This is a genomic window from Quadrisphaera granulorum (assembly GCF_003149145.1).
Lineage (GTDB): Bacteria > Actinomycetota > Actinomycetes > Actinomycetales > Quadrisphaeraceae > Quadrisphaera > Quadrisphaera granulorum.
Genome location: NZ_QGDQ01000012.1, coordinates 56,065 through 112,844, shown reverse-complemented (window position 1 = coordinate 112,844; position 56,780 = coordinate 56,065). Strand labels below are relative to the sequence as shown.

Genomic DNA, 56,780 nt, shown 5'->3' with positions numbered 1-56,780 from the left:
GGCCCGTGACCAGCACGTAGTGCGTGTCTCCGGTGACGACGCCCTTGTCGATGATGTCGGCGTTCAGCGTCGGCAGGTACAGCGAGGCGAGGGTCTGCAGGGTCTGGAAGACGACGACGCCCGCCAGCAGTGACCAGTACGGGCGCAGGTAGCGCCGCAGGAGCTGAAGGAGCACGCGGCCCACCTCCACGGAGTCGGGGCGGCTCGGCTTCCGGACGGCCGGTTGCCCCGGCGAACGAGGCTAGGGCTCGGGTCTGACAGTCGCCAGGACTTTCCGCTGTGGGCGATCCCCCACCCCCGCTCCCCACCCCCGTGATCATGGACTTCCGGAGCACCTTCCCCCCGTGATCATGGGCGTCCGCCACCCTACGGATCCGTAAGGTGGCCAGCGTCCATGATCACGGCGGGGTTGGGGAGGGGCGGGAGCCGACCAGGCGCGCCGTCGCCGTCGCCGTCGTCACGGCTGCAAGCACCGGCACCAGCAGCGTCGTCGCACTGCCGGTGAACTCCAGCAGCAGCACGGTGGCGGTCAGCGGAGCACGCTGCGTCACGCTCAGCACCGCCGCCGCCCCGACCACCGCGAGCGCCGACGCCGGCGCTCCCGGCCACAGCTGCGACCAGGCCGCAGCCCCCAGCAGTCCGAGCAGCGCACCCAGTGCAACCGCGGGCGTGAGCAGGCCACCCCTCGCCCCTGAACCGAGACACAGGGCAGTGGCCAGAGGCCGGGCGACCAGCAGCAACACGGCAGTGACCAGTCCCAGCTGTCCGACGAACGCCAACTCGGCGGGCGCGCGCCCGTTGCCGAGCACCTGCGGCAGCGGGACGGCGACCAGCCCGACCACCGCGAAGGCCAGCGTGGTGGCCACCGGCAGCCGCCACCCGCGCGGCGCCAGCCGTCGTGCCCATCCGGCGAGCGCGCGGAACGCGAGGCCCACCCCTGCCGCGAGAGGGCCGACGACGACGGCTGCCACCACGAGCGACGCCGTCGGCGACGTGAGGTGGCTGACGGTGAAGACGTGTCCCATCCCCACGAACGGCCAGGCCACCATGGCAGCGATGACCGACGTCGCGACAGCGGAGAGCACCGCGACCGGTGCCAGGGTGGTCAGCAGTACCTCGAGGGTGAACAACGCTCCCCCGAGCGGCACGTCGTAGACAGCAGCGAGCCCGGCGCCGGCGCCGCACGCGAGCAGCACCCGCTGCGCCTGAGCTTCCAGCCCGCACCGCGCCGCCAACCAGCCGCCCGCCGCCGCACCGACCTGACGCGGGGCACCTTCGCGCCCCAGCGATGCGCCCGCCCCCACGGCCACCACCTGCAGCACCGCGTCCGCCGCCGTCGATCGCAGCCGCATCCGCCCGCCAAGAGGCCCGCCGACGACGTCCTCCGCCTCGCGCACCGGCGACGTCCATCGCTGCAGCGCCCACCAGCCGAGCCCCACCGCGAGACCGCCAGCAGCCATCGCCGCTACCCGCCGGGCGGGGTCGGCGGCGACCACGGCCGCTCCGAAGCCGTGGTCGAACAGACCGTAGGCGAGGTGCTGGACGAGCCGCAGCACCCCCATGAGCGCCGCCCCAGCGAGTCCGGCGACCACGCCGGTGGCCGCCACGGCGGCGGCCCACCTCAGCGGCAGCGGCACGCGGCCACCCAACCACACCGCCCCGACCGTGATCATGGACAGTCGGCCACCTGGGTGGTGGCCGACTGTCCATGATCACGGCGGGGAAGCGGGCCAGAGCGCAGCGGCGCGTCGGTAGCGTCACCTCGTGGGCATCGACGGCACCTGCGGGACGGTGCTCGCCGTGGTCGGGGGCCTCGTCGTCGCCCTGTTGATCTGCTGGCTGCTGCTGCTCGCCGTCCTCTGGCGCGTCTCGCAGGGGCAGACCACCTGGCGCGATGCGCTGCGGCTGCTCCCCGACCTACTGCGTCTGGTGCGCCGCCTCGCCGCCGACCGGACCCTGCCGCGCGGCGTCCGCGTGCGCCTGTGGCTGCTGCTCGGCTACCTGGCGCTCCCGTTCGACCTCGTGCCGGACGTGCTGCCGGTAATCGGCTGGGCGGACGACGTCGTCGCCGTCGTCCTTGTCCTGCGGTCCGTGGTGCGCCGCGCGGGGCCGCAGGCCCTGGAGCGGCACTGGCCGGGCACGCCCGAAGGGCTGGCGGCCGTCCGCTCCGTCTGCGGACTCGCCCCAGCCTGACAGCGGCTGACAGCGCGTGGCAAAGGCATAATCACCGACAGTGATCGAGGGGCGCGATGGACAGCCCAGTCGTAGCGTCGGGGCGCACGACCGAACGAGAGAGCAGGAGGAGACCGTGGTGGACTTCAAGGGCCTCGCGGACAAGGCCAAGGACCTCGCCGGCAAGCACCCCGACCAGGCGGACCAGGCGGTCGAGAGGGGCGGCGACGCGATCGACGCCCGGACCGGCGGCAAGTACGCCGACAAGGTCGACATCGGCCAGGAGAAGGCGAACACCTTCCTCGACGGCCAGGGCGACGCGCGCGGCGGAGAACCCCGCAGCTGACGCGACAGAGGGCACGCAGGGCCTGGTCCTGCGTGCCCTTGGTCGCGTCTGCGTGCGGGTCAGGCCTCGGGCAGCACCACGGTCGGACGCAGGTCGGCCGCGGGCGGCAGCCACGACGCCGGGTCAGCCAGCACCTGCTCGCCGGAACGGATGTCCTTCACCTCGTGGGAGCCGTCCTCCTGCGAGAACCACACGAACGGCACCCCGCGCCGGTCGGCGAAGCGGATCTGCTTGCCGAACTTCGCCGCCGTCGGCGACACCTCAGCAGCCACGCCGCGCGCCCGCAGCGCACTCGCCACCCGGTCGGCGTCACGGCGGTGGGCCTCGTCGGCGACGGCGACGACGACGACGGTCGGCGTGGGGCGGCTGGCGCGCACGGCGCCCTTGCCCAGCAGCGGGATGATCGCCCGCGTCACGCCGAGGGAGATGCCGACGCCGGGGTACACGTCGCGGCCGTCATCGGCGAGGGCGTCGTAGCGACCGCCCGAGCAGATCGACCCGAGCGACTCCCAGCCGCGCATGCGCGTCTCGTAGACGGTGCCCGTGTAGTAGTCCAGGCCGCGAGCCACGGACAGGTCGGCGACGACGGCGACGCGGTCCGCGGGGAGGTCGTCGACGGCGGTGAGCACCGCCAGCAGCTCCTCCAGGCCCTGGTCGAGCAGCTCGTGGCTGACGCCGAGCGCCCTCACGGACGCCACGAGGTCACCGGCGCCGGCACGGACCTGCGCGAGAGCGAGCGCCCCGTCGGCCTGGGCCTGCGTGAGCCCGGCCTGGGCGAGCAGGTCGGCCACACCGCGAGCGCCGACCTTGTCGAGCTTGTCGACGGCCCGCATCGTGGCCCCGATCGACCCCGTCAGGACGTCACCCTCAAGCCCCAGCCCGCGGTAGAAACCCTCCACCAGCCGGCGGTTGTTGACCTGCAGCGTCACACCCGGCAGCGGCAGCCGCGCGAGGGCCTCGCCCATGACGCGGGCCATGTCGGCGTCGTGGTGGACGGCGAGGGTGCCCCTGTCGACGACGTCGATGTCGGCCTGCGTGAACTCGCGGTAGCGACCCTCCTGCGGGCGCTCACCCCGCCACACCTTCTGGATCTGGTAGCGGCGGAAGGGGAACTGCAGGTGACCCGCGTTCTCGGTCACGTAGCGCGCGAACGGCACCGTGAGGTCGAAGTGAAGCGCCAGATCGTCGGATGAACCGCTCTCCTCGCCGGCCTCGGCCTGGAGCCGACGGACGACGTAGACCTCCTTGTCGATCTCGCCCTTGCGCAGCAGCACCGACAGTGGCTCCACCGCGCGGGTCTCGATGTTCGAGAAGCCGTGCAGCTCGAACACCTCGCGCAGCACGTCGAGCACGTGCTGCTCGACCAGGCGGGCCGACGGCAGCAGCTCGGGGAAGCCGGACAGCGGGGTGGGGCGGGCCACAGGGGTTCTCCAGTCTCGGACGGGTCGTCAGTGCAGCAGGGTGTCAGCGGGTCGTCAGCGCGGCAGGAACGGGTTGACCGCGCGCTCGCGGCCGATGGTGGTGACGGGGCCGTGACCGGGCAGCACGAGCCTGTCGTCGGGCATCGGGAGGACGACGTCGCGCAGCGACCGGGCCATCGCGGCGGGGTCGCCACCGGGCAGGTCGCAGCGGCCGATGCTTCCGGCGAAGAGGACGTCACCGGCGAGCACCGTCGACGTCGTCGTCATCACCACCCGCTCCGCACCGGCGAGCGCCCCGGACAGGACGTCGGGCGCCTCGTCGAGGCTGAGCACGGTCGAGCCCTCGGTGTGGCCGGGGGCGTGCTGGACCCGCAGGGACAGGCCCGCGATCTCCAGCACCTGGTCGGCCACGAGGTCGCGCACGTCGTCGGGCTCCTCCCAGCGCGCCGCGGGGCCGAATTGCTGCTCGAGCATGGCTCGCAGCGGTGCGGACAGGTCGGCGAGCGGGTCGCGCAGGCGGTACCTGTCGTCGCCGTGCACGAGCGCGGGCACGCCGCCGCTGCCCGCCGCGCCGGAGCGGCACACCGGGGTCACCGACCAGACGTGGTCGGCGTGGCCGTGGGTCAGGACGACGGCGGCCGGGCGCAGCCGGTGCTCGAGAAGCTCCGCGCGCAGGCGGTCCAGCACGTCGAAGCCGGGGTCGACGACGATGCACTCCTGGCCCCGGCCCGTCGCCAGCACCCAGCAGTTGGTGCCCATGACGGTGTCGGGGATCGCGGACGCCAGCACGCGGGGAGCCTAGTCAGGACCCGGCTCGATGCCGCGCCGTAGACTCCCCGGGGCCCGTTCGTCCAGCGGGAGCGCAGACGACCGGCTCACGACGAGGCCGCAGGAGGTGAGGGGCGGCATGCCACCCAGCAAGAGCGAACGCGAGCGCGACTACGAGCGACGGCGCCACCAGGCGTGGCAGCGACGCCAGGCGGCCAAGGCCGCCGAGCGGCGCCGCCGCCGGAACACCGCGATCGCGGCGACGCTGGTCGTCGTCGTCCTGGCGGGTATCGCCGTCGTCGCGTGGTTCAGCTTCCGTCCCTCCGCAGCTGACGAGGCCGCGGCTCCCGGCGCGAGCCCCAGCGCAGCGGCTACCACCAGCGCCTCGCCGCCGGCCAACGCCTGCCCGGCGCCCACCTCGACGCCCGACGCCTCCGCCACCCAGCTCTCCTCGGCCCCCGACCCGTCGGTGGCCCAGGGGCGCACCTGGGCCGGCACGCTCGTCACGTCGTGCGGAGACATCGGCGTCGAGCTCGACGGCGCGAAGGCGCCGCGAGCCGTGGCGTCGTTCGTGACCCTGGCCCGTGACAACTTCTTCAACGGCACGCCCTGCCACCGCCTCACGACGTCCGGCATCTACGTGCTGCAGTGCGGTGACCCCACCGGCACCGGCACCGGCGGCCCCGGTTACACGTTCGGGCCGGTGGAGGCCGCCCCGTCTGACAACGTGTACCCGGCCGGCACCATCGCGATGGCCCGCCGCGGCAGCGACGGCGACAGCCAGGGCAGCCAGTTCTTCCTCGTCTACCAGGACTCGACCATCCCGTCGGACACGGCGGGCGGGTACACGGTGCTCGGCCGCATCACCAGCGGTCTGGACGTCGTGCAGCGGGTGGCCTCCGCCGGTGACGACGGCAGCAACGGCCCCGGAGACGGCAAACCGACCACCCCGATCAGCATCGAGCAGGTGACTGTCCAGTGAGCGACCAGACGACCCCCACCCCCGCCATCGGCGAGGAGGCTGGAGACGCCGTGACCGAGCCCACCACCACCTCGGAGCGCCCCGAGGTGGCCGAGGTCGCCGCGGCCCTCCAGGAGGCCGCGGCGCAGGAGAGCGCCGAGCCGACCGGCGAGCCGGCCTCCGAGCCGAGCGACGCTGCCGACGCACCCGCGGACGCCGCCGAGGCACCCGCTGCCGAGGCCGACGCCACCAACGAGCCGAGCGACGCCGCGGAGCAGGCTCCGACCGACGAGGCAGCGGAGCAGGCTCCGACCGACGAGGCAGCGGAGCAGGCTCCGACCGACGAGGCAGCGGAGCAGGCTCCGGCCGACGAGGCGGCGGCTGCGGCCGCCACCCCCGCCCCGGGGGCACCCAAGCCCGGCGGTGGCGGCGGGCGCGGCCGTCCAGCGCCCAAGCCGCGTCGCGCACCGCGTCCGCACGCACCGACGACGCGCCCCGCCGTCCGTCCCCCGTCGGACCCCACGCCCTGGGGTCGCATGGACGCCGAGGGCGTCGTGTGGGTCCGCACCGCCGAGGGTGAGCGTCAGGTCGGCACCGTCGTCGACGCCACCGAGGCCGAGGCGCTGGCGCACTACGGGCGCGAGTTCGACGCCCTGGTCGCTCAGGTCGACATCGCCGAGCAGCGGCTCATGTCCGCCGAGGTGGCCCCCGGCGAGGTCGTCGGGCAGCTGCGCGCGCTGCGTGGCTCCCTGGCCGACGTGCTGGCCGTGGGAGACCTCGAGGGCCTCGCGCAGCGCACGCGTGACCTGGAGGCCGTGGCCGCCGCCCGCCGCGAGGAAGCCGACGCCGCCCGAGCTGCGGCCCGTGAGGCCGCGCTGAGCGCGCGCAACGCCATCGTCGAGGAGGCCGAGCAGATCGCGGCCGTCGACCCCGAGCGCATGCAGTGGCGCCCCAGCGGTGACCGCCTGCGGGAGCTGCTCGACGCGTGGAAGGACGCCCAGCGCGCCCAGCGCCTCGACAAGAAGTCCGAGGACGACCTCTGGAAGCGGTTCAGCGCCGCCCGGACGAGCTTCGACAGGGCCCGCCGCGCGTACTTCTCGGCCCTGGAGGAGCGCAACTCCGAGGCGAAGCAGACCAAGGAAGAGATCGTCATCGAGGCCGAGTCCCTCGCGACCTCCACCGCCTGGGGCCCGACGTCCACCGCGTACCGCCAGCTCATGGACCGCTGGAAGGCGGCCCCGCGCGGCTCTCGCAAGGACGACGACGCCCTGTGGGTGCGCTTCCGCGCCGCCCAGGACGCGTTCTTCGCGGCGCGCACCGCGGCTAACGAGGCCGAGGACGAGTCCTTCCGCGGCAACCTCGCTGTCAAGGAGGAGCTGCTCGTCGAGGCCGAGAAGCTCCTCCCGGTCACCGACGCGCGCTCGGCGCGCCGGGCGCTGCGCTCGATCCAGGAGCGGTGGGACGCCGCCGGCAAGGTGCCCCGTGCCGACCTCCAGCGCGTGGAGAAGCGCCTGCGGGCCGTCGAACAGGCCGTCAACGACGCCGAGGGCGCCACCTGGAAGCGGACCAACCCCGAGGTCAAGGCCCGGGCCGACAGCGCGGTCCAGCAGCTGGAACGCGTCGTCGCCGACCTCGAGGCAGACCTGGCCGCCGCCCGCGCCAAGGGAGACTCCCGCGCCGAGGCGAAGGCGCAGATCGCGCTGGAAGCGCGCCGGCTGTGGCTCGAGACCGCGCGCCGCACCGCGGAGGAGGCGTCCGGCTGATCGGGCCGGCCCGCTGCGTTGCTGTTAAGGGCCGCTGAGGACCCGCCGCCAGGCGGGTCCTCAGCGGCCCTCAGGCATGAACGGGGCATTGTCATGGGCGGGGCGTTGTCTTGAGTGAGCGGCAGCGCTACGACTCGAGTCGGGGTGCCTGTGGACGGCGCCAGCGGGAGGACGGCGTTTCCGGGCAGGCTGCGCGTGTGGTCTCCCCCGCCCTTGCCTGGCTCCTCGCTCCACACAGCAGCCCAGGTAGCACCTCAGGTCTGTCCACCAGTGACGTCGCCGCCCTCGTCCACGAGGGCGTGCTCGTGCCCGAGCTCGACGGTCACCTGCCGGCCGACACCGCCGCCGTCCCTGCGGCGCGTGCCGGTCTGCTCCGGGAGCGGCTCGCGCCCGACGAGGTCGTCGGCGGGGCCGCGGCGCTGTGGCTGCGCGGGGCGTTGGAGCGGTGCCCCGTGGTCGACGTCGTCGTCGGCAACCACGGGGCCGGAGGGTCGCGCCGAGACCCGGCCTGGCGGCGCACGCGGCACGCCCACCTCGCCGCGCACCACGTGGAGGAGCTGTGGGGTGTCCCGGTGACCACGTTGGAGCGCACGGCCACCGACATCGCGCTGTGGCTCCCCGCTGACGACGCCGCCCCGCTGCTCCGGGCCGCTGTCGCGGCCGGGGCCGACCCGGCACTCGCGCTGCGCCTTCTGGCAGCCCGGCGCCGTCCCGGGCAGCGGGCAGGTCGGCGCGAGCTGCGCCGCCTGCCCGGCTCCCGTCGTCGTCCCCCTGTGGAGGCGCAGGGACGGGCGTCAGGCCTGTCGGCCCGCGGTGCTGCCGGTGACGCGGTAGGCGTCGAACACGCCGTCGACGCGGCGCACCGCGTTGATGACGTGCCCGAGGTGGGTGGCGTCGGCCATCTCGAAGGTGAACCGCGAGAGCGCCACGCGGTCGCGTGAGGTGGTGACCTGCGCCGACAGGATGTTGACGTGGCTGTCGGACAGCACGCGGGTGACGTCGGAGAGCAGCCGCGAGCGGTCCAGGGCCTCGACCTGGATCTGCACGAGGAAGACGCTGGCGGAGCTGACGTCCCACTCGACCTCGACGATGCGGTCGGGCTCGGTGCGCAGACCGACGACGTTGCCGCAGTCCTCGCGGTGCACCGAAACCCCGGCGCCACGCGTGACGAACCCGACGATGGTGTCGCCCGGCACGGGCGTGCAGCAGCGGGCGAGCTTGACCCAGACGTCGTCGACGCCCTTGACCACGACACCGGGGTCACCGGTGCGAGGCCGCCGGACGGCCGGGGAGGGGGTGGTGGCCTCCGCCAGGTCTTCGGTGGCGCCCTCCTCACCGCCGAGCGCGGCGACGAGCTTCTCCACCACCGACTGCGCGGAGACGTGCCCCTCACCGACGGCGGCGTAGAGGGCGGAGACGTCGGCGTAGCGCATCTCGTTGGCCAGGCCCACGAGGGCCTCGTGGCTCATGAGGCGCTGGATCGGCAGGTGCTGCTTGCGCATCGCCTTGGCGATGGCGTCCTTGCCCTGTTCGATCGCCTCTTCGCGGCGCTCCTTGGAGAACCACGCGCGGATCTTGTTGCGGGCGCGCGGGCTCTTGACGAACATCAGCCAGTCGCGGCTGGGGCCGGCGCCCTCCACGCGGGAGGTGAAGATCTCGACGACGTCGCCGTTGTCGAGCTGGCTCTCCAGCGGCACGAGGCGCCCGTTGACGCGGGCGCCCATGGTGCGGTGGCCGACCTCGGTGTGGACGGCGTAGGCGAAGTCGACCGGGGTGGATCCCGCGGGCAGGCCGATGACCTCGCCCTTGGGGGTGAAGACGAAGACCTCCTGCGCGTTGATCTCGAAGCGCAGGTTGTCGAGGAACTCGCCCGGGTCGGCCGTCTCGGACTGCCAGTCGACGAGCTGGCGCAGCCAGGACATGTCCTCGAGGTTGCCCTTGCCGCCGGCACCCCCGCCGACGGAGGCGTCCTTGTACTTCCAGTGCGCGGCCACGCCGTACTCCGCGCGGCGGTGCATGTCGTGGGTGCGGATCTGGATCTCGACGGCCTTGCCGTCGGGCCCCACGACCGTCGTGTGGAGCGACTGGTACATGTTGAACTTGGGCATCGCGATGTAGTCCTTGAACCGGCCGGGCACCGGGTTCCAGCGCGCGTGCAGCGCACCGAGGACGGCGTAGCAGTCGCGGACCGTGTCGACCAGGACGCGCAGGCCCACCAGGTCGTAGATGTCCGTGAAGTCGTGGCCCCTCACGATCATCTTCTGGTACACGGAGTAGTAGTGCTTGGGCCTGCCCGACACCGTGGCGCGGATCTTGGCGGCACGCAGGTCGGCGTTGACCTGCTCGCGCACGGTGGCCAGGTACTCCTCGCGCGCGGGGGTGCGCTCGGCGACGAGGCGCACCACCTCCTCGTGCATGCGCGGGTAGAGGGTGGCGAAGGACAGGTCCTCCAGCTCCCACTTGATGGTGTTCATGCCCAGGCGGTGCGCCAGCGGGGCGTAGATCTCGAGGGTCTCCCGGGCCTTCTTCTCCGCCGAGGCCGCCGGCACGAATTTCCAGGTGCGGGCGTTGTGGAGGCGGTCAGCGAGCTTGATGACCAGCACGCGGATGTCCTTGGCCATCGCCACGACCATCTTGCGGACGGTCTCGGCCTGGGCGGCGTCACCGTAGGTGACCTTGTCGAGCTTGGTGACGCCGTCGACCAGGTCGGCGATCTCGTCGCCGAACTCGCGGCGCAGCTCGGCGAGGGCGTAGCCGGTGTCCTCGACCGTGTCGTGCAGGAGCGCTGCGGCCAGGGTGGGCGGGGTCATGCCCAGTTCGGCGAGGATCGTCGCGACCGCGACAGGGTGCGTGATGTACGGGTCACCGCTCTTGCGGCGCTGGCCGCGGTGCGCCTTCTCGGCGACGACGTAAGCCCGCTCCAGCACGGCCGTGTCCGCGCGGGGATGGTTGGCGCGCACCGCCGTGAGCAGCGGCTCGATGGCAGCGGGCGTGGCCGGCGGGCGGGTCCCCAGGCGCGCCAGACGGCGGCGGATGCCGTTGCCGGGCGGCGGGGGTGCCTCGACGGCCTCCGGTTGGGGAGCCGGTGGAGGCGCGGTGGCCTGGGCTGCTGCCTGTCCGACCGGCAGCCCCGAGGAGTCGGGACCGTCGGCACTCACCGCTGATGACGACTGCGCTGTCTGGTCCACCACACCTCCCGGGCCCGCTGGACTGCCGAGTCTACGACCGTCGAGGTCAACGCCTCCGGCGCTCACGACACTCCCGCCCTCTCTGTCGGCTCCCCACCCGCACTTTCCGAGGAAAGTGCGAGAAGGGAGGCTCAGGAAGCGCACTTGCCGCGGAAAGTGCGGCAGGAAGAGGAGGACGACGACGGACGCCGCGCGCTGGCCGCGCCGCGGCGGGTCGCTGACCTCAGGGGGTCTGCAGCACCGAGGTGACCGGCGCGCCTGCCAGGGCCGGCGCGAGCGCCGCACGCCCCTGCAGGGAGAGCAGCTCCAGGAGGAAGACCACCCCTGCGAGCTCACCGCCCAGCCGATTGACCAGGGCGCAGGCCGCGGCGGCAGTGCCGCCGGTGGCCAGGACGTCGTCGATGACGAGCACGCGGGCGCCCGCGGGGACGGCGTCCTCGTGGGCCTCGATCGACGCCTTCCCGTACTCCAGGGAGTAGTCCTGCCGGACCGTGCGCCACGGCAGCTTGCCCGCCTTGCGCAGCGGGACGAACCCCGCCCCGAGGGCCAGCGCGAGCGGCGCACCGAGCACGAAGCCGCGAGCCTCGACGCCGGCCACGAGGTCGACCCGGCCACCGGGCAGGGCCTGCGCGGCGACCGCCAGGGCCTCGGTGGCCCTGGCCAGGGCGCCCGCGTCACCGAGCAGCGGCGTGATGTCCCAGAACGTGATGCCCGGGGCCGGGTGGTCCGGCACGGCGCGCAGCAGCGATAGCAAGCCCGCCGCGTCGTCGTCCGTCGTCGCCCGATGGTGGGCCCGATGGGTGGCGCGGTGCTCGCTGCTGCTCACCGGCGCCGGCCGCCAGGTCGGCGCGGCTGGCTGCGCTGCCCACCCGACGGGGGCCGGGGTGTACGGCCGGTGGACGGGCGCTCGAGGACCGCCGTCGCCGTCCCCCCGGAGGTCGCCTCCCCACCGTCGCTGGCCACTCCTGCCGCCACGGCGGCCGTCGAGCCGGTGGTCGGCTCCGCGGACCCGCTGCGACGCGCCAGGACCTTGTCGCGCTGGCGGGCGATGTCGGGCTCGCGTTCGCGCATCTGCACGTACAGCGGCGGCGCGAGGAAGACCGAGGAGTAGGTGCCCGCCATGATGCCCACGAACAGCGCCAGCGAGATGTCACGCAGCGTGCCCGCGCCCAGCAACAGCGCACCGATGAAGAGGATCGAGGCGACCGGCAGGAGCGCCACCACCGAGGTGTTGATGGAGCGCACCAGCGTCTGGTTGACCGCGAGGTTGGCGGCCTCGGCGAAGGTCTTGGAGCTGCTGGAGAGCACGTGCTCGGTGTTCTCGCGGATCTTGTCGAACACCACCACGGTGTCGTAGAGCGAGTACCCGAGGATGGTGAGGAAGCCGATCACCGTGGCGGGTGTGACCTCGAACCCCGACAGGGAGTAGACCCCGGCGGTGATGACGACGTCGTGCACGAGCGCCACCAGCGCGGCGACGGACATCTTCCAGGTGCGGAAGTACAGCGCCAGCACCACCGCGGCGAGCACCACGAAGATGCCCAGGCCGGTGAGGGCGTTGGTGGTGACGTCCTTGCCCCAGCTGGGGCCGACGAAGGAGTCGGTGACGCTGCCGGCCGGCACGCCGTAGCCCTCGGCGAGGGCCTTGGCCACGGCGTCGGTCTGCTGCTGGCTGAGCTGCTCGGTCTGCACGCGGACGGCGTTGTCGCCCACCGTGGAGATGCGCGGCGGCTCACCGTCCGGGACCACCGAGCGCACCGCGGCCTCGGCCGGATCCTGCGAGGTGGTCGTGACGTTGGAGACCCGGAACTCCGAGCCGCCCCGGAACTCGATGCCCGCGTTGAGCCCCTTGGTGAGGAGCAGGACGACGGACAGCCCCACGAGCAGCGACGCGACGACGTACCACGTGCGCCGGGTGCGCATGACGTCGAGGCCACGCCGACCCGTGTAGAGATCATTGCCGAGCTGGGAAAAGGACGGCATGTCAGCGCTCCTCGGTGGTCGTGCCGGAGGCGCTGCCGGACCCGGCTGAGCTGCCCGGGCTGCCGTCGTCTCCGTCGGCGCTGCGCTGGCGCGCGGCCTCGGCGGCGCGGCGCTGGGCGATGGTGGTGCGGCCCGGCGAGCCGGTGGTCACCGGCTCGCGGTGTTCGGCGCCGTCGCCGTCATCGAAGCCGGGGTGGGGCGTCGCGTCGTCCGTGGCCTTTGAGCGTGCTTTCCCGGCGCGGGTCGTGCGCTCGGCGGGGGTGCGCACGCGCCCACGTCCGGCGTAGGCGGGCGCCCGGCCGAGCCGCTCTCCGTCGAAGCCGGACATGCGGTGGCCAGTGGCGAAGAACCGCCGGCGGGCGAGCAGCACGAGGATCGGGTGCGTGAAGAGCATCACGACGAGCAGGTCGATGACGGTGGTCAGGCCGAGGATGAACGCGAAGCCCTTCACCCCGCCGACGGCGAGGAAGTAGAGCACCGCGGCGGCCATGAAGTTCACGACGTCGGAGATGATGATCGTCCGGCGGGCGCGAGCCCAGCCCGTCTCGACGGCCGAGGTCAGGGATCTGCCCTCGCGCACCTCGTCGCGGACGCGCTCGAAGAACACGATGAACGAGTCGGCCGTGATGCCGATCGAGACGATGAAACCGGCGACACCCGCGAGGCTCAGGCGGTAGCCCTGGTACCAGCCCAGCAGCACCGTCACCAGGTAGGAGATGCCGGCGGCGAGCACGAGGCTGGCCACGGTGACCAGGCCCAGCGCCCGGTACTGCGCCAGTGAGTAGAGGACGACGAGCACCAGACCGATGGCGCCGGCCAGGAGGCCGCGCTCGAGCTGCTCGGAGCCGAGGACGGCGGAGATCCTGTCCACGCTCTGCGTGGTGAAGGAGATCGGCAGCGCGCCGAACTTCAGCTGGTTCGCGAGCGTCGTCGAGGTCTCCTGCGTGAAGGAGCCGCTGATCTCCGCGTTGCCGTCGGTGATGGGGCCGTTCACCGAGGGTGCCGACACCACGGTGCCGTCGAGGACGATGGCGAACCGGTTCTGGGGGCTCTGGAGCTGGAACAGGCGCGTGGTGGTCTTGCCGAACTCCTCGGCACCGCGGCTGTCGAAGCTGAGGTTCACCACCCAGTTGTTGCTGACGGCGCCCGTGCTCGACGTCTGCAGGCCGGCAGTGGCGCCGCTGATGTCGGTGCCCTCGACCTCGACCGGGCCGAGGATGTACTTCTCGGTGCCATTGGTGGCGCAGGTGACGACCGGACCGTCCGCCACGTCGTTCAGCTGCTGCCCCACGGCGACGGGGTTGCTGCAGTCCAGCGCCTGGAACTGCGCGTACAGCTCGGGCGTGATCTGGTTCAGGTCGCTCGGGTTCGACGGGTCCGGAGCCTGGGCCGCCCCAGGGCTGGCGGCATCGCTGGGCGCCGGAGTCGCTGCGTCGCTGGCCGCCGGGCTCGCTGCGTCGGTGGGCGTCGGAGTCGCAGTGCCACTGGCGGTGGGGCTGGCACCTGACAGCAGCGCACCGGGCAGTCGGCTGCCCTGCTGGCTCTCGGACGGCGCTGCGCCTCCGGTGACGCTCTGCGACGCCGCGGGCGCACTGCCCGTGGTAGCTGGGCTCGCGCTGTCCGTCGCCCTCGGTGTGGCGCCCAGGGTCGCGCCGTCGGTGGCCCCCGGTGTCGCGCCGTCCGTGGCCCCGGGGGTCGCTCCGGGGGTGGCGCCGTCCGTCGGGGCGGGCGCGGGCGCACCAACCGGCTCGGCGTAGAGCACCGGCCGGAACCGCATCTGCGCGGACTGCGAGACGAGCTCGACGGCACCGGCCTGCTCGGCCGGGTCTCCGGGGAGGCTGACGACGATGTTGTTGCCGCCGGAGCTGGTGATCTCCGCCTCGGTGAGGCCGGAGGAGTCGACGCGCTGGCGGATGATCGTGATGGCGTCCGCGATGGTCTGCGGGGTGATCTCGTCGGCGCTCTCACCACCCCGCAGCTGCGGCGTCAGGATGATCTGCGTGCCGCCGGCCAGGTCGAGGGCGAGCTTGGGCGTCCATCCGGCGCCGCCCCACTGCACCGCCGAGCCGAGGCCGGCGACGAGGGCGACGACGAGGGCCGTCAGCCACAGCAGGGAGCGACGGGCGCGGGACGTTGAGGAGCGGGAGCGTGCCAACGGGGTCTCTTCCGGACGGAGGCCGGCCCGTGGGTCGGCGATGGGCGGCGCAGGTGCCGCGCGGGATCAGCGGTCGTGACGCTCCGGCGCCTCGGAGGAGGTGCCCGCGGCGCCGGGGGCGGTGTCACCGTGGGTGCCACCGTCAGCCGTCGGCGGCGCCGACGGGTCGGTGGTCGAGGTGATGGTGGCCTGCTTGGCAGAGTCGGCCGAGGGGGCGGCGTCGACAGGGTCGACGACGCGGGCGACGGCCGCGCGCGCCCACGTCATCCGGACGCCCGGCGAGGGCTCGAGGTCGACGGTGGTGTCACCGACCTCGACGACCGTGCCGTACAGGCCGGAGGCCGTCATGACGCGCTGGCCCACGGCCAGGGAAGCCTGCAGGTCGGAGACGGCCCGCTGCTGCTTGCGTCCGCGGAGGATCAGCCAGAGCAGGAGGGCGATCGGGATGAGCAGGATCACGGCGTCCATTGCCAGGGACCCTACCTGCCGTCGCTGAGGTCATCCGCGCTTCGGGGAAGCTGCTCCGGGGATCGCCCTGAACCCGGCTCCCCCAGCTCCAGCTGCCCGGGCAGCCCGCCGGGCCGCGTGAGCGGGGGTTCGAGCCCGAGGTGACGCCAGGCCGCGTCCGTGGCCACCCGGCCGCGCGGCGTACGCCCGATCATGCCTTCGCGCACGAGGAACGGCTCGACCACGGTCTCGACCGTCTCGGCTTCCTCCCCGACGGCCACGGCCAGCGTGGACAGCCCGACCGGGCCGCCTCCGAAGGTGCGGCACAGCGCCCGCAGCACAGCCCTGTCGATCCTGTCGAGGCCGAGCGGGTCGACCTCGTAGACCTCCAGCGCCGCCCGTGCGGAGGCTTCGTCGACGACGACTCCCCCGCCCGTGGCGCCGCTGCCGCGCACCAGCGACCAGTCGCGGACGCGGCGCAGGAGCCGGTTGGCGATACGCGGCGTGCCCCGGGAGCGCCGTGCGACCTCGGTCGCGCCCTCGCTGGTGAGGGCGACGCCGAGCAGGGCGGCGGAGCGGTGCAGCACCTGCTGGAGCTCGGCGGTGGAGTAGAAGTCGAGGTGGGCGGTGAAGCCGAACCTGTCGCGCAGCGGCGCGGGCAGCAGCCCGGCGCGGGTGGTGGCGCCGACGAGGGTGAAGGGCGGCAGGTCGAGCGGGATGGCGGTAGCCCCGGGTCCCTTGCCGACGACGACGTCGACGCGGAAGTCCTCCATCGCCACGTAGAGCAGCTCCTCGGCGGGCCGCGCGATGCGGTGCACCTCGTCGACGAAGAGCACGTCGCCCTCTTCGAGCGAGGTGAGCACGGCCGCGAGGTCTCCGGCGTGCTGGATGGCGGGGCCGGAGGTGATACGCAGGTGGGTACCGAGTTCCGCCGCGATGATCATCGACAGGGTCGTCTTGCCGAGGCCCGGCGGGCCGGACAGGAGCACGTGGTCGGGTGCGCGACCACGGGCCCGGGCGGACTCCAGGACGATCGAGAGCTGGTTGCGCACCACCTGCTGGCCGACGAAGTCGCGCAGGCGTTTGGGACGCAGCGCGCTCTCGGCGGCCCGCTCGGTCTCGTCAGCGCCGGGCTCGACGAGGCGGACCCCGAGCGCTCCGTCGCCGGTTTCTGCGGGGCCCTCACCGGAGAGCTCGCGGGAGCGATCGCTCATCAGTGCCGTCCGAGGTGCCGCAGAGCGGCGCGCAGGGTGGTGGCGAGGTCGGCGGCGGCGTCGCCCGCGCCGGCCCGGCCCGTCCCGTCGGAGCCGCCATCGGCGGAGGTGACGGCGGCAACGGCGTCCTCGGCCTGCTTGGCGCTGAAGCCGAAGCCCACCAGTGCCTCCACGACGGGTGACGGCGCCGGCTTGGCCGCAGCCGGCGCGGCTGCGGCGGTGCGACCGGCGCGCGGCGCGGGAAGCTCACCGCTGGGCGCGCCGATCTTGTCGGCGAGGTCGAGCACCATCCGCTGCGCGCCCTTCTGACCGATGCCCGGTACGCGCTTGAGCGCCACGAGGTCTTCGGACGCGACGGCGACGCGCAGCTCCTCCGGGGAGTGCACCGCGAGGACCGCGAGCGCCAGGCGCGGCCCGACGCCCGTCACGGACTGCAGCACCTCGAAGACGTCTCGCTCGTCGGCCTCGGCGAACCCGAACAGGGTCAGCGAGTCTTCACGGACGACGAGGCTCGTGTGGAGCATCGCCTCCGCGCCGCGGCGCAGGTCGGCCAGGGTTCGCGGGGTGGTGTGCACGAGCATCCCCACTCCCCCGACCTCGACGACGACGCCGTCGAGCCGGATCGAGAGCACCGAGCCGCGCACCGAAGCGATCATGACCTCATCACCCGGGCAGCCTCGCACGCGCCACCGACAGCCCGGACGAGCCACCGGACATGCCGAAGACCCGACCGTTCGCCGTGACACGGCGTCACGGCCTGTCACCCGAACGGGCGTGCGGCGTGCGAGGGTGGTCCCGTGCGTGTCCTGGGGGTCGACCCGGGCCTCACCCGTTGCGGGTGGGGCGTGATCGACGGCCTGCCCGGACGCAAGGCGAAGCTGGTCGCCGTCGGCGTCGTCCGCACCGATCCGGATCTCCCTCTGGCGCAGCGGCTGCTGCAGGTGGCGGACGGGCTCACCGCCGTCCTGAGGGAGTGCCTGCCGGACGCGGTGGCAGTGGAGCGGGTCTTCGCCCGCAACGACGTCTCCACGATCATGGGGACGGCGCAGGCCAGCGGCATCGCCATGATGCTGGCCGCACAGCACGGCCTCCCGGTGGCCACGCACACCCCCAGCGAGGTCAAGGCCGCCGTCACCGGCAACGGCCGCGCCGACAAGGCGCAGGTCACCTTGATGATCACCAAGATCCTCGGTCTCGCCCAGGCCCCGAAGCCCGCCGACGCCGCCGACGGCCTCGCTCTGGCGGTCTGTCACCTGTGGCGCGGTGGCCCGACCGCCCTGGCCGCCGGCCAGGACACGGCCTACCACGCAGACCCGCTGGCGTCCGTGGCCGGGAGCGCCGGCGCACCGACCGCGGCGCAGACGGCGTGGGCCCGTGCCGCCGCAGCGGCACGGGCCCAGCCCAAGGAGTGGCGCGTTCCCGCGCGGTGAGCCTCAGGCGTCCTCGAGCACGCCCTCCGGCACATCGAGGTTGGCGTAGACGTTCTGGACGTCGTCCAGGTCGTCCAGGGCGTCGATGAGCTTGAGCACCGAGCGCGCCTGCTCCTCGTCGAGCGGGACCTGCATCGAGGGCACGAACTGCGCCTCGGCGGAGTCGTACTCGATGCCGGCTTCCTGCAGCGCGGTGCGCACGGCCACGAGGTCGGTCGCCTCGGAGACCACCTCGAAGGAGTCTCCGACGCGATTCACCTCCTCAGCGCCCGCGTCGAGGACGGCGGCGAGGACGTCGTCCTCGTCCAGGGTCGGGACCGCTGGTACTTCAACGACGCCCTTGCGCGAGAACAGGTACGCCACGCTGCCCGGGTCGGCCATGGTGCCGCCGTTGCGCGTGAACGCCACGCGCACGTCGGAGGCCGCACGGTTGCGGTTGTCGGTGAGGCACTCGACGAGCACGGCCACGCCGTGCGCGGCGTACCCCTCGTACATGATCGTCTGGTAGTCGGCGCCGCCGGTCTCCTGACCGGAGCCGCGCTTGACCGCCCTGTCGATGTTGTCGTTCGGCACCGAGTTCTTCTTCGCCTTCTGGATGGCGTCGTAGAGCGTCGGGTTGCCGGCCGGGTCGCCGCCGCCGGTGCGGGCCGCAACTTCGATGTTCTTGATGAGCTTGGCGAAGGCCGAACTGCGCTTGGCGTCCTTGACGGCCTTCTGGTGCTTGGTGGTCGCCCACTTGGAGTGGCCCGACATCGCACACCTCCTCGGGGGCTCGCTGGTTCAGGTCAGGTCAGGTCGAATCAACAGTCCAGTCTACCGAGCGTGAGCGGCGGCGCTCACTGCCGAGCAGCCTCTTCGATCATCCGGACGAACAGCGCGTGGACGCGGTGGTCGCCGGTGATCTCCGGGTGGAAGGACGTCGCCAGCAGGTGGCCCGATCTCACCGCCACCGCCCTGTCGGCGGCTGCGGCCGTGCGGGTGCGGGCGAGCACCTCCACACCGGGGCCGACCTCCTCCACCCAGGGTGCCCGGATGAACGCGGCGCGGACCGGGCCGCCCTCGACGCCGACGACGTCGAGGTCCTCCTCGAACGACTCGACCTGCCGCCCGAAGGCGTTGCGCCGCACCAGCACGTCGAGCCCGCCGAACGTCTGCTGCCCCTCGATGCCGTCGACCAGCCGGTCGGCGAGCATGATCAGACCGGCGCACGACCCGTAGGCGGGCATGCCCTCGGCGATCCGCTCGCGCAGGAGATCGTGCAGCTCGAACCGCCGGGCCAGCTTGTCGATAGTGGTGGACTCCCCACCCGGAAGCACGAGGCCGTCGACGGCGCGCACCTCGCTCGGGCGGCGCACCGGGACGGCACGCGCGCCCACGGCTTCCAGGGCTCTGGCATGCTCGCGGACGTCTCCCTGAAGGGCGAGGACGCCGACGAGCGGGGCGTCGCTGGACGACCGCCGCTGCCCGAAAGGATGCACGGACGGCTGCTCGGACGGCGGCACCGAGGGCTGGTGCGAGGTCACGGAGGGCGCGCTCACCCCTCCATGGTCCCAGCCCCGGCAAGATGGAACGGTGAGCACCGCCGCCGATCACCTGAGCGCGCCGGCTCCCCTGCTCGGACAGGCTGCCGCGCTGGACTCAGCCGACTCCCTCGGCCACGTCCGCGACAGGTTCGACCTGCCTGATGACGGTTCGGTGTACCTGGTGGGCAACAGCCTCGGAGCGCTGCCGCGGGCGGTGGCCCCCGCCGTCGCCGACGCCGTCCAGCGGCAGTGGGGCCGTTCGCGGGTCGGGGGCTGGAACACCTCTGGCTGGTGGGCGGCGCCGCAGCGCGTCGGTGACCGCATCGGCGAGCTGCTCGGCGCTGCGCCTGGCCAGGTGGTGGCGGGCGACTGCACCAGCGTGCAGCTGCACAAGGTCCACCTGGCGGCGGCCGCCGAGACCCGGCGGCGCAGCGCGGACGGCGCGGACGGCGCACGCCGCGTCGTCGTCGCCGACCCGGCCTCCTTCCCCACCGACCTGTACGTCCTGGCTTCCGACGCTCGCCTCGCCGGTTGGGAGGTGGTGCTGGCCTCTCCCCCGGACGTGCCTGCCGTGCTCGCCGCGCGCGGCGGGGAGGTCGCGCTGGTGACCCTCAGCCAGGTCGACTACCGCACCGGGGAGCTGTGGGACCTCCCCGGTCTGACCCGCGCGGCCCACGACGTCGGGGCGCTCGTGCTGTGGGACCTGTGCCACTCCGCCGGGGTGGTCCCCGCTGACCTCGACGCGAACGACGTCGACTACGCCGTCGGCTGCAGCTACAAGTTCCTCAACGGCGGCCCGGGCGCCCCGGCGTGGATCTACGTGCCGCACCGACTGCAGGCCGCCTTCGCCAACCCCATCCCGGGCTGGAACTCCGCGGCGCAGCCGTTCGCCATGACGGCCGAATACACCCCCGCCACCGACATCGCCGTGGCCCGCACGGGCACCCCGCAGATGATCAGCATGCTGGCCCTCGAGGCGGCTCTGACCGCGTACGACGACGTCGAGGTGCAGGCCGTGCGCGCGAAGTCGCTGTCGCTGACGGGTTTCGCGCTCGAGGCCCTGGACGCGCTCGTGCCGGAGGTGGAGGTCGTCACGCCGCGTGAACCCGAGCGGCGGGGCAGCGCCCTGGCGCTGCGTCACCCGCAGTCGTGGGGGCTCGTCAGGGCGCTGCACGCGCGCGGCGTGGAAGGCGACTTCCGCGCGCCGGACGTCATGAGGTGGGGCATCGCACCGCTGTACCTGTCCCACGCAGACGTGCTGGCCGCCGTCGTCGCGCTGAGGGCCGTCCTGGACGGCGGCGAGCACGAGGCAGCGGAGCTGTCCGAGCGGCCGACCGTCACATGAGCGAGCAGAACGCCGAGCAGGAGTGGCTGCCACCGGAAGAGGAACCGTGGGCGCTCTCGCTCGTGGTGCGGGTCGAGCGCGAGAGCGCCGGCGGACCGCCCGCGCACACGGACGTGCTGGTGGCGGCGGCGCGCGCCGTCGTCGCCCTGCTCATCGACGAACGGACCACCGACCCCGACGGCGTCTTCCACGACGCCGTCGCCCGCTGGCGCGGCCAGCGGATCCGCAAGATCGGGCGGCGCGCGCGGGGGTCGCGGTGGGACAGGACGGCAGAGCTGCCGCACGTCGAGGCCCGCGCGGGCGGTGACGGGCAGACGCCGCCGGCGCAAGTGAGGGCGTTCGCGCCGCACCCGCGCGACGATTCCCCGAAGCTCCTGCGCGACCTGCAGGTCGGCGGTCTGGACCTCACCGACCCCGACCCCTCCCCCCGTGATCATGGGCGTCCGCCACCCTCGGTGGTGGCGGACGCCCATGATCACGGACGGGGTGGGCCGGTGCTGACGATCCGGCTCGCCCCCGGCGTGACCATGAGCACGGGCAAGGCCGTCGCGCAGGTCGGGCACGCGGCGCAGCTGGCGCTGGAACGACTCGACCGGGCCACCGTCTCCGCATGGCTGGCCAGCGCGGACCCCGACGTGGCCACGGCCCTCGCCGTCGTCGTCCTCCAGGGAGCGCCGGTGCTGCCGGCGTCGCAGCGGGTGGACATCCGCGACGCCGGCTACACCGAGGTCGCCCCCGGCACAGTCACCGTGAGCGCGGGCTTCGAGGGGTAGCGCTCAGCGGGCGTGCTCCGGCGCGTGCGGGTGGTCGTGGAGGTTGACCACTACGGCCTCCTGCGTGCTGCGCACCACCACCATCTCCACCGGCTCGGTGTCGCTGGCGTTCTGCTCCCAGTGCACGACGCCGGCGGGGATGTGCACGAAGTCACCGGCTGTGGCCTCGCGCGGCTCGTCAAGCCGGTCTCCCACCCACCAGCGCGTGGTGCCCTTGAGGATGTAGATCGCGGTCTCGGCTTCGCCGTGGTGGTGCACGCCGGTCTGCCCGCCCGGGTCGAGCACGGCGAAGCCCATCCAGAAGCTCGCGCCGTTCATCGCCTCGCTCACCGCTGCCCAGCGGTGCAGACCACCGGCGGTCTGGGCGGTGCCGGCGTCGCGCTGGTCGGGCGTGACCACGGACACGTCGACGTCGGTGCTGACCGAACGCCCGCCGTGCAGGCCCTCCTCGGGGGTGTAGCTGTGCTCGCCGTGCTCAGGATCGTCGGAGTGGTCGGCGTGGGGCTGCTCGTGACGGCCCACCTGGCCGGCCTCAGGCAATCCGACGCATGCGGCGCACGACCAGCGGACCGTCGAGCAGGTCCGGGATCTTCTCGACGAACTCCACCAGGTGCGGGGCGGCGAGGTGCGCGTCGAGGTGGTCGGGGCTCTCCCAGTTCTCGTAGAAGGCGAACTCGGCCGGGTCTTCGAGGTTCTGGTGCAGGTCGTAGTTGACGTACCCGGCCTCGTGGCTGGTCGGCTCGACCAAGGCCTCCAGAGCCTCGCGCAGCTCCTCTTCCTTACCGGCGCGGGCACGCATGGTGGCAACCACGGTCAGCAGATCCCGGCGCTCGTCGGTGGGGGTGGTCATCGCAGGTCCTCCTCGCTGAGGTGCCCGGGTCCGCCCCCGGGCGCGATCGCACGCTGACACCTGACGCCGCCGCCAGGGAAGGGTCTGTCTCAGACCGAGACACCCCGGGTCACTCCCCATCGGCGAGCAGCTCCTCGAGCACGACCGTCAGCGCCTCATCTCCGATCGTCACCTCGAGCGACGCCGTCCACGGCGCCCGCTCCACGCTGGCGTAGCCGCCGTCCACGAGGTCGCTGTGGACGACGACCTCCCGCGCCGGCAGATCAACCACCCAGTACACCGGCACTCCGGCCGCCGCGTAGACGCGTGGCTTGTGCACGAGGTCGAGCCGCTGGCTCGACTGGGCCACCTCCACGATGAGCGCGGCGGTGTCGGGGTGGGCACCGGGACGACGCAGGACGACGGCGACGTCAGGCTCGGGCTGAGACCGGACGCCCGCCGCGAAGGGGGAGTGCGTCCGCACACGCCAGGGCGGCCGCACAGCCTGCGCCAGCATCTGACCGAGCTCGCCGACGACATCATTGTGCTCCCCACCCTGCGGCACCACTTCGACCAGCACTCCTTCCAGCAGTTCCACTGGAGGACTGTCATAGCCGTCGGGTCCGACCATCCTGTCGAACTGCTCCCGGGTGATGCCGAAGCGGCGGACCTCCGGGTCGCTCTCGAGGGGCTGCGCGCTCACCCGGCCATGGTGACCGCTGGCACCGACAGCGCGCCAGATCCACGACACCCACGACCAGGGTTATTGACTGATCGTTCATTCATGGGTGATGATGGCGGCATGGCGAGACCCCGCAGCTTCGATGAGGGGGTGGTCGTCGACGCCGCCACCCGCTGCTTCACCGAGCTCGGCTACGCCGCGACCTCCGTCGACGACCTCGTCAGCGCCACCGGCCTGCACCGCGGCAGCCTCTACGGCGCCTTCGGGAGCAAGCGCGGCCTCTTCCTCGCCGCCCTGGCCCGCCACACCCCCCTGCTCTCCTGGGGGACCGAGGACGACGACGGCGACCGTGCGCTCGACCTGCTGCTCGTGGCCGCTCTCGAGCTGGCCCCGCACGACGACGCGGTCCGCGACATCGTGCGCGACGCCTGCGCGCGGCTGGGCCCGCGGGCCGCCGGCGTGCTCGGGCAACGCCTCTTGGATCGGGCTCGCCTCGACGGCGACCCTCCCGACGGGCTCCCGGCCACGACAACGCCGGTGCCCCCGGCTCCCACACCAGCAGCGACAAGGAGGACGTGATGGCACGCATCACGGTCAGTGACAGCAACCTCGAGGTGAGGCTCACCGGCCTCGACGCCGTGTGGGCGATGCGGCGCCGGCTCGTGGTGCCGCTGTCGGCGGTGCGCGGCGCCACGGCCGATCCGGGCGCCGCCGCCGAGCCGAAGGGCGTCCGCGCCCCGGGTCTGCACCTGCCGGGGGTCGCGGCCGTGGGCACGTTCCACCGCGGCGGCGCGAAGACGCTCTACGCCGTGCACTCCGGGCGGCGGACCGTCGTCGTCCAACTGGAACCGGGAGCGGACACCGCGGGCTTTGCCCGCGTCGTCGTGGAGGTGCCGGACCCTCGCATGGCCGTCGACGACGTCAACCGCGCACTCTCCATCGGGCGCTGACTCCATCGGGCGCTGAGCACCCGCTACCCCTGATACCGCCGCTCCCGAAACCGACCGTGGTCAGGTCTGGAGCTGACCTCGGTCACCTGTGACGACGCGTTCCTGGGCTGACGCCACCGCAGGTGACCACGGTCAGTCCCGGAAGTGACCACGGTCAGCTGCGGCGAGGAGCGCACGGGCCGAACACACCCCGAGCACGGCAACGGCCGGCGCCCCCTCGCGGGGGCGCCGGCCGTCGTCGTCCTGCTCGGTGCAGGCGGGTGCAGAGGTGTCAGCTCACCAGCCGCGCTGCGCCAGGCGGTGAGGCTCGGGGATGGCCTCGACGTTCAGGCCGACCATGGCCTCGCCCAGGCCGCGGGAGACCTTGGCGATGACGTCGGGGTCGTCGTGGAAGGTGGTGGCCTGCACGATCGCCTCGGCACGCTGCTGCGGGTTGCCCGACTTGAAGATGCCGGACCCGACGAAGACACCGTCGGCGCCGAGCTGCATCATCATCGCGGCGTCGGCCGGGGTGGCGATGCCGCCGGCGGTGAACAGCACGACGGGCAGGCGGCCGGCCTCAGCGACCTCGACGACGAGGTCGTAGGGGGCCTGCAGCTCCTTGGCGGCCACGTAGAGCTCGTCCTTGCTGAGCGAGGTCAGCCGGGCGATCTCCGCACGGATGGTGCGCATGTGCGTGGTGGCGTTGGAGACGTCACCGGTGCCTGCCTCGCCCTTGGAGCGGATCATCGCCGCGCCCTCGGTGATGCGGCGCAGCGCCTCGCCGAGGTTGGTGGCGCCGCAGACGAAGGGCACCGTGAACTGCCACTTGTCGATGTGGTGCGTGTAGTCGGCCGGGGTGAGCACCTCGGACTCGTCGACGTAGTCGACCCCGAGGCTCTGCAGCACCTGCGCCTCGACGAAGTGGCCGATGCGGGCCTTGGCCATGACCGGGATGGAGACCTCGGCCTGGATGGCGTCGATGAGGTCGGGGTCGCTCATCCGGGCCACGCCGCCCTGCGCGCGGATGTCCGCGGGCACGCGCTCCAGGGCCATGACGGCGACGGCGCCGGCGTCCTCAGCGATGCGCGCCTGCTCAGCGGTGACGACGTCCATGATCACGCCGCCCTTGAGCATCTCGGCCATGCCGCGCTTCACGCGGGAGGTACCGACCTGGGGCGCGGCGCCGCTGACCTGCGGTGCGGAGGCGGAGGTGGAGGACTCGGACATGTCGTCCATCGTACGGCGGCGCGTCGGGCACGCCGCACCGCCGATCACTGGTCAGCGCTGCGACCTGCAGGCCCCCGAACCGGACGTGACGGATCAGTCACCGATCTGGCGCAGCACACCGTCCCAGCCGTCCAGCAGCTCCTCCACCAGGCTGACCAGCGCGTGCGGGTAGACGGTCGCCCCGGCCGCCTGCGCGGCGGCCAGCTCCGGCAGCGACCACCAGCGCAGCTCGTCGAGGACGTCGCCCTCCAGCACCGTCCACCCGCTGGTCGAGACCCCGCGCGCCTCGGCCCCGGGGACGACGGCGACGAAGAACAGCTCGTCCTGCCGGCACGTGCGGGCCGCGAAGTCGAAGACGGCGCTGCGCTCCCCCACGGGCCCGACGAGTTCCTCAGCGGACACGTCCAGGCCGGTCTCCTCACGCACCTCCCGCGCGGCGGCCTCCCGCGCGTCCTCGGCGGCCCCGATACCCCCGCCGACCGTGAACCACCACGACCGCTCGACCTGGTCGGCGTCGTGCCCGCGCACGAGCAGTAGGCGCACCTCGTCGGACGCGGTGCCGCGAGCGGTGTCGACCAGCAGCACGCGAGCGCCTCGGCGGAACCAGAGGCCGTCATCGCCCAGCGCCCACTCGTCGGGCTGCTCGCCGGCTGCGTCCACCACGCGGCCCAGCCTGTCAGCCCGCGAGCCGGTCCCGTGGTGCCGGGGGCTGCGCCCCGCTCTCGGCTACTGCCCCGGCTGCCCCGCGAGGCGCGAGCGCTGGCGGCTCGTCGTCGACGTCGAAGGTGCGCGGCAGCGGCGCCCGGCCCGCCAGGTGTGCCCACCGCTCCACGCGCCGCCCCCGGGTGCGCCGCGCGGCGACCACGGCGTCGTTGGCGAACCGGCGAGCCAGCACCACCCGCTCGCACGCGGTGGCCAGGTCGGCCAGGAGCCCTTCCACGACGACGTCGCGCCGGTCGTGCAGCACCTGCACAGCGCCGGGCGTCAGCACCGCGCGCAGCGCTCGGCTGAGGTCGGACTCGACCACCTCACGCTCGACCTCCTCCAGCGGCGCGGTCGCCTCGGCCGCGGCGGAGGCGAGCAGCAGCGCGCTGGCCGGGTCGAGCGCGCCGCTCGCGACCAGCGCCTCCGTCGCGGCGGCCCGGCGCAACAGCGCCGCATCGAGCGCGGCCCGCGTGGACTCCACCCGCACGTGCATCCTGTCGAGGCGCGCCGCCCGCGCGCTGAGCCACCAGGCGAGTCCTCCGAGGACGACGACGCCCGCCAGCACCAGCGTGACCATCGTGAACGCCTGGTCGCTCACGGGAGCACCTCGGCGCCGCGCCACTGCGCGAGGAGGCGCCCAGCGGCAGGGTCACCGCCGGGCTCGCCGAGGGCCGCCGCCGTGCCGTGCACCCCGCTGAGCACCGTCTCGTAGACGGTCAGTACCTGGTGGGCCACCACGGACCAGTCGTAGCGGCGCACGGCGCGCGAGGCTGCGGCGGCGACGGCGCGGCGGCGTTCGTCGTCGTCGAGCAACGCCGCTGCCGCCTCCGCGAGCGCCGCAGGGTCACCGACGGGCACGAGCTCCCCGAGGGTGCCGCCGTCGAGCACACGGGAGAAGGCGGGCAGCGCGCTGGCCAGGACGGGTGTGCCGGCGCTCATGGCCTCCACGAGCACGATGCCGAAGCTCTCCCCCGCGGTCTGCGGCGCGACGTACAGGTCGGCGGAGGCGAGTAGGGAGGCCTTGTCGGCCTCGCTGACGGACCCGAGCATCTCCAGGCACTCGGCGTGGTCGCCGGCGAGCTCATGAGCGACCCGGGGGTCTCCCCGTCCGGCGACGAGCACCCGCAGCCCCGGGTGGGCGGCGCGCAGGGCGGGCAGCGCCTGCGCGAGCACCCCGAAGCCCTTGCGCGGCTCCTCGAAGCGCCCGAGAAAGAGCAGTACCGGCGCCCCGGGGCGCCCGCGCCACTCCTGGCGCACCGGTGCGGCGGCGTACCTGTCCACGGACACCCCGTTGGGGACGACGACGGCGTCTCCCCCCAGGTGCTCGACCACTCGGCGGCGGGCATCCTCGCTGACGGCGATCCGGGCCGACAGCTTCTCCAGCCCCGGCCGTACCAGCGGCAGCGCGGCCTGCAGGGCCCGCGAGCGCAGCGAGGCCGTGTGGAAGGTGGCGACCAGCGGCGCCTCGGCGGTGAGCATCGCGATGAGGGCGATGCTCGGGGTGACGGGCTCGTGGAGGTGGACGACGTCGAAGTGGCCCTCGGCCAGCCAGCGGCGCACCCGCAGACCGACCACCGGCCCGAAGCTCACCCGGGCGACGGAACCGTTGTAGGAGACGGGGACGGCGCCGCCGGCGGACACCAGCCAGGGCGGCAGTGGTTCGGGTGAGGCCGAGTCGGGCTCGGAGACCGGAGCCAGCACCGACACCTCGTGCCCCTGCTCCAGGAGCACCTCGGCGAGGTCGCTGACGTGCGCCTGGACGCCGCCCGGGACGTCGAAGGAGTACGGGCAGACGAGACCGACCCTCACGACGCTGCCCCCGTGCGAACACCCTCGATGCGGTCACCCTCGGTGAAGATCCGCTGGAGCATGTGCCAGTCCGCGGGGTGCTCCCGCACCGCGGCGCTCAGCACATCGACGCAGGCCTGCGTCATGGCAGCGGCCTGGGCCCGGCGGTCGGGCCGTGTCCCGGGTTCGGCGGCCAGCGGCGCGGGGACGGTGACCCGCGGGTGGACGACGGCGACGGCCGTCCACGGCCGCCACCGGTTGCGGCCGCGCCGCTCCCGGGCGGCCGGCTCGTAGTGGACGCTCACCGGGAACAGTGGCGCCCCCGTGGCCAGGGCCAGCGCCGCAGGTCCCGCGGCGGCGCGAGACGGGTGCCCGAGCAGCTGCACCGGAACGCCGCCGCCGGACAGGTCGCGGTCGGCCAGCAGCGGCACGAACGCGCCACCGCGCAGCGCCCTCACGAGGGAGGCGAAGCTGGCTCCGCCACCGCCGCTGCCTGATCCTCTGTTGGGTGCCATCGCCACCACGGTCAGGCCGAGCCGCTCGCGGAAGGCGAGGAACGCCTCGAAGACCTCGGCGGGTTCCAGGCGCTCGGCCACCGTGACGACGGGGGCTTTCCATGTGGCGGCCGCCCAAGCGCCCACCTGGTCCCACGAGCCGGAGTGCCCCAGGAAGGCGACGCCACCGCGTCCGGACTCCAGCGCCTCGACCAGCTCGGGCAGGCCCTCGCCCTCGACGCGGGTGCGTTCCCGCAGCTGCTCAGGGGTCCAGGTGTGCAGGCGGAACGCGTCGGCCCAGTAACGGGCGTACGAGCGCATGCCGTCGCGCACGAGCTGCTGCAGCTCGACACCACCGGCACCCGTCGCTCGCGCGAGGTTGGCCTCCAGCCGGCGCACCCCCGGTCCGTGGCGACGGGCGGCGACGTCGGCCCCCAGCGACGCCGCCCCACGCACGAGGGCCTCCGGGAGGCGGGGGACGACGGCGAACGCCGCCCGGTACCCGAGCGCCGCTGCGCTGCGCCCCGCCTCAGCTGCGCGCACGAGCCGGCTCGTCACCCGGCTGCAGCTGGCGGCGCACGAGCGAGAAGCGCTGCCCCAGCGTGATGCTGCTCGCGACCGCCAGCAGCGCCAGGACCACCACGAGCACCTGGTGCGGTAGGCCCAGACCCACGAAGGCGGTCACCACGAGCGTGGCCACGAGGCGCTCGCTGCGCTCGGCGACGCCGACGTCGGCGCGAGCCCCGGCGGCCTCGGCACGAGCCCGGGCGTAGGACACGAGGAAGCCGAGCGCGAGGTTGAGCAGCGCGAGCACCGCCAGCGTGCGAGCCCAGGGGGTGCCCACGCCTACTCCCGTGGCGTAGAGGACCAGACCGCCGAAGACGGCGGCATCCCCGAACCTGTCGAGGGTGGAGTCGAGGAAACCGCCCCAGGCGCTGCTGCGATCCGACAGCCGGGCCATGGTGCCGTCGAGGGCGTCGGAGAACACGAAGAAGGTGATGGCGATGGTGCCCCAGAACAGCTGGCCCTGCGGGTAGGCCACCAGGGCGGAGACGACGACGCCGACGGTGCCGACCACCGTGACGGTGTCGGGGCTGACGCCCCGGCGCAGCAGGAAGACGGCCAGCGGCGTCAGAACGCGCGCCAACCAGGCCCGGGCGTAGCGGTTGAGCATGTCCTCTGCAGGCTAACCGGACCAGGTCCGGAGGGCCTGCAGAGGAGATGCTCAGCGAGGGCCGATGGTGCTGGCGGTGGTGCCGGGCTCACCCGTCCGGGCCCAGGCGTCGGCGAGCTTGGCGCGGGTGTCCGCGAGCAGCTCCGGCAGCGCCTTGGTCCGCCCGATGACGGGCAGGAAGTTCGCGTCGCCCGTCCAGCGGGGCACCACGTGCTGGTGCAGGTGCGCGGCGATGCCCGCACCGCCGGCGTCGCCCTGGTTCACACCGAGGTTGAACCCCGAGGGGTTGCTGACGTGCGTGAGCACCCGCAGCGCGCTCTGCGTGAGCGTCGCGACCTCGACGGTCTCCTGGGGCGTCAGATCGACGTAGCCCGCCACGTGCCGATAGGGGCAGACCATGAGGTGCCCGGGGTTGTACGGGTAGAGGTTGAGCACCACGAAGCACAGCTCGCCGCGGGCGACGACGAGGGCGTCGTCGTCGTCCAGCGACGGTGCCCGGCAGAACGGGCAGCCGGACCCGGCAGCAGCACTCGGCGGCTTGTTCTCCCCGCCGATGTACGCCATGCGGTGGGGCGTCCACAGACGCTCGAAGCCGTCAGCTTCCCGGGCGAACCCGGCGGGATCCTCGGCCCCCTGGGCGGCAGCGGCGTCGAAGGGCTCGCTCACACCTGGACCCGGGAGCGGACCGCCTCGACGATGCGCGCGATGGCCTCCGCCACCGGCACGCCGTTGTCCTGCGAGCCGTCGCGGTAGCGGAAGGAGACCGCGCCGGCCTCGACGTCGTCGCCACCGGCAATGAGCACGAACGGCACCTTCGCCTTGGAGTGGGTGCGGATCTTCTTCTGCATGCGGTCGTCGGAGTCGTCCACTTCGGCGCGGATCCCCTGCGCCTTGAGCTGACGGACCACGTCGTGCAGGTGCGGGGCGAAGTCTTCCGCGACCGGCACGCCGACCACCTGCACGGGCGCGAGCCACGGGGGGAAGGCACCCGCGTAGTGCTCGACGAGCACACCGAAGAACCGCTCCAGCGAGCCGAACTTCGCCGAGTGGATCATCACGGGCTGCTGGTGGGAGCCGTCAGCAGCGGTGTACTCCAGGCCGAAGCGGGCCGGCTGGTTGAAGTCGTACTGGATGGTCGACATCTGCCAGGTGCGGCCGATGGCGTCGCGCGCCTGAACGGAGATCTTCGGGCCGTAGAACGCGGCGCCACCCGGGTCGGCCACGAGCTCCAGGCCGGTGCGCTCGGCGCAGCCGCGCAGGACCTCCGTGGCTTGCTCCCACTCTTCATCGGACCCGATGAACTTGTCACTGCTGCCGCGAGTGGACAGCTCGAGGTAGTAGTCGTCCAGGCCGAAGTCCTTCAGCAGCCCCAGCACGAAATTGAGCAGCTTCTCGATCTCGGCCGGTGCCTGCTCGGGGGTGCAGTAGCTGTGGGAGTCGTCCTGGGTGAGGCCGCGCACGCGGGTCAGGCCGTGCACCACACCCGACTTCTCGTAGCGGTAGACGGACCCGAACTCGAAGAAGCGCAGCGGCAGCTCGCGGTAGGACCGCCCACGCGACCTGAAGATCAGGTTGTGCATGGGGCAGTTCATGGCCTTGAGGTAGTACTGCGCGTTCTCGAGCTCCATCGGCGGGAACATCGTGTCGGCGTAGTACGGCAGGTGGCCCGACGTCTCGAACAGGTGCTGCTTGGAGATGTGGGGCGTGCCGACGTAGTCGAAGCCCTCCTCCACGTGCCGCCGGCGGACGTAGTCCTCCATCTCCCGCTTGATGACGCCACCGCGCGGGTGGAACACCGCCAGGCCGGAGCCGATCTCGTCGGGGAAGGAGAACAGGTCGAGCTCGGCGCCCAGGCGGCGGTGGTCACGCCGCTCGGCCTCGGCGAGGCGCTCCAGGTGGGCGCGCAGCTCGTCCTTGGACGGCCACGCGGTGCCGTAGACGCGCTGCAGCTGCTGATTGGCCTGGTCACCGCGCCAGTAGGCGGCGGCGGTACGGGTGAGCTGCCAGCCGTTGGCCAGCAGGCGGGTGCTCGGCACGTGCGGGCCGCGGCACAGGTCCTTCCAGGCCACCTCGCCACCGCGGCGGACGTTGTCGTAGATCGTGAGCTCGCCGGCTCCGACCTCGACGGAGGCGCCCTCAGCCACCTCGGTGCCGTCGTCCGCACTGCCCGTGCCGCCCTTGAGCCCGATGAGCTCCAGCTTGTACGGCTCGGAGGCGAGCTCCGCGCGCGCCTCCTCGTCCGTCACGACGCGCCGGGCGAAGGTCTGCCCCTCCTTGACGATGCGCTGCATCTCCTTCTCGAGGGCCTTGAGGTCCTCGGGGGTGAAGGGGACGTCGACGTCGAAGTCGTAGTAGAAGCCGTCGCGCACGGGCGGCCCGATGCCCAACTTCGCCTGCGGGTGCAGGGACTGGACGGCCTGCGCGAGCACGTGCGCGGTGGAGTGGCGCAGCACGTCGAGACCGTCAGGGCTGCCGATCTCGACGGCCTCCACGACGTCACCGTCGGACAGCTCGGTGGTCAGGTCCTTCAGCTCGGGCCCCGACCCGCTGTCGATGCGGGCCACCACGACGTCGCGGCGGGTCTCGTAGAGCTGCGCCGCTGTGGTGCCGGCCGCGACCTCGCGCTCGTCACCGTCGACCACCACGCGCAGGACAGCAGGCTCAGACACGGCCGTGACTCTACGGCGCGGGCCGCAGCGCCCGCCGAGGCCCCTTCACAGGTCGAGTCACAGGTCGAGTCACAGGTCGAGGAGGACGACGACGTCGCCCACGCGGACCTCGCCGGGCTCGACGACGTCGGCGTACACCCCCAGGCAGCGCTTCGGGGTGCGGGTGACCTCCAGCAGCGGCCCGGCCGCCTCGCCTGTGCCTGCGAGGCGTAAGCGGCGGCCGACCCAGCCGCGTTCGTCCCCGGGGCGCGCCGCAGCAGGGTCGAGGTCGACGACGACGTTGGCACGCTCCCCCGGGTCGCACTCAGCGGGCGCGTCCGGTGCGTCAGCGGCACCGGCGGCCACCAGGTGCACCGCCGCGCCGTCGCGGTGGCCCCCGCGACGGCCGTCCCCCTCGGCACGAGAGTCCTGCAGGCGGGCGCCGGGTCCAGCCAGCTGCTCCGGCCAGCCACTGTCGAGAGGAAGCGCGTCAGTGGCGGCTCGTCGCACGCGCAGCGCGTCGTCGTCGACAGAGGCGGACAGAGCGGCCAGCTCCGGCAGCTCACGAGCCCGCAGCGGTGACCCCGCGGCGTCGAGGAGCTGCCAGCGCCGGTCGTGCTGGAGACCCGCGGCGTCCAGGTGGACGCTCGTCGGGAGGTCTCCGCCCGCGGAGCGGAGCGGAAAGCGCCTCAGCAGCGCGACCCGCCCGACGACGACGCCCTCGGTCACCGACGACCTCCTCGCGGGAGCACCTGAAAAGCCTGGAAAGCACTGACGGGCCGTCCCTGTCAGGGACGGCCCGTCAGACCCGGGTGGGCGATACTGGGATCGAACCAGTGACCTCCTCGGTGTGAACGAGGCGCTCTACCGCTGAGCCAATCGCCCGGGTGCGGAGAACACACTACAGGCCCGTCGGGGTCGGCCGTTCACGGGCCGCACCCGCCTGCGCCGGTGCCTGAGCGGGTGTCGGGCCAGCGGTCACCTGACCGTCAACTGGCCGTCGATCAGCTGTCGACCGATTAGCTGTCGACGCCGGGGATCCGATCGAGCAGGGCGATGGCCCCGGCCGGCAGCACCTCGGGGGGCCCCAGCACCACGAGGAACAGCCAGGCGCCGCCCAGGGCCACGGCGACCCCCACCCCGGAGCCCGTGAGTCGCAGCCACAGAGGCTGCCTGCCCGCCCAGCGGGTGAAGCGGTGGACGGCGAGGCGGGCGCGCTTGAGCAGCCGGTGGGCCCAGACGAACTCGCTCGCGAGCACCGCGAGACCGGCGAGCACCAACGGGATGCCCCCCGGACCAGGGAGCCAGCCGGTTGCGGCCCCGAGCAGGATGAGGAAGACCCCGACGCAGGCCACGACGACGCGGTAGATGCGGTGCTTGCCCGGGTCCGCGCGGATACGAGCGCGCCACTCCCAACGGTCGCGGTACTCGGCGCGCCGCGCGGCGAGCCCGCTGCGCGTGGCGCCGGTGCGCCCGGATGGGTGGTCCCCGCCCTGTTCAGGGGGGGTCCGGCTGCCCTCAGGGGCGGGAGGGACCGGCGGCGCAGGCTGCACCCGCCTAGGGTACGTCTCGTACGACACGCCGCCCGGGGGTGTTTGATCCGTCCGGGACAGGGGAACATCGAAGGTGTCCGACCACAGGGTCGGCTCCGTTGCCGGCTCCGTGCCGCCGCATCACCGGGGAGGACCAGCGTGCCCAGAGGCTCAGCTCACGTCGACGCCGAGGTCGAGCTGCGCCTCGTCGTCCCCGAGTCGGGCAAGGTGCCGGTCTCGGTGGAGTTCGGCTACGGCGTGCACGACCCGTTCGCCGTGACGGCGTCCTTCCGGGGTGACGGCGGCTCCATCGAGTGGGTCTTCGCCCGTGACCTCCTCCGTGAGGGCCTGCGCCGTCCCACCGGTGAGGGTGACGTGCAGGTCTGGCCCGGCGAGGTCGACGGACTCGAGGTCGTCCTCGTGTCCCTCAGCTCCCCCGACGGCCACGCTGTCCTGGAGGCCGACGCCGCCGACCTGCGTGACTTCCTCGACCGCACCCACGCCCTCGTGCCTCCGGGCGCCGAGAGCCGCCACGTCCACGTCGACGACGAACTTGCCGAGCTCCTGGGCCGCGCTGTCTAGCTCGAGACCCAGCTCCCGCTCGGACGAGGAGGGCGCCATCCCGGCGACGGGGCGGCGCCCTCCTGTTGTTCGGGGGACGCCGCATCGAGGCCTCGTTCTGGTCCGGCTTCCCGGCTCAGCCACGACGACGCGGCACCCAGCCTGGCCTGGGGATCGATGCCAGGAGAGTTCGCGTGTAGCTTTCCGCCGGAGCGGAGAAGACCTCCGCGACCGGGCCCGACTCGATGACGCGACCTGCGCGCATGACCACGACGTGTGAGCACAGGCGCTCAGCGACGTCGAGGTCGTGCGTGATCATGAGCAGGGCGACACCCGCATCGTGTCGGATCTCTTCGAGCACATCGAGAATCTCGGCACGAACCGTCACATCGAGGGCGCTGACGGCCTCGTCGAGCACCAGCAGCTTCGGTCGCGCCGCCAGCGCCCGGGCGATGGCGACCCGCTGCCGCTGACCACCCGACAGGGAGCGCGGTGTGCGATCGAGCACCGACTCGTCGAGCGCAACGCTGCGGACCAGCTCTCGGACGCGCTCCCGCACCGCGTCCGCACTGCCCGGTTCCTGCAGCCGAACAGCTTCCGCGAGGCACGACTCGACGCTCTGCCGCGGGTCCAGCGACTGATAAGGATCCTGGAACACCATCTGGGCCATGGCTGCGCGGTGCCTTCGCTCGCGGACAGACCGCGCCGGTTGGCTCCAGTCCTCCCCCTGGACGGTGACCGTCCCGGCGTCGGCACGCTCCAGCCCGCAGATGATCCGGGCCGTCGTCGTCTTCCCCGACCCCGACTGGCCGACCACGGCGAGTGCCCGTCCGGCGCCGAGCGTCAGGTCGACACCGTCCACTGCGACGAACGGCTCACGACCCCACCCGCGGGCCTTCCGGACCATGAACTCTCGGCGCAGGCCCCGGACCTCGAGGATGGGCTCGCTCGCCGCCTCGCTGTCCGTCGCCGCGGGCTGCCTCGACAGGGTGGACGACGCGACGAGTGCTCGCGTGTAGGGCTCGACCGCGTTGTCGAGGCGAGCAGCGGGGATTGTCTCGACGATCCGCCCCGCGGACATGACGGCGATCCGGTCGCACACCGCTCTCGCGAGCTGCAGGTCGTGCGTCACGAAGAGGATGCCGAGACCGCGCTCGCGCTGGAGGTCGAGCAGGACGGCCATGACCTCCTCCTGCACCGTGACGTCGAGCGCGGTTGTCATCTCGTCGGCGAGCAACAGTTGTGGCTCCATGGCGAGGGCTGACGCGATCATGACTCGCTGCAGGAGACCCCCGGACAGGTCACCGGGGTGCTGGCGCATGCGTCGGCGGGGGTCGGTGATCCCCACCTCCTCCAGCAGCGACTCCGCGCGCACCTCAGCCTCGGACGCGGAGACTCCCGCGACGCATGTCAGCGCCTCGGTCATGAAGTCGCCGATGCTGCGGAGCGGGTTGAGATGCGCCCGCGGTGTCTGGAAGACCACCCCCATCGAGTGTGACCGCACCCGGCGCCGAGCGGCCTTGTCGAGTGCGTCAAGGTTCTTGCCGTCCACGGAGATCCGCCCGGACTGGGTCAGACGTGCGTCGAGCAGGCCCACGACCGCACGCAGGGACAGCGACTTGCCGGAACCCGACTCGCCGATGAGACCGACGACCTCACCGGACGCGACGGACAGGGTGCAGTCCTCGACGAGCACCCGCGCGGGCGAGGTGATGCGCAGGGACTCGATGTCGAGCAGCGGCGGCGCGACGGTGCTCACGTGTCGGTCCCCTCGGCCCAGGTCGTGGCGTGCGCACCGAGGACGCTCACGCTCAGCACCGTTGCGAGCACGAGGGTCGCGGCGGCGAGTGACTGACCGGGGTGTCCCTGGAGGATGGCCGCTTGACCGTCCGCGATCATGGAGCCCCAGTCGGCCGACGGTGGTTGCACCCCGAGGCCCAGGTAGGAGATCGCGGCGAGGTCGAGCATCGCGTAGGCGAAGCCGATGGTTGCCTGCGCGAGCAACGTCGGAGCGAGGGCCGGCGCCAGATGGCGCCCCCAGACGGCGAGCCGGCCCGTGCCCTGTACGTGGAGTGCCTCGACGTACGGCTTGCTGAGCTCCACTCGGGCGGTGACGCGGATGAGCCGAGCGGTCAGCGGCAACGACGAGATGACGAGCGCGATGGACGGTGCCACGAGGCCCTTGCCGAACATGGCGACGGCCAACACGGCCAGCACGAGCCCGGGGACCGCGAAGATGACGTCGACCACACGTGAGAGCCACCAGTCGACAGCCCGCCCGCACCACGCGGCCGTGACGCCGACGATCGCACCGAGCAAAGTCGCGCCGACGGCGACCACGAAGGGCGGGAGGACACTCCCCGGCGCTCCGGCGAGGATCCTCGACAAGACGTCCCTCCCGATCGCGTCGGTGCCGAGCCAGTGCTCGAAGGAGGCTGGCTCGAACGGTTGCCCAACGAAGGGCTGGTGGGGGTCGTAGGGCGCAACGAGCGGGCCGAGGGCCGCGCTCGCGACGATCGCTGCGAGCGCCGCCCCTGCGACGATGACACCGGGACCGCCGCGCGCCGTCCTCCATGCACGCTGCAGGGACGGACGTGCGACGGAGGGAGCGGCGCTCATGCGTGTGTCCGGTCGCTGCGGGGATCGATGAGCGCGGCGATGATGTCGACGAGTGCGTTGGCCGCAACGAAGATCGACACCATCAGCAGTGCGATGACCTGTACCACGGGGATGTCCTTCCTCGACGCGGCTTCGGTGAAGAGGGCACCGACACCACCGAGCCCGAAGGCCTGCTCGGCGATGGCCGCCGTCGCGAACATCGACGCAAAGGTCGTGCCGGAGACGGCGAGGATCTGCGGCGATGCGTTGCGCAGCACGTGCGCACGGAAGATCCGGGCCGACGGGATCCCTCGCACGCGCGCGGTCTCGACGTGCTCCCGCGTCTGCTGGGCCACGAGGGACCCACGGGTAATCCGGCTCACGTAGGCGATGTAGATGATCGCGAGGGAGACCGCCGGAAGCGTCAGGTGCCGCAAGGTGTCCCAGCCCCCGTCCCCGACGCCGAGGACGGGGAACCATCCCAGGAGCCGCGCAAAGACCCAGACCAGGAGGATCGCGACGACGAAGGTCGGCATGGCCAGCCCCACCGTGGTCGACACGAGCACGGCCTGGTCCCACGGGCCGCCTCGCGACGCGAGGATGCCGGACCCGATTCCCACGAGGGCGACGATCGTCGCCGCGTACGCGACCAGGGTCGCGGTGACGGCGATGCGGGGCGCGAGGAGGGCGCTGATGCTGGTCTTGTAGACCATGGACTGCCCGAGGTCACCGGACAGGATGCCTCCCACCCACTGGAGGTATCGCTCCCACACGGGAGCGTCCAGGTGGTGGTCCGCGCGCACCTGCGCGATGAGCTCCGGCGTGGGCTGTACTCCGCCGATGATCGCCGAGACGGGGTCGCCCGGCGTGAGCACGAGCGCCCCAAAGATCACCGCACTGGCGATGACGAGGGTCGAGAGCAGCCCGCCGAGCTGAGCGAGGACGCGCCTCAGCACCGGCGGTCTCCCGAAGTCATGGACGAGGTCATGTGCCGGCTACTCCCGTCCGCCCAGGTGCAGGGCCCAGGGCGAGCTCACGGATGCCTTCGAGGTCACGACGCCGGTGAGTCCCTCGGCGAGGAACGTGGTCTGGTAGGTGGCAGCGAGCGGCACGACGGGGAGGTCCGCGACGTACGCATCCTGGGCGGCGACGTACGCCTTCGCTGCGGCCGTCGCGTCCGTAGCGGTGGCGGCCTCGTCCAGACCAGCAATGACCGCCTCGTTGCTGTAGCCAGTCCAGTTGAAGTAGCCGCCCCTGTCCGTGGGCATGAAGTTCAGTCGCGTGTAGGCCACGAAGGCCGGAACTGCGATGTAGTCGACGCTGAGCATGAGGTCGACGGTGTCCCTGAGGGCGGGGTCGCCGTACAGCGCGCCGTAGTCGGCGGGTTGCTTCTCGTCGATCTCGATCGTGAGGCCGATCGCCTCGCCCGCTGCCTGGACGATGAGCGCCGTCTGCATCGCCTCGGTGTTGCCCGCCGGGACCGCCATGACCATCGGCTCCGAAAGATCTGCTCCCGACTCCGCGATGAGCTCGCGAGCTCGTTCGACGTCGTGCTCGATGTCCGGGAGCGAGGCGTAACCCGCGTCGTAGATGTCCCTGACGGGGCTTCCCGACCAGATGAACGGCGGCACGAGCGTCTTCATCTCGGTGCCGTAGCCGTGGAGGATAGTCTCGAGGAACTGGGCACGATCGATCGCGAGGCCGAGCGCCCGGCGCACCGCGGCGATGGCCGCGGGGCTCTGCGGCGAGGTGCCCATGATCGAGATGAAGCCCGTCGAGTCACCGACAACGAACTGGCCGGCGTCGCTCTCGGTGAACTGCGCCGCAGCCGAGGTGGGAACACCGAAGGCGCCGTCGACCTCTCCGCTGAGCAGGGCACTGGTGAGGCTCGTCGAGTCGGGGACGAACACGTAGGTGATCTCCTGGGCGAGCACCGTCCCGTTCCAATAGGCAGGGTTCGCCCGGGTGGTGATGGAGGTGCCAGGGGTCCACCCGCCCTTCTCGACCATGAAGGGGCCGGTGCACATCAGCCCGGTCTCCGCCGTGCCGACCGCATCACCCACCGATTCGCCGTAGGCCTTCTGCATGACAGCGCCGGCGCCGCCGCTGAGCACCTCACGGAACTGCGACGAGTGCTGACTGAAAGTCAGAGTCACCTCGAGATCGCCGGTCTGCGCGATGTCCGTGACGAAGAAGAAGGGGCTGTACCAGTTCGACGACGGCTGGAGGTTGCGCGAGAGGCTGTAGACGACATCAGCCGCGGTGACCGGTGAGCCGTCCCAGAAGGTGACGTCGTCGCGCAACTCGATGACGAACGTGGTGTCGGTCGACCACTCGGCCCGCTGGGCGATGTGCTCGCTCACCGAGAAGTCCTCGTTCAGCAGCAGCAGGTTCTCGCACAGATTGGGTGTCACGTACGAGTAGCCGAGTGCCGGATCGAGCGAGCTGGGCTCACCTTCGGCGAGCGCCCAGGTGACCGACTCGACCGGGGTTCTCCCGGCGGCCAGGGAGTTCACGACGTCGAAGCCGGCGTCACGTCCTCCTGCCGCAGGCGGTTCCTGCGAGGGCGTCGAGCCGCTACACGCGGAGAGAACGGAGGCGGTTGCCAGGGCGACCGCGGAGGCGAAGGTGCGGCCGGGCGCGCTACGTGCGCGAGTGAGTGCCGTGGGCATCGTGCAGCTCCTGCTCGGAAAGGGGGTGATGGGGGCAAGGGGATGGAGCGGTGGGGCCAGATCAGATGGAGTGGACGCGTACCCCGTCGATCCACGTCGATGTGACGCGAGATGCCGCGATCTGCTCCGGGGGAGCCGTGAAGGGGTTGTGGGCGAGCGTGACGAGATCGGCGCTCGAGCCGACCGTCAGCGTGCCGAACTCGTGTTCACGGCCGAGCGCCCAGGCGGCACCGGCAGTCGCGGCGGTCAGCGCCGTCGCCAGGTCGAGCTGGTGGCCGCACGGACCGAGGGCCGTGCGCGAGTGGCGTGGGTCGCGACGGAGAACACCCACCTGGATCGCTTCGAGAGGGTCGGGGCTGGAGACCGGCCAGTCGCTGCCCGCGGCCAGCAGGGCACCGGCGTCGTGCAGCTCGCCGAAGGGGTAGTGCCTCTCCACGAGGTCCGGGTGGACGAACGGAAGCGTGAGTTCGACGAGCTGGGGCTCCGGCTGGGCCCAGAGCATCTGGATGCTCGCCGCGACTCCCAGCTGCGCGAACCTCGCCACGTCCCGGGCAGTCACCATCTGCAGATGGGCGAGTGTTGCCCGACGCCCGGACGAGGCCGCCTCGATCGCATCCAGTGCCTCGCTGACGGCGCGGTCGCCGAGGGTGTGGAAGTGGGCGTCGAAGCCCGCTGCCATCACCGCCGCGACCGCCGCGTTCAGCTGCGCGGTCGTGAGGAACGTCTCGCCGTGATTGTCGGTGGGGTGGCCGAGCGGGTCTCGATACGGCTGCGAGAGCGCTGCCGTGCGATTCTCGGCGATGCCGTCCACCATGATCTTCACGACGGAAGCGCTGATACGTCCGGTCCCGCTGCTCGCCCGTGCGCGTCGGGCGAGCAGCTCGTCAACCTGTTCGACCCCCTGCGCAGGGTCCCACCAGAGCGCGGCGGTGACCTTGGCGCGCTGCGAGCCGGCAGCGTCGGCCGCGAGGTAGGCGTCGAGTGTGTCGGGCAGCCCGTGCTGCGCACCGACACGCGCGTCGAGCCACGCGGTGACCCCGACCGAGGCCATGACGTCTTGCCCCCGGAGCAACCCCGTGACCACCTGTTCGGACGTCGCTGGCGGCTGGACATCCAGCACGAGCTCCATCGCGCGCTCATGGATGACCCCGGTGGGAGTGCCGTCAGGACCTCGCTCGATGCGTCCTCCCTCAGGATCGGGCGTGGAGGCGTTGATACCCGCGCGCTCGAGGGCAAGGGAGTTCGTCCAGAGCGTGTGGTGGTCACGGCTCACCACAGCGACGGGGCGGTCGGAGACCACGTCGTCGAGCAGCGACCGGTGCGGGTTGCCGCCGATGAAGTGCTCCATCGACCAGCCGCCGCCGAGAATCCAGGATGTCGCCGACCTGGCGGCGTACTCCTTGACGAGCGCCAGGGTCGTGGCGACGTCCGTCGCGCTACCGAGATCGCACTGCCCGGCTTCGTACCCCCCGATGAGCGGGTGCGCGTGAGAGTCGACGAAGCCCGGCAGCACCAGGCCGCCCCGGAGATCGACCAGTTCGGTGCCGACCGTGCGGTGCGCGAGCAGTTGGGCATCGGGCGCCACGGCGACGATGCGACCGTCCTCGACGGCAACACCTGCGGTACGGGGCCCGGGCTCACCGGGCACATAGGCGTGACCGCCGATGAAGAGTGTGTGCACAAGATCCTCCCTTCTGGATGGGACGGACCGTAAGAGCGCTCCCTACCTGCGTCAACAGTGTTGACAACTGTGTTTACACAATGGCAACGATCCGCTATCGTCATGGGGCAGGGAGGAGGATGGGCATGATGACGAAGGCACAGAGACTTGACCGGGAGACGATCCTCGCGGCAGGCCTGGAGCTCGCTCGCGCGGGCAAGAGCGTGACCGTCCGCGAAATGGGTGCGCGCCTGAATGCCGACCCGACCGCGATCTACCGACACTTCCGCAACCGCGACGAGCTCGTCCGCCGCCTCCTCGACCGGGTCATGGCACTCGTCCTGGACTCGATGACCTCAACCGTCGACGACTGGGAGGCCTACCTCCACGAGTTCGCCGAGCGCACCGTCGAGACCTTCGTGGCGCACCCGGCCATCGGCCTCGAGGCGATGCGACTCAACACCGAGGGTGAAGCGGAGCTCGACTCGATGGAAGCGATCCTGTCCGCCTTCCGCGCGGCGGGGCTCACCGGGGACGATCTCGTGCGCGCGTACAGCGTCTACAGCGGTTTCGTGCTGGCCTTCGCCTCGAGCGCCGTGCACGCCGAGGGCGGGGACCCCTGGGTGGCACCGGCGCCAGGACTCGACGCCGCCCGCTACCCCGAGATTGCTGCCAGCCGGGAGGGTCTCGCGAAGCTCACCGGGGCCACGGTCCGGCAGCTCAGCATCCAGACGGTCATCGACGCAGCTCTCGCGCGCGCCCGCAACGTCTGAGGGGCCCCCGCGCACGGGGGGGCTGCGTCTCCGTTCGTCTGCCGGTTCGTCGCACGCACCCACCGGTGGGCGGCACGCGCCGCTAGCGTGCCCGCCCGTGAGGGGGCTCCCGCGGAGCGCAGCACCGGTGGCGGTGTTCGTGCTCGTGATGCTCGTGCTCGTCGTCGGCGCCCGGCTCGTCGAGCGCCACCGAGCACAGAACCTGCGCGTCGCCTCGGGGCCAGGCTCGCCCATCACGGCCAGCCCACCGCCGTCGTCGTCGACGGCGGACTCCGCCCGGCTCCCGGGTCTCCCCGTCGGGACGTCGACCGTGCGCCTCACCAGCGGCGCCCATGCACGCACATACGCCGTACACGTGCCCGCCGACCTGAGCGACCCAGCCCCTCTCGTGCTCGTGCTCCACGGCGGGTTCGGCAGCGCCTCCCAGGCAGAGCAGTCCTACGGCTGGAACGACGTCGCGGAACGGGAGCACGCCCTCGTCGTCTACCCCGAGGGCTTCGGGAGGGCGTGGAACTCCGGAGGTGACTGCTGCGGCGCCGCAGCCCGCGAGGACGTCGACGACGTGGCCTTTCTCACTGCGGTCGTGGATGACGTCAGCGCCCGCGTACCCGTCGACAGGACGCGCGTCTACGCGGCGGGCATGTCGAACGGAGCCATGATGGCGCAGCGCCTGGCCTGCGCGAGCGACGTGGTGGCCGCCGTGGGGGCCGTAGCGGGAACCATCGCGCCGGACACCCCCTGCCGCCCGCCGGGGCACCCCTCGGTGATGCTCGTGAACGGAACCACCGACACCCGGGTGCTGTACGACGGCGGGACGTCGAAGGTCGGGCCCGCCACCATCCACGCGACCGCTGCCCTCGACGTGGCGCAGATGTGGCGGGACGTCAATGGGTGCCCGGCTCCCAGCACGACCACACATGGACCCGTGGTGACCGCCGCGGCGACCTGCCCCGGCGGGCGGTCCGTCACCCTGGTGACGATCAAGGGTTACGGCCACGAGTGGCCCTCGCCGCACGGGTCGCAGACTCCGTACGGCGAGGAGGTCTACACGGGCTGGGACGCCACGCAGCAGCTGTGGGAGTTCTTCGCCGCACACCCGCACTCCGGCGCCTGAGGTCCACCGTGAGAGGTCGCGGGTACGACAAAGGCCCCGGTCGAAGACCGGGGCCTGGTGTGGTGGGCGATACTGGGTTCGAACCAGTGACCTCTTCCGTGTCAAGGAAGCGCGCTACCACTGCGCCAATCGCCCGTGCGGCACCGAGGTGACGCTTGAGGTGGAGACGGGATTCGAACCCGTGTACACGGCTTTGCAGGCCGTTGCCTCGCCTCTCGGCCACTCCACCGAGGGGCATCCGAGTCCGAGCGACCCTCGAGCGGTGCCCTCCGAGCGGACGACGGGATTCGAACCCGCGACCCTCACCTTGGCAAGGTGATGCTCTACCAACTGAGCCACGTCCGCGTACCGGCCTCGCGGCCGAACGAGAAGAACATTACTTCACGCCAGGGGGCTGAGTCGAACCACCCCCTCCCATGTGGCCGCAGGACGCTCCTCGAGGCGCGTCCTGGCAGTCCACGAGGCGGCAGAGCGCGCGCTCGGCCAGGATGACCCCTGCCTGCCGCTCACGCGGCGGGCTGCACCACCGTCGCCCGTGAGAGGACGCCATGCAGGTCTGGCCAGGACGCCCCTACCCGTTGGGGGCCACCTTCGACGGCGCGGGGACGAACTTCGCGCTCTTCTCGGAGGTCGCCTCGCGCGTGGAGCTGTGCCTCGTGGACGAGCGGGGGCGGGAGACGCGGTTCGACCTGCCCGAGGTCGACGGGTTCGTCTGGCACGCCTACCTGCCGCGGATCCAGCCCGGTCAGCGGTACGGGTACCGCGTGCACGGCCCGTACGACCCGGCCGCCGGGCACCGCTGCAACCCCAGCAAGCTGCTGCTCGACCCGTACGCGAAGGCCATCGACGGCCAGGTGGACGGTCACGAGTCGCTCTTCAGCTACTCCTTCAAGGACCCGTCGCGCCGCAACACGGCCGACAGCGCCCGCCACACGATGCTGTCCGTCGTCGTCAATCCCTACTTCGACTGGGGCACCGACCGGCCGCCGGCGCGCGACTACCACGAGACGGTCATCTACGAGGCGCACGTCAAGGGCCTGACGATGACGCACCCCGGCCTGCCCGAGGAGATCCGCGGCACCTACGCCGGCATCGGCCACCCGGCGATGGTCGAGCACCTCACCGACCTCGGCGTCACCGCCATCGAGCTCATGCCCGTCCACCAGTTCGTGCAGGACACCCACCTGCAGGAGAAGGGCATGACCAACTACTGGGGCTACAACACCATCGGGTTCTTCGCCCCGCACAACGCCTACTCCTCCACCGGCAGCCGCGGCCAGCAGGTCATGGAGTTCAAGTCGATGGTGCGCACGCTGCACCAGGCGGGCATCGAGGTGATCCTCGACGTCGTCTACAACCACACCGCCGAGGGCAACCACATGGGCCCGACGCTGTGCTTCCGCGGCATCGACAACGCGGCCTACTACCGCCTCGTCGACTCGGACAAGGCGCACTACTACGACACTACCGGCACCGGGAACTCGCTGCTCATGCGGTCGCCCCACGTGCTGCAGCTGATCATGGACTCGCTGCGGTACTGGGTGAACGACATGCACGTCGACGGGTTCCGCTTCGACCTGGCGAGCACCCTGGCGCGCCAGTTCCACGAGGTGGACCGGCTGTCGGCGTTCTTCGACCTCATCCAGCAGGACCCGGTGGTCTCCCAGGTCAAGCTCATCGCCGAGCCGTGGGATGTCGGCGACGGCGGCTACCAGGTGGGCGGCTTCCCCCCGCTGTGGACGGAGTGGAACGGCAAGTACCGCGACACCGTCCGTGACTTCTGGCGCGGCGAGCCGAGCGCGCTGGCGGAGTTCGCCAGTCGCATCTCGGGCTCGTCCGACCTCTACGAGCACAACGGCCGCAAGCCCATCGCGTCCATCAACTTCGTCACCGCGCACGACGGCTTCACGATGCGCGACCTCGTCTCGTACAACGAGAAGCACAACGAGGCCAACGGCGAGGGCGGGCGCGACGGCGAGAGCCACAACCGCTCGTGGAACTGCGGTGTCGAGGGCGAGACCAAGGACAAGGGCGTCAACGCGCTGCGCGCGCGCCAGCAGCGCAACATGCTCGCGACGCTGCTGCTGTCCCAGGGCGTGCCGATGATCCTCCACGGCGACGAGCTGGGCCGTACGCAGAAGGGCAACAACAACACCTACTGCCAGGACAACCGCACCTCGTGGGTGGACTGGAACCTCACGGACGAGCAGCGCGACCTGCTGCGCTTCACCCAGCAGGTCATCTCCGTGCGGATGAACCATCCCGTCTTCCGGCGCCGCCGATTCTTCGCCGGAGACGCCCAGCACGGCGGCGAGAGCTCCCTGGGCGACATCGCCTGGTTCACCCCCGCTGGGCTCCACATGACGCACAGCGACTGGTCCACCGGGTACGCCCGCTCCCTCGGCGTCTTCCTCAACGGCTGGGCGATCCCCGAGCCGGACCCCCGGGGCGAACAGATCGTCGACGACAGCTTCTACATCATGTTCAACGCGTCCCACGAGGACGTCGTCTTCACGCTGCCGCCGGAGGAGTACGGGTTCGAGTGGCGGGTGGTGGTCGACACCGCCTCGCCACCCGAGGCTCCGTCACCAGCCAAACCTGCTGCGGTGGCTCTGGCCGCCGCAGCACCCGCCGGGCCGTTCCCCGCCGGGTCCGATGTCACCGTGGCGGGGCGCAGCCTCCTCGTGGTCACCCGTCCGTCAGTGGAGGCGCTGTGAGCGACACCGCACCTGAGGCGCGCCCCGACGGACGCACGGACGGACAGGGCGGCTCCGCCGCCCAGCATCGCCCCGCGCCCGGCAAGCCGGTCCCTGTCTCGACCTACCGGCTGCAGATCAGGCCGGAGTTCGGGTACGACGACGCCACCGCCATCGTCGACCACCTCGACGCCCTCGGCGTCTCCCACGCCTACCTGTCGCCGCTGCTGGAGCCGACGCCGGGTTCGGCGCACGGCTACGACGTCGTCGACCACAGCCGCGTCAACCCCGAGGCCGGAGGCCGCGAGGCGCTCGACGTGCTGGTGAAGCGCCTGCGCAGCAGGGGCCTGGCCGCCGTCGCCGACGTCGTCCCCAACCACATGGCCGTACCGACCCCGGCGCGGCTCAACCGAGCCCTGTGGTCGGTGCTGCGTGACGGACCGGACTCGCCGTACGCGCGCTGGTTCGACGTCGACTGGTGGACGTCGGGCCACGCGATCCTCATGCCGGTGCTCGGCTCGCGGATCGGGCAGGTGCTCGGCTCCGGGGAGCTGAAGCTCGACAGCTCTGGCAGCGAGCCACTGCTGCGCTACTACGACCACGTCTTCCCGGTGCGTCCTGGCACGGAGTCGCTGCCGCTGGCCGAGCTCGTCGACCGGCAGTGGTACCGCCTGGCGCACTGGCGCGTGGCCGACGAAGAGTTGAACTACCGCCGGTTCTTCGACGTCGACACCCTCGCCGCCATCCGCGTGGAGGACCCGGAGGTCTTCGACGCCACCCACGAACTGCTGCTGGAGCTGCTCGCGTCCGGGGAGCTGGAGGGGCTGCGCATCGACCACCCCGACGGCCTCGCCGACCCGCGCGGGTACGTGCGCCGCCTCGCCGAGCACTCCGGCGGGGCGTGGGTCGTGGTGGAGAAGATCCTCGAGGGCTCCGAGGTACTCCCGGACGACTGGCCCGTGGCCGGCACCACCGGCTACGACGCACTGCTGCGCGTCGGCGGGCTCTTCGTGGACCCGGCCGGCGCCGGGCCGCTGTCGGCGCTGCTCGCGGAGGTCACGGGCGAAGCGACGGGCTTCCCCGCCGTCGTCGCCGCCGCCAAGCGGGAGGTGGTCGAGGCGGGGCTGTACGCCGAGGTGCATCGCCTCGTGCAGCTGCTCGTGCAGATCGTCGCGGCGGACGTCCGCCTGCGCGACCACACCGAGCGGGCCCTGCGCGAGTGCGTGGTGGAGCTGCTCGTGGCCTTCCCGCGCTACCGCGCCTACGTGGTGCCCGGCGAGCCGGCTCCGGCCGAGGCCCAGCGGGTGCTCGAGGAGGCCGCGGAGCAGGCACGCGAGCACCTGCCGGAGGAGCGGTGGGACACCCTCGCCGTCGTCGTCGACCTGTTGCTGGGCCGCGAGGTCGGCAGCGCGGGGCGGCTGGCCGACGCCGACCGCGCCGAGCTGGTGGTGAGGTTCCAGCAGACGTGCGGACCCGTCATGGCCAAGGGTGTGGAGGACACGGCGTTCTACCGCTGGTTCCGCCTGGCCGGGCTCAACGAGGTCGGCGGAGACCCCGACCGCGTGGGCGTGGCGCCGGAGGAGTTCCACGCCTACTGCGCGCAGCAGGTGCGCGACTGGCCCGTGGCCATGACCACGCTCACCACGCACGACACCAAGCGCGACGAAGACGTACGGGCGCGGCTCGCCGTCCTCTCGGAGCTGCCACTGGAGTTCGCCGAGGCGCTGCGACAGTGGCGGCGCCTGGCCGCCGAGCACCGTCACCAGGAGCTGGACGGTCAGACCGAGCACCTCATCTGGCAGACCCTGCTCGGCACCTGGGGATCCGGTCGCGACGGCGGACCCATCAGCGGTGAACGCCTGCTGGGCTACCTCGAGAAGGCCATCCGCGAGGCGAAGCTCCACACCACGTGGACGAACCCCGACGAGGCCTACGAGGACGCCGTGAGGTCCTTCGCGATGGGCGTGCTCGGAGACGCGGCCATCCTGGAAGCCGTCGAGGCGTTCTCCCAGCGCATCGCCGGGCCGGTGCGCGTGGGCGTGCTCGGGCAGAAGCTCGTGCAGCTGACGATGCCGGGCGTCCCGGACGTCTACCAGGGCACCGAAGTGGTCTCGCTGTCCCTGGTGGACCCCGACAACCGGCGCCCCGTCGACTACCCCGAGCGCCGTCGTCGTCTGGCACGACTCGACTCCGGCGCCCGACCTGGCGACCTGTCCGACGAGAAGCTGCTCGTCACCTCCCGCGCGCTGCGACTGCGCCGCGAGCACCCCGAGTGGTTCGTCGGCGAAGGCGCGACGTACACGGCCGTGGCGACCTCCACGGGCAACGCCGTGGCCTTCGGCCGCGGCACGACCGAGCTGGACGGCGGGGTGCCGCAGGTGGTGGTCGTGGCCACCCGCCTGGCGGCCTCGCTGGAGCGGCTCGGCGGCTGGGGGCAGCACACCGTGGTGCTCCCGGAGGCCCGTCCCGGCCAGGACGGCCCCGGCGCATGGCGTGACCTGCTCACCGGAGCCCTCCACGACGGCGGCGCCATCCAGCTCGCGCGCTTGCTGGCCTCGATGCCGGTCGCGCTGCTGGTCCGCGAGGGCTCCAGCGAGGTGGCTGCCGCCGCCACGGCGGCCGTGGGGGAAGATGCTGCGCCGTGAGCATGGCCCAGCAGTCGAGCCCCACCAGCGTCGTGGACGGCATCCGCCGTCCCATGAGCAGCAAGGACCTCCGCAAGGCGGTGGGAAAGCTGCTGCGCGGACCGCAGCCGCTGCCCATCGTGCAGGCGGGGCACCCGGTGCTGCGGGAGGTCGCCCAGCCCTACGACGGTGAGCTCTCGCCCGAGCTCATGGCCGACCTCGTGGAGGCGATGAAGGTCTCGATGCACGCCGCGCCGGGCGTGGGGCTCGCGGCGCCGCAGATCGGGCTGGGGCTGGCCCTCGCCGTCGTCGAAGACTCCGGCGATGACGACGACGACCCGCGCGAACGCTCCGACCTTCCGTTCCGGGTGATCGTGAACCCGTCCTACTCCCCTGTGGACGCCTCGGGAGCGCCCGTGTCCGTGGAGGAGGCCGAGCGCGTGGTGTTCGAGGAAGGGTGCCTCTCGGTGGTCGGGTACGAGGCCGAGGTGGCGCGCTTCCGGTCGGTGCGCGTGGTCGGTCAGGACGAGGCGGGCCGCGCCTTCGACGAGGTGTTCCACGGCTGGTCGGCGCGGATCATGCAGCACGAGATCGACCACCTCGGCGGCGGCCTCTACATCGACAAGGCCGACCTGCAGTCGCTGACCTGGACGGGCCGCGTCTGATCCGCGTCAGCTCCCGGCTCGCTCGCCGGCGCGCAGCCGTCCGATGAACTCCTGGCTCCAGGTGCGCTCGGCCCGCAGGGCGTGCACGGTCAGCCGGAAGATCTCGACGACGTGCGCCGGCCCGCGCGAGCCGGCCAGCGCCAGGACGTCTTCCTCGTGCGCAAGGGCGGCGTCGATGTGGTTGATCCGCCGCTCCAGCCCGGCGACCAGCTCAGCGGTGGGCAGGACGGGCGTGAAGTGCAGCAGCGGCACCAGGCCGAGCGGGCGTACGTCGTCGTCAAGCAGCGATCGACAGAGGCGGCGCAGCTCCTCCCACCCGTCGTCGGTGCAGGTGAAAAGCGCTGCCCGTGAGCCGTCGCCGCTCGTGCGGTGGATAGAGCCGGCCGACTCGAGCGTCTTGAGCTGCTGGTAGATCGACGCCGGGGCAATGGTGGTCCACCGCTCGACGGCCCACTCGCGCAGCACCGCCTCGACGCCGTAACCGCCGATGGGCTGCCGGTGCGCGATGACACCCAGCACCATCAGTCGGGTGGTGGTCCTGGACATAGCCCTCATGTCGGTACACGCTTACTAAAACTTGAGTATCGACCCCAGGCAGGACGGCGACGACATGGCCACGTGCAGACCCGCAGGGTCCTACGGCATCGACGCACCCGCGGTGCCGCGGCTATGGGTGGGCCTTGCCGCAGCGTCTGCCGCCGCGGGGGCGGCCCTCGCGGCGCGCGTCCGCAGGCCATGGGCGCAGCCACTCGGCACCCTGCTGCTGCTCGGCGCACTGGGCAACGCCGCAGGCGCTGCGGTGCATCTGCACACCAGCGTGCGCGGCAAGTTCCAGCTCTGGAGTGACCTGCTCGACGACGGCGCCCCCGCGCCTGCACGCGTGCTCGACATCGGGTGCGGCCGCGGCGCCGTCGCCATCATGACCGCCCGACGGTTCCCCGGGGCTCACGTGACGGGTGTGGATCTGTGGCACACGGCCGACCAGTCCGGCAACTCCCCCGACGCCGCCGCGCGCAACGCCAGTGCCGCGGCTGTGACCGACCGGGTGCGCTACGTCACGGCGGACATGCGTGAGCTCCCGTTCTCCGACGCCTCGTTCGAGCTGGTGACGGCGAGCCTGTCGATCCACAACCTGCCTTCACCCGCCGATCGCCGCCGGGCCGTGCGCGAGGTGGTGCGGGTGCTTGCCCCGGGCGGCCGCGTCGCGATCATGGACATCCAGCACACCTCCGAGTACGCCGATGCGCTGCGCGAGGCTGGCCTGGACGTCGAGGGACCACGCGACGCCGGGTGGCGCGGGTGGTGGACCGGCCCATGGATGCCGACTCAGGTGTTGCGGGCCCGCGCCTGACCCACCCTCGAATGGCACAGGGCCACCCCGTGACACTCCTCCTGGCACGGGGCCACTCCGTGCCATTCAAGGGGGGCGGATCCACCCACGGCGTTCCGGAGGTCCATGATCACGGGGAGGGGAGCGTCACTCGGGTGGCGGACGCCCATGATCACCGATTGGGTGGTCGCGTGCATCGCTTCGCCGTCTGGGCGCCCTCCGCTGATCGCGTCGAGCTCGACGTCCACCTCCCCACCGGAACGCAGACCCTGCCCATGGGGCGCGCCGATGACCCGGCGCCCGGCTGGTGGGCTCTCGACGTGGCCGAAGCGGGCGACGGCACCGACTACGCCTTCCGGGTGAACGGCGGCGACCCCCGCCCCGACCCGCGCAGCGCCCACCAGCCGCACGACGTGCACGGCCCGAGCCGTGTCTTCGACGCGAGCGCCCACACCTGGGGCGACACCACCTGGCAGGGCTGCGACGCCCGCGGCGCCGCCATCTACGAGCTGCACATCGGCACCTTCACCCCCGAGGGCACGCTCGACGCGGCGATCGCGAAGCTGCCGCACCTGGCGGCGCTCGGCGTCGACGTCATCGAGCTGCTGCCGGTGGCCGCGTTCCCGGGCCGCCGCGGCTGGGGATACGACGGCGTGGACCTGTACGCCGTGCACGACGCCTACGGAGGGCCCGCGGCGCTGCAGCGCTTCGTCGACGCCGCGCACCAGGCGGGACTGGCCGTGGCGCTCGACTGCGTCTACAACCACCTCGGCCCGGCGGGGAACTACCTCGCCGAGTTCGGCCCCTACTTCACCGAGGAGCACCACACGCCCTGGGGCGCAGCGGTCAACCTCGACCAGCCCGGCTCCGACGGCGTGCGGCGGTTCGTCGTCGACAACGCCCTGCGGTGGTTCCGCGACTTCCACATCGACGCGCTGCGCCTGGACGCGGTCCACGCCCTCGTCGACGACTCCGACGAGCACGTCCTGGCGCAGCTGGCCCGCGAGACGGCCGCCCTGTCGAAGCAGCTCGACCGACCGCTGACGCTCATCGCCGAGAGCGACCTCAACGACACCGGCATGGTCACGCCTCTCGGTGAGCAGTCCACGACGAAGCTGCCGGCGCGTGGCATGCAGGCGCAGTGGGCCGACGACGTCCACCACGCCCTGCGCTCGGTGATGACCGGCGAGCGCGGTGGCTACTACAAGGACTTCGCCAGCCTCGAGGTGCTCGGCGGAGTGCTGCAGCGCGTGTTCCACCACGCGGGCACGTACAGCCCGTTCCGCGGCAAGACCTGGGGAGCTCCCGTCGACACCTCCCGCTACGGCGGTCACGCGTTCGTGGCGTACACGACGACGCACGACCAGACCGGCAACCGCGCCACCGGAGACCGGCTCTCGGCGTCGCTGGACGACGCCGGGCTCGCCACCGCGCAGGCCGCCATCCTCACGAGCGCCTTCACGCCGATGCTGTTCATGGGCGAGGAGTGGGGCGCCACCACGCCGTGGATGTTCTTCACCGACCACGACGCCGAGCTCGGCGCCCTGGTGAGCAAGGGCAGGGCGGAGGAGTTCGCCTCCCACGGATGGGACACCGAGGACGTGCCCGACCCGCAGGCACTCTCGACGTTCCAGGACAGCAAGCTCGACTGGTCCGAGCCCACCTCCGATCGCGGCGCGCGGCTGCTCGCCTGGACCCGAGACCTGCTGTCGCTGCGCCGTTCGGAGCCCGACCTCGCCGGAGACGACCTGCGCGACGTCCGCACCGCCACCAGCGGTGACACCGAGCTGCGCGAGGGCGGCAGCCCCTGGCTGGTCGCTCGGCGCGGCTCACTGGCGCTGGTGGCCAACCTGGCGGAGCAGCCGCAGGACGTGCCGCTCGACGGAGTGCTGGAGGACGACGACGACGGCGCGCGCGCCGCGCTGGTGCTCGCGTGGGACGCGGCGGCCACCACGATCGACGGTGCGGCGGTGCGGCTGCCGGCCCGCGCCAGCGCCGTCGTTCGCCTCAGCTGACTTTGGCGGCGGCCGGCCCCCTGGTGGCCGACTGCCCATGATCACGGGGAATGAATCCGCGGTGATCATGGGCAGTCGGCCACCACGGGATCAGGGGTGGGAGCCCTCGCGAGCCAGGGCGGTCAGACGCGAGACCGCACGGGCGTACTTCTTGCGGTAGCCGCCGTTCATGAGCTCATCGGGGAAGAGCTGGTCCAGCGGCGCGCCGGATGCGACGAGCGGTAGGTCGCGGTCGTACATGCGGTCTCCGAGCACGACGAGGCGCAGCGCGACGCTCTGGTCCGAGACCGGCCGCACCCCGGTCCAGTGGACGGCGGTGACGCCATCGAGCAGCGCCCCGTAGCGGCTGGGGTGGACGGTGGCGAGGTGGCTGAGGAGAGCGTCGAAGGAGTCGAGCACCACCCCTTCGCCCGCCGCGAGCCGCTGGGCAGCCCGCTCGCGCACGTCGTCGTCGGTGGCTGGTTCGGGCGGAGCCGGCAGGCCGCGGTGGCGGTAGTCCTCGCCGTCGACGCGGTACACGTCGAACCGGGAGGCGACGGCCTGGATCTCGCGCAGGAAGTCCTCCGCGGCGAACCGGCCTTCACCCAGGGCGTCGGGCAGCGTGTTGGACGTGGCCGCCAGGGCCGTGCCGGCGTCGGACAGCTCGCGTAGCAGGCGACTCATGAGCACGGTGTCGCCCGGGTCGTCCAGTTCGAACTCGTCGATGCAGACCAGGCGCTTGGCCGCGAGCGCCTCGACCGCCTGCCGGAAGCCGAGGGCGCCCGCCAGGTTGGTGTACTCCACGAAGGTGCCGTACGCCGCTGGCGCCGAGGGGCTGTTCACGGCATGGAAAAGTGAGGTCAGCAGGTGGGTCTTGCCCACGCCGAAGCCGCCGTCGAGGTAGATGCCCTCCTTGGCGGCTGCACCGCCACCGCGGCCGAACAGCTTCGCGAGACCTCCTCCCGCGGAGCCCTTGGCGCCCTTCGAGCCCTTGGCGCCGCTCCAGCGCCCCGCTCGGTCGCGCAGCGCCTGCACGGCCTCGGCCTGGGTCGGCTGGGTCGGGTCGGGTCGGTAGCTGTCGAAACTGGCGGCGGCGAAGTGCGGTGGGGGCACGAGGTCGTCGAGAAGGCGCTGGGGACTGGGCCGCGGGTCTCGCTGTACGAGAGAGGGGACGGCGTCGGTGGTCTCGACGGCGTCAAGGGCGGTCGCGTCAGGCACCGGTCGAGCCTAGGGCTGACGGCCAGCCACCGCCGCTCGCGGCCCCCACCCGCCGGTCCGGTGAGCTGCAGGTCACAGCCTCGGACGGGCCATCGAGGAGGCAGGCGGGGAGCGTCCTGTGGGGAGGTCCCGAGTCGTTAGGGCACACCCACGTCCTCTAATCTCCCGACATGACTGCACAGACCACGTCGTCGCGCATCGCCCCGGACCCCTCGCCCCGCTTCGCGGAGTACGCCCACCCCGAGCGGCTCGTCAGCACCGAGTGGCTCGCGGAGCACCTCGGCCAGCCCGGCCTCGTCGTCGTCGAGAGCGACGAGGACGTGCTCCTCTACGAGACCGGTCACATCCCGGGCGCCGTCAAGATCGACTGGCACACCGACCTCAACGACCCGGTCACCCGCGACTACATCGACGGCGAGGCCTTCGCCAAGCTCCTCGGTGAGCGCGGCATCACCCGCGACACCACCATCGTGCTCTACGGCGACAAGAACAACTGGTGGGCCGCCTATGCCCTGTGGGTGTTCACCCTGTTCGGCCACGAGGACGTCCGCCTCCTCGACGGCGGTCGCGCCAAGTGGGAGGCCGAGGGCCGCGCGTACACCACCGACGTCCCCGAGCTGGCCCTCGTCGACTACCCCGTGGTCGAGCGCGACGACTCCCGCATCCGCGCCTACAAGGACGACGTGCTCGCGTTCCTGCGCACCGAAAGCCCCCAGCTCGTCGACGTGCGCTCCCCCGAGGAGTACACCGGCGCCCGCACCCACATGCCGGCCTACCCCGAGGAGGGGGCGCTGCGCGGCGGCCACATCCCGGGCGCCCAGTCCGTGCCGTGGGCGCGCGCGGTGGCCGAGGACGGCGGCTTCAAGCCCCGCACCGAGCTCGAGGCGATCTACGCGCAGGAGAAGGGCCTCGACGCCGGCCGCGCCACCGTCGCCTACTGCCGCATCGGCGAGCGGTCCAGCCACACCTGGTTCGTGCTGCACCACCTGCTGGGCTTCGACGACGTGAAGAACTACGACGGTTCCTGGACCGAGTGGGGCAACGCCGTGCGCGTGCCGATCGTCACCGGGGAGCAGCCGGGGTCCGTGTCGTCCCGATGACCGGCCGATGAGCACGACAGATCTGCCTCCCAAGCTCGCGGCCGTCGTCGACGACTTCGACGCCGTCGGCGAGCGCGAGAGGCTCCAGCTGCTGCTGGAGTTCAGCGAGGGGCTGCCCGAGCTGCCGGAGCGGTACACCCAGCATCCCGAGCTCCTCGAGCCGGTGCCGGAGTGCCAGTCACCGGTGTTCGTCGTCACCGAGCTCGAGGACGCCGACCACGCCACGCCCCCGCTGGCGCGCATCGTGCGTGTCTTCGCCTCCGCACCGCGGGAGGCGCCGACCACGCGGGGCTTCGCGGGGATCCTCTGCGAGGGACTTGACGGGCTTCCCGCCGGCGAGCTGCTGGCCGTCCCGGATGACTTCTGCGACCGCCTGGGCCTCGGCCGGGCGGTGAGCCCACTCCGGATGCGTGGCATGTCGGGGATGCTCGGCCGTATCAAGCGGCAGGTGCGAGAGCGCACGGCGGCCTGATCGCTCGCCTGAGCGCCCGCTCGACGACGAAGGGGCGCCGGTCCGCAACGGACCGGCGCCCCTTCGTCGTCCGCGGATGACGCGGCTCGGATGCCTTCGGGAACTGCGCCTGAAAGAACAGCGCGTGACGGACAGGCCCTGACGAACAGCGCCTCAGGCGGCGGCTTGGCGCGCGCGAGTGTCGAGCGCGTCGGCGCTGCCGGCGACGTCAGAATCGTCGTCGTGGTCTCGGCGGCCGGGATCGCGGAGGTTGCCTGTGGCCCACGCCCCGGCCCACACCGCGATGCCGCCGATGGCGATACCGGCGAGGTCATCGACGATGTAGTGCCAGCCGAAGTAGATGGTGGCCAGCACGGTGAGCGCGAAGAACGTCCACATGGCTCGGCGCACGAGCTTCGGCATGCCGATGAGCTGCACGATGAGTGCGGCGGTGAAGACGACCGACACGTGCAGCGATGCGAACGCCGCGATGCCGGAGACCGTGCCGCCGACGTCGGGGTCGGCCATGACGATCGAGCGGTTGCGCACCAGCGCTGCCTGCAGACCGGTGACATCGGTGCGTGCGAGGTCGGTGAAATCCCACGGGAGGGCGTAGAACGGCCCCGACGCCGGGATGAGGTAGTAGCTGGCGGCACCGAGCGCCCAGTTGAGGCAGAGCGCTGTCACGTACCAGAGCCCGTGCGAGAGGTGCCGCCAGAAGATCAACGCCACGGCCACCGAGACGGGCACGAAGATCAGGTAGCCCATGTAGACGAAGGACAGCACGTGTGCCGAGAAGCCCGTGCCGAGCACGGCGTGGAGGATCTCCGCCGGGTTGTTGCCGAACGCGAGCAGCCGGTCGCTGGCAATGAGAGCCAGGTCTTGCGAGCTCTCGTGGATGAACGGCAGGAAGTTCTTGAGGTTCCGGTACCCGACGTAGGTGATGTAGAAGCTCGCCACCGCTACGAGCACCGGCACGAGCCGGCGCCACGGCCAGCGCGCCACCGCGACGTCGCGCGCGGAGCGCACGAGCCCGCGAGCGGAACGCAACTCCGGATGGGCGCGCAGCCGCCATGCGGCGCGGGGCAGCACGTCGAGCAGGAGGCAGATCGCCACGATGGCAGGCATCCGGACCCAGCCCGGACCGAGGAAGCCGTCGGGGTCACGCAGGGGGATGCCGAGCCACACCGACCCGACGACGGCGAGGCCGCCGGTGACGGCGGCGGTTCCCACCGCGAGGGAGAGAACGCGATGCCGGTGACGTCGACTCGGTACCTCGACGGTGGCGACGGCACGCGCGGACGCGTCACGAGTGGTACCGAGGGCCATGGGGTCATTCTGACCCACCGAACGGTTCCCGCGCGTCCACGCAGTGGTCATTTGCCGGTCACCCGGTGGTCGTTCGCTTGCAGAGCCGGGGAACGCAGCAGCTCCGAGTCGGCTCCAGGTCGGCTGCTGGTTGACTGCCGGGGTGTCACAGCCTCCGACGCCAGCGCCCGGAACCCCACCCGAGGAGCCCGCTCAGCAGCACACCGAGCAGCCCTCTGAGCAGCAGGCACGCGCCGGTGGCAACCCGCGTCGCAACCTCACGGGCATCGCGTTCGTGCTGTTGGGCTTCTGGTTCGCGTCGTCGTCGTGGGAGGCCGACATGTCCGTGTGGCTGCGTGTCGTCTGCGTAGTCCTCGGAGCCGCCGTCCTCGGGTACGGGGCCGTGCAGCTCTGGCAGAACCGGCGTCGCTGACCACCGGCTGACCGTCACAGGTGCTCGAGGAGGAACCTCGCGACCTCGCGCTCCCACCGGTCGGGGTCGGAGTTCCACTCGCG

The 56,780-nt window shown here is 72.2% G+C and carries 55 protein-coding genes and 4 tRNA genes (2 of these 59 only partly in view); 20 read left to right on the top strand and 39 right to left on the bottom strand.

Annotated elements, in window-relative coordinates; genetic code table 11:
• Both BXY45_RS11155 and BXY45_RS11150 read right to left on the bottom strand, forming a co-directional pair.
• A protein-coding gene (locus BXY45_RS11155) for an ABC transporter ATP-binding protein (protein WP_109774609.1) crosses the window boundary here: on the bottom strand, positions 1–175 show its start. It extends 1,619 nt beyond the left edge of the window; 175 of the gene's 1,794 nt are visible here — the first part of the coding sequence; it begins with the start codon at positions 173–175; its stop codon lies off the left edge, out of view.
• Positions 176–398: 223 nt separating this feature from the next.
• Positions 399–1,673 (bottom strand): chloride channel protein, encoded by a 1,275-nt coding sequence (locus BXY45_RS11150; RefSeq protein ID WP_109774559.1) that lies wholly within the window; start codon positions 1,671–1,673, stop codon positions 399–401.
• 97 nt (positions 1,674–1,770) lie between these two features.
• Here BXY45_RS11150 and BXY45_RS11145 point away from each other — a divergent pair, with 97 nt between their 5' ends.
• Positions 1,771–2,193: a DUF1232 domain-containing protein gene (locus BXY45_RS11145; protein WP_425468322.1), complete on the top strand. Its 423-nt coding sequence runs from the start codon at positions 1,771–1,773 to the stop codon at positions 2,191–2,193.
• A 115-nt stretch (positions 2,194–2,308) separates the two neighbouring features.
• Complete coding sequence (locus BXY45_RS11140; RefSeq protein ID WP_109774558.1) at positions 2,309–2,518, top strand: antitoxin; 210 nt, start codon at positions 2,309–2,311, stop codon at positions 2,516–2,518.
• Between the two features lie 59 nt (positions 2,519–2,577).
• On the opposite strand, the gene hisS is transcribed toward BXY45_RS11140, so the two are convergent.
• A complete protein-coding gene (gene hisS, locus BXY45_RS11135) occupies positions 2,578–3,939 on the bottom strand; it encodes a histidine--tRNA ligase (protein WP_109774557.1) in 1,362 nt (453 codons plus the stop codon).
• A 54-nt stretch (positions 3,940–3,993) separates the two neighbouring features.
• Positions 3,994–4,728, bottom strand: a complete 735-nt coding sequence (locus BXY45_RS11130; protein WP_245961756.1) for an MBL fold metallo-hydrolase — start codon at positions 4,726–4,728, stop codon at positions 3,994–3,996.
• 118 nt (positions 4,729–4,846) lie between these two features.
• Here BXY45_RS11130 and BXY45_RS11125 point away from each other — a divergent pair, with 118 nt between their 5' ends.
• Positions 4,847–5,689: a peptidylprolyl isomerase gene (locus BXY45_RS11125; RefSeq protein ID WP_109774556.1), complete on the top strand. Its 843-nt coding sequence runs from the start codon at positions 4,847–4,849 to the stop codon at positions 5,687–5,689.
• On the top strand, positions 5,686–7,431 hold the full coding sequence (locus tag BXY45_RS11120) for a DUF349 domain-containing protein (protein WP_245961755.1): 1,746 nt from the start codon (positions 5,686–5,688) through the stop codon (positions 7,429–7,431). The genes BXY45_RS11125 and BXY45_RS11120 overlap by 4 nt, the downstream gene beginning before the upstream one ends.
• Before the next feature lie 794 nt (positions 7,432–8,225).
• On the opposite strand, the gene BXY45_RS11110 is transcribed toward BXY45_RS11120, so the two are convergent.
• From BXY45_RS11110 to ruvA, 7 genes are all read right to left on the bottom strand, one after another.
• Positions 8,226–10,466 carry a RelA/SpoT family protein gene (locus BXY45_RS11110; RefSeq protein ID WP_342799542.1) on the bottom strand — a complete coding sequence of 747 codons (2,241 nt, stop codon included), beginning with the start codon at positions 10,464–10,466 and terminating at the stop codon, positions 8,226–8,228.
• Between the two features lie 376 nt (positions 10,467–10,842).
• Positions 10,843–11,445: an adenine phosphoribosyltransferase gene (locus tag BXY45_RS11105; protein ID WP_211319463.1), complete on the bottom strand. Its 603-nt coding sequence runs from the start codon at positions 11,443–11,445 to the stop codon at positions 10,843–10,845.
• Entirely contained in the window at positions 11,442–12,602 is a 1,161-nt protein-coding gene (secF, locus tag BXY45_RS11100) for a protein translocase subunit SecF (RefSeq protein ID WP_109774554.1), read from the bottom strand. The genes BXY45_RS11105 and secF overlap by 4 nt, the downstream gene beginning before the upstream one ends.
• Position 12,603: 1 nt before the next feature.
• Positions 12,604–14,757 carry a protein translocase subunit SecD gene (secD, locus tag BXY45_RS11095; protein ID WP_211319462.1) on the bottom strand — a complete coding sequence of 718 codons (2,154 nt, stop codon included), beginning with the start codon at positions 14,755–14,757 and terminating at the stop codon, positions 12,604–12,606.
• A 66-nt stretch (positions 14,758–14,823) separates the two neighbouring features.
• A complete protein-coding gene (gene yajC / locus BXY45_RS11090; RefSeq protein ID WP_109774553.1) occupies positions 14,824–15,225 on the bottom strand; it encodes a preprotein translocase subunit YajC in 402 nt (133 codons plus the stop codon).
• Positions 15,226–15,236: 11 nt separating this feature from the next.
• Positions 15,237–16,418 carry a Holliday junction branch migration DNA helicase RuvB gene (gene ruvB, locus BXY45_RS11085; protein ID WP_109774552.1) on the bottom strand — a complete coding sequence of 394 codons (1,182 nt, stop codon included), beginning with the start codon at positions 16,416–16,418 and terminating at the stop codon, positions 15,237–15,239.
• Positions 16,418–17,074 carry a Holliday junction branch migration protein RuvA gene (gene ruvA / locus BXY45_RS11080; RefSeq protein ID WP_109774551.1) on the bottom strand — a complete coding sequence of 219 codons (657 nt, stop codon included), beginning with the start codon at positions 17,072–17,074 and terminating at the stop codon, positions 16,418–16,420. Before ruvA ends, ruvB begins: the two co-directional genes overlap by 1 nt.
• 141 nt (positions 17,075–17,215) lie before the next feature.
• On the opposite strand from ruvA, the gene ruvC reads away from it, so the two are divergent.
• Complete coding sequence (gene ruvC, locus BXY45_RS11075; RefSeq protein ID WP_109774550.1) at positions 17,216–17,848, top strand: crossover junction endodeoxyribonuclease RuvC; 633 nt, start codon at positions 17,216–17,218, stop codon at positions 17,846–17,848.
• A gap of 3 nt (positions 17,849–17,851) precedes the next feature.
• Here ruvC and BXY45_RS11070 read toward each other — a convergent pair whose 3' ends face one another.
• Both BXY45_RS11070 and pdxT read right to left on the bottom strand, forming a co-directional pair.
• Positions 17,852–18,601, bottom strand: a complete 750-nt coding sequence (locus BXY45_RS11070; protein ID WP_109774549.1) for a YebC/PmpR family DNA-binding transcriptional regulator — start codon at positions 18,599–18,601, stop codon at positions 17,852–17,854.
• Positions 18,602–18,684: 83 nt separating this feature from the next.
• Complete coding sequence (gene pdxT, locus BXY45_RS11065; protein ID WP_109774602.1) at positions 18,685–19,326, bottom strand: pyridoxal 5'-phosphate synthase glutaminase subunit PdxT; 642 nt, start codon at positions 19,324–19,326, stop codon at positions 18,685–18,687.
• A gap of 94 nt (positions 19,327–19,420) precedes the next feature.
• Between pdxT and kynU the strand changes: the two genes are divergently transcribed.
• Both kynU and BXY45_RS11055 read left to right on the top strand, forming a co-directional pair.
• On the top strand, positions 19,421–20,716 hold the full coding sequence (gene kynU / locus BXY45_RS11060) for a kynureninase (RefSeq protein ID WP_172601942.1): 1,296 nt from the start codon (positions 19,421–19,423) through the stop codon (positions 20,714–20,716).
• Positions 20,713–21,489, top strand: a complete 777-nt coding sequence (locus BXY45_RS11055) for an aminoacyl-tRNA hydrolase (protein WP_109774548.1) — start codon at positions 20,713–20,715, stop codon at positions 21,487–21,489. Before kynU ends, BXY45_RS11055 begins: the two co-directional genes overlap by 4 nt.
• Positions 21,490–21,492: 3 nt before the next feature.
• Here the strand turns inward: BXY45_RS11055 and BXY45_RS11050 are convergent, their stop codons facing one another.
• From BXY45_RS11050 to BXY45_RS11040, 3 genes are all read right to left on the bottom strand, one after another.
• Positions 21,493–22,011 carry a cupin domain-containing protein gene (locus tag BXY45_RS11050; RefSeq protein WP_109774547.1) on the bottom strand — a complete coding sequence of 173 codons (519 nt, stop codon included), beginning with the start codon at positions 22,009–22,011 and terminating at the stop codon, positions 21,493–21,495.
• A 10-nt stretch (positions 22,012–22,021) separates the two neighbouring features.
• Positions 22,022–22,339 (bottom strand): putative quinol monooxygenase, encoded by a 318-nt coding sequence (locus tag BXY45_RS11045; RefSeq protein ID WP_109774546.1) that lies wholly within the window; start codon positions 22,337–22,339, stop codon positions 22,022–22,024.
• Between the two features lie 109 nt (positions 22,340–22,448).
• A complete protein-coding gene (locus BXY45_RS11040; protein ID WP_109774545.1) occupies positions 22,449–23,021 on the bottom strand; it encodes a Uma2 family endonuclease in 573 nt (190 codons plus the stop codon).
• A 99-nt stretch (positions 23,022–23,120) separates the two neighbouring features.
• Between BXY45_RS11040 and BXY45_RS11035 the strand changes: the two genes are divergently transcribed.
• Positions 23,121–23,579 carry a helix-turn-helix domain-containing protein gene (locus tag BXY45_RS11035; protein ID WP_109774544.1) on the top strand — a complete coding sequence of 153 codons (459 nt, stop codon included), beginning with the start codon at positions 23,121–23,123 and terminating at the stop codon, positions 23,577–23,579.
• Positions 23,579–23,950: a hypothetical protein gene (locus tag BXY45_RS11030; protein ID WP_109774543.1), complete on the top strand. Its 372-nt coding sequence runs from the start codon at positions 23,579–23,581 to the stop codon at positions 23,948–23,950. The genes BXY45_RS11035 and BXY45_RS11030 overlap by 1 nt, the downstream gene beginning before the upstream one ends.
• A gap of 276 nt (positions 23,951–24,226) precedes the next feature.
• Here BXY45_RS11030 and pdxS read toward each other — a convergent pair whose 3' ends face one another.
• The 11 genes from pdxS to BXY45_RS10975 form a co-directional block, all read right to left on the bottom strand.
• Positions 24,227–25,159 (bottom strand): pyridoxal 5'-phosphate synthase lyase subunit PdxS, encoded by a 933-nt coding sequence (gene pdxS, locus BXY45_RS11025; protein WP_109774600.1) that lies wholly within the window; start codon positions 25,157–25,159, stop codon positions 24,227–24,229.
• 93 nt (positions 25,160–25,252) lie between these two features.
• Complete coding sequence (locus BXY45_RS11020; RefSeq protein WP_211319461.1) at positions 25,253–25,822, bottom strand: NUDIX hydrolase; 570 nt, start codon at positions 25,820–25,822, stop codon at positions 25,253–25,255.
• A 13-nt stretch (positions 25,823–25,835) separates the two neighbouring features.
• Positions 25,836–26,441: a hypothetical protein gene (locus BXY45_RS11015; protein ID WP_109774598.1), complete on the bottom strand. Its 606-nt coding sequence runs from the start codon at positions 26,439–26,441 to the stop codon at positions 25,836–25,838.
• A 17-nt stretch (positions 26,442–26,458) separates the two neighbouring features.
• Positions 26,459–27,673, bottom strand: a complete 1,215-nt coding sequence (locus BXY45_RS11010; protein ID WP_109774542.1) for a glycosyltransferase family 4 protein — start codon at positions 27,671–27,673, stop codon at positions 26,459–26,461.
• A complete protein-coding gene (locus BXY45_RS11005) occupies positions 27,670–28,689 on the bottom strand; it encodes a phosphatidylinositol mannoside acyltransferase (protein WP_109774541.1) in 1,020 nt (339 codons plus the stop codon). Before BXY45_RS11005 ends, BXY45_RS11010 begins: the two co-directional genes overlap by 4 nt.
• A complete protein-coding gene (pgsA, locus tag BXY45_RS11000; RefSeq protein ID WP_109774540.1) occupies positions 28,676–29,320 on the bottom strand; it encodes a phosphatidylinositol phosphate synthase in 645 nt (214 codons plus the stop codon). Before pgsA ends, BXY45_RS11005 begins: the two co-directional genes overlap by 14 nt.
• A gap of 51 nt (positions 29,321–29,371) precedes the next feature.
• The gene (locus tag BXY45_RS10995) at positions 29,372–29,986 is read right to left on the bottom strand and encodes an HIT family protein (protein ID WP_425468320.1); all 615 of its coding nucleotides are present in this window, start codon (positions 29,984–29,986) and stop codon (positions 29,372–29,374) included.
• Positions 29,983–31,989, bottom strand: coding sequence for a threonine--tRNA ligase (gene thrS, locus BXY45_RS10990; RefSeq protein ID WP_109774539.1), 2,007 nt, complete (start codon positions 31,987–31,989; stop codon positions 29,983–29,985). Before thrS ends, BXY45_RS10995 begins: the two co-directional genes overlap by 4 nt.
• Before the next feature lie 69 nt (positions 31,990–32,058).
• Entirely contained in the window at positions 32,059–32,697 is a 639-nt protein-coding gene (locus tag BXY45_RS10985; RefSeq protein ID WP_109774538.1) for an MOSC N-terminal beta barrel domain-containing protein, read from the bottom strand.
• 84 nt (positions 32,698–32,781) lie between these two features.
• Positions 32,782–32,853 (bottom strand) — tRNA-Val (locus tag BXY45_RS10980).
• Between the two features lie 134 nt (positions 32,854–32,987).
• Positions 32,988–33,521 carry a PGPGW domain-containing protein gene (locus BXY45_RS10975; RefSeq protein ID WP_170131457.1) on the bottom strand — a complete coding sequence of 178 codons (534 nt, stop codon included), beginning with the start codon at positions 33,519–33,521 and terminating at the stop codon, positions 32,988–32,990.
• A 138-nt stretch (positions 33,522–33,659) separates the two neighbouring features.
• Here BXY45_RS10975 and BXY45_RS10970 point away from each other — a divergent pair, with 138 nt between their 5' ends.
• On the top strand, positions 33,660–34,082 hold the full coding sequence (locus tag BXY45_RS10970; RefSeq protein ID WP_109774536.1) for an SsgA family sporulation/cell division regulator: 423 nt from the start codon (positions 33,660–33,662) through the stop codon (positions 34,080–34,082).
• 115 nt (positions 34,083–34,197) lie between these two features.
• Here BXY45_RS10970 and nikE read toward each other — a convergent pair whose 3' ends face one another.
• The 5 genes from nikE to BXY45_RS10945 all read right to left on the bottom strand — a co-directional run bounded on the left by nikE (position 34,198) and on the right by BXY45_RS10945 (position 41,012).
• Positions 34,198–35,820 carry a nickel ABC transporter ATP-binding protein NikE gene (nikE, locus tag BXY45_RS10965; protein ID WP_109774535.1) on the bottom strand — a complete coding sequence of 541 codons (1,623 nt, stop codon included), beginning with the start codon at positions 35,818–35,820 and terminating at the stop codon, positions 34,198–34,200.
• A complete protein-coding gene (locus tag BXY45_RS10960) occupies positions 35,817–36,680 on the bottom strand; it encodes an ABC transporter permease (RefSeq protein ID WP_109774534.1) in 864 nt (287 codons plus the stop codon). Before BXY45_RS10960 ends, nikE begins: the two co-directional genes overlap by 4 nt.
• Complete coding sequence (locus BXY45_RS10955) at positions 36,677–37,615, bottom strand: ABC transporter permease (protein ID WP_109774533.1); 939 nt, start codon at positions 37,613–37,615, stop codon at positions 36,677–36,679. Before BXY45_RS10955 ends, BXY45_RS10960 begins: the two co-directional genes overlap by 4 nt.
• 39 nt (positions 37,616–37,654) lie before the next feature.
• Positions 37,655–39,331: an ABC transporter substrate-binding protein gene (locus BXY45_RS10950; protein WP_109774532.1), complete on the bottom strand. Its 1,677-nt coding sequence runs from the start codon at positions 39,329–39,331 to the stop codon at positions 37,655–37,657.
• A gap of 61 nt (positions 39,332–39,392) precedes the next feature.
• A complete protein-coding gene (locus BXY45_RS10945; RefSeq protein WP_109774531.1) occupies positions 39,393–41,012 on the bottom strand; it encodes an amidohydrolase in 1,620 nt (539 codons plus the stop codon).
• 128 nt (positions 41,013–41,140) lie between these two features.
• On the opposite strand from BXY45_RS10945, the gene BXY45_RS10940 reads away from it, so the two are divergent.
• Entirely contained in the window at positions 41,141–41,764 is a 624-nt protein-coding gene (locus BXY45_RS10940; RefSeq protein ID WP_170131456.1) for a TetR/AcrR family transcriptional regulator, read from the top strand.
• 97 nt (positions 41,765–41,861) lie between these two features.
• Complete coding sequence (locus BXY45_RS10935) at positions 41,862–42,878, top strand: extracellular catalytic domain type 1 short-chain-length polyhydroxyalkanoate depolymerase (RefSeq protein ID WP_146211161.1); 1,017 nt, start codon at positions 41,862–41,864, stop codon at positions 42,876–42,878.
• Between the two features lie 60 nt (positions 42,879–42,938).
• Here BXY45_RS10935 and BXY45_RS10930 read toward each other — a convergent pair.
• The 3 genes from BXY45_RS10930 to BXY45_RS10920 form a co-directional block, all read right to left on the bottom strand.
• Positions 42,939–43,013 (bottom strand) — tRNA-Val (locus tag BXY45_RS10930).
• A gap of 23 nt (positions 43,014–43,036) precedes the next feature.
• Positions 43,037–43,107 (bottom strand) — tRNA-Cys (locus BXY45_RS10925).
• 43 nt (positions 43,108–43,150) lie between these two features.
• Positions 43,151–43,223 (bottom strand) — tRNA-Gly (locus BXY45_RS10920).
• Between the two features lie 203 nt (positions 43,224–43,426).
• Between BXY45_RS10920 and glgX the strand changes: the two genes are divergently transcribed.
• The 3 genes from glgX to BXY45_RS10905 are packed head-to-tail and all read left to right on the top strand — an operon-like array spanning position 43,427 to position 48,863.
• Positions 43,427–45,595, top strand: a complete 2,169-nt coding sequence (glgX, locus tag BXY45_RS10915) for a glycogen debranching protein GlgX (RefSeq protein ID WP_109774528.1) — start codon at positions 43,427–43,429, stop codon at positions 45,593–45,595.
• On the top strand, positions 45,592–48,219 hold the full coding sequence (gene treY, locus BXY45_RS10910) for a malto-oligosyltrehalose synthase (RefSeq protein WP_109774527.1): 2,628 nt from the start codon (positions 45,592–45,594) through the stop codon (positions 48,217–48,219). The genes glgX and treY overlap by 4 nt, the downstream gene beginning before the upstream one ends.
• 2 nt (positions 48,220–48,221) lie before the next feature.
• Positions 48,222–48,863 (top strand): peptide deformylase, encoded by a 642-nt coding sequence (locus BXY45_RS10905; protein WP_245961760.1) that lies wholly within the window; start codon positions 48,222–48,224, stop codon positions 48,861–48,863.
• A 6-nt stretch (positions 48,864–48,869) separates the two neighbouring features.
• Here the strand turns inward: BXY45_RS10905 and BXY45_RS10900 are convergent, their stop codons facing one another.
• The gene (locus tag BXY45_RS10900) at positions 48,870–49,409 is read right to left on the bottom strand and encodes a PadR family transcriptional regulator (protein WP_170131455.1); all 540 of its coding nucleotides are present in this window, start codon (positions 49,407–49,409) and stop codon (positions 48,870–48,872) included.
• Between the two features lie 31 nt (positions 49,410–49,440).
• On the opposite strand from BXY45_RS10900, the gene BXY45_RS10895 reads away from it, so the two are divergent.
• Both BXY45_RS10895 and treZ read left to right on the top strand, forming a co-directional pair.
• A complete protein-coding gene (locus BXY45_RS10895) occupies positions 49,441–50,214 on the top strand; it encodes a class I SAM-dependent methyltransferase (protein WP_146211160.1) in 774 nt (257 codons plus the stop codon).
• Positions 50,215–50,384: 170 nt separating this feature from the next.
• A complete protein-coding gene (treZ, locus tag BXY45_RS10890; RefSeq protein ID WP_245961754.1) occupies positions 50,385–52,208 on the top strand; it encodes a malto-oligosyltrehalose trehalohydrolase in 1,824 nt (607 codons plus the stop codon).
• Between the two features lie 90 nt (positions 52,209–52,298).
• Here treZ and zapE read toward each other — a convergent pair whose 3' ends face one another.
• Positions 52,299–53,405: a cell division protein ZapE gene (zapE, locus tag BXY45_RS10885; protein WP_109774523.1), complete on the bottom strand. Its 1,107-nt coding sequence runs from the start codon at positions 53,403–53,405 to the stop codon at positions 52,299–52,301.
• Between the two features lie 170 nt (positions 53,406–53,575).
• Here zapE and BXY45_RS10880 point away from each other — a divergent pair, with 170 nt between their 5' ends.
• Both BXY45_RS10880 and BXY45_RS10875 read left to right on the top strand, forming a co-directional pair.
• Positions 53,576–54,505 carry a sulfurtransferase gene (locus tag BXY45_RS10880; RefSeq protein WP_109774522.1) on the top strand — a complete coding sequence of 310 codons (930 nt, stop codon included), beginning with the start codon at positions 53,576–53,578 and terminating at the stop codon, positions 54,503–54,505.
• 7 nt (positions 54,506–54,512) lie between these two features.
• Positions 54,513–54,977, top strand: coding sequence for a SufE family protein (locus BXY45_RS10875; RefSeq protein ID WP_109774521.1), 465 nt, complete (start codon positions 54,513–54,515; stop codon positions 54,975–54,977).
• A gap of 153 nt (positions 54,978–55,130) precedes the next feature.
• Here the strand turns inward: BXY45_RS10875 and BXY45_RS10870 are convergent, their stop codons facing one another.
• Complete coding sequence (locus BXY45_RS10870) at positions 55,131–56,285, bottom strand: phosphatase PAP2 family protein (RefSeq protein ID WP_170131454.1); 1,155 nt, start codon at positions 56,283–56,285, stop codon at positions 55,131–55,133.
• A gap of 142 nt (positions 56,286–56,427) precedes the next feature.
• On the opposite strand from BXY45_RS10870, the gene BXY45_RS10865 reads away from it, so the two are divergent.
• Entirely contained in the window at positions 56,428–56,697 is a 270-nt protein-coding gene (locus BXY45_RS10865; protein ID WP_109774519.1) for a hypothetical protein, read from the top strand.
• A 14-nt stretch (positions 56,698–56,711) separates the two neighbouring features.
• Here the strand turns inward: BXY45_RS10865 and BXY45_RS10860 are convergent, their stop codons facing one another.
• Positions 56,712–56,780 carry the 3' end of an alpha/beta hydrolase family protein gene (locus BXY45_RS10860; protein WP_109774595.1) on the bottom strand. It continues 1,191 nt past the right edge of the window, so 69 of the gene's 1,260 nt are visible here — the last part of the coding sequence; its start codon lies beyond the right edge, outside the window; it ends in the stop codon at positions 56,712–56,714.

Coding starts and splice junctions, on each gene's coding strand:
- glgX (WP_109774528.1), top strand. CDS start 43,427: ATGCAGGTCTGGCCAGGACGCCCCTACCCGTTGGGGGCCACCTTCGAC.
- BXY45_RS10950 (WP_109774532.1), bottom strand. CDS start 39,331: ATGCCCACGGCACTCACTCGCGCACGTAGCGCGCCCGGCCGCACCTTC.
- yajC (WP_109774553.1), bottom strand. CDS start 15,225: ATGGACGCCGTGATCCTGCTCATCCCGATCGCCCTCCTGCTCTGGCTG.
- BXY45_RS10905 (WP_245961760.1), top strand. CDS start 48,222: ATGGCCCAGCAGTCGAGCCCCACCAGCGTCGTGGACGGCATCCGCCGT.
- BXY45_RS11015 (WP_109774598.1), bottom strand. CDS start 26,441: ATGGTCACGCTGGTGCTGGCGGGCGTCGTCGTCCTCGGAGGACTCGCC.
- BXY45_RS10875 (WP_109774521.1), top strand. CDS start 54,513: ATGAGCACGACAGATCTGCCTCCCAAGCTCGCGGCCGTCGTCGACGAC.
- BXY45_RS11035 (WP_109774544.1), top strand. CDS start 23,121: ATGGCGAGACCCCGCAGCTTCGATGAGGGGGTGGTCGTCGACGCCGCC.
- BXY45_RS11055 (WP_109774548.1), top strand. CDS start 20,713: ATGAGCGAGCAGAACGCCGAGCAGGAGTGGCTGCCACCGGAAGAGGAA.
- BXY45_RS11070 (WP_109774549.1), bottom strand. CDS start 18,601: ATGTCGGGCCACTCCAAGTGGGCGACCACCAAGCACCAGAAGGCCGTC.
- BXY45_RS10960 (WP_109774534.1), bottom strand. CDS start 36,680: ATGAGCGCCGCTCCCTCCGTCGCACGTCCGTCCCTGCAGCGTGCATGG.
- BXY45_RS10900 (WP_170131455.1), bottom strand. CDS start 49,409: ATGTCCAGGACCACCACCCGACTGATGGTGCTGGGTGTCATCGCGCAC.
- ruvB (WP_109774552.1), bottom strand. CDS start 16,418: ATGAGCGATCGCTCCCGCGAGCTCTCCGGTGAGGGCCCCGCAGAAACC.
- secF (WP_109774554.1), bottom strand. CDS start 12,602: ATGCCGTCCTTTTCCCAGCTCGGCAATGATCTCTACACGGGTCGGCGT.
- pdxS (WP_109774600.1), bottom strand. CDS start 25,159: ATGTCCGAGTCCTCCACCTCCGCCTCCGCACCGCAGGTCAGCGGCGCC.
- BXY45_RS10880 (WP_109774522.1), top strand. CDS start 53,576: ATGACTGCACAGACCACGTCGTCGCGCATCGCCCCGGACCCCTCGCCC.
- ruvA (WP_109774551.1), bottom strand. CDS start 17,074: ATGATCGCTTCGGTGCGCGGCTCGGTGCTCTCGATCCGGCTCGACGGC.
- BXY45_RS11045 (WP_109774546.1), bottom strand. CDS start 22,339: ATGACCACCCCCACCGACGAGCGCCGGGATCTGCTGACCGTGGTTGCC.
- pgsA (WP_109774540.1), bottom strand. CDS start 29,320: ATGCTCAACCGCTACGCCCGGGCCTGGTTGGCGCGCGTTCTGACGCCG.
- BXY45_RS11150 (WP_109774559.1), bottom strand. CDS start 1,673: ATGATCACGGTCGGGGCGGTGTGGTTGGGTGGCCGCGTGCCGCTGCCG.
- BXY45_RS10940 (WP_170131456.1), top strand. CDS start 41,141: ATGACGAAGGCACAGAGACTTGACCGGGAGACGATCCTCGCGGCAGGC.
- BXY45_RS11125 (WP_109774556.1), top strand. CDS start 4,847: ATGCCACCCAGCAAGAGCGAACGCGAGCGCGACTACGAGCGACGGCGC.
- BXY45_RS10870 (WP_170131454.1), bottom strand. CDS start 56,285: ATGGCCCTCGGTACCACTCGTGACGCGTCCGCGCGTGCCGTCGCCACC.
- BXY45_RS11030 (WP_109774543.1), top strand. CDS start 23,579: ATGGCACGCATCACGGTCAGTGACAGCAACCTCGAGGTGAGGCTCACC.